This window comes from Ancylobacter mangrovi, assembly GCF_024752355.1.
Taxonomy (GTDB): Bacteria; Pseudomonadota; Alphaproteobacteria; order Rhizobiales; family Xanthobacteraceae; genus Ancylobacter; species Ancylobacter mangrovi.
Genome location: NZ_JANTHZ010000002.1, coordinates 565,383 through 620,618 on the forward strand (window position 1 = coordinate 565,383; position 55,236 = coordinate 620,618).

The 55,236-nt window shown below is 70.9% G+C and carries 53 protein-coding genes and 1 tRNA gene (1 of these 54 cut by a window edge); 27 read left to right on the forward strand and 27 right to left on the reverse strand.

What is annotated here, in order from left to right; translation table 11 throughout:
* Window positions 1-227 precede the first annotated feature (227 nt).
* Window positions 228-1,034: an alpha/beta hydrolase gene (locus tag NVS89_RS07975; protein WP_258732068.1), complete on the forward strand. Its 807-nt coding sequence runs from the start codon at window positions 228-230 to the stop codon at window positions 1,032-1,034.
* Window positions 1,035-1,046: 12 nt separating this feature from the next.
* Here NVS89_RS07975 and rsmD read toward each other — a convergent pair whose 3' ends face one another.
* Window positions 1,047-1,604, reverse strand: a complete 558-nt coding sequence (rsmD, locus tag NVS89_RS07980) for a 16S rRNA (guanine(966)-N(2))-methyltransferase RsmD (RefSeq protein WP_258732069.1) — start codon at window positions 1,602-1,604, stop codon at window positions 1,047-1,049.
* Between the two features lie 10 nt (window positions 1,605-1,614).
* Window positions 1,615-3,906, reverse strand: coding sequence for a pseudouridine synthase (locus tag NVS89_RS07985; RefSeq protein WP_258732070.1), 2,292 nt, complete (start codon window positions 3,904-3,906; stop codon window positions 1,615-1,617).
* 161 nt (window positions 3,907-4,067) lie between these two features.
* On the opposite strand from NVS89_RS07985, the gene NVS89_RS07990 reads away from it, so the two are divergent.
* The gene (locus NVS89_RS07990) at window positions 4,068-4,496 is read left to right on the forward strand and encodes a nucleoside deaminase (protein ID WP_258732071.1); all 429 of its coding nucleotides are present in this window, start codon (window positions 4,068-4,070) and stop codon (window positions 4,494-4,496) included.
* 28 nt (window positions 4,497-4,524) lie between these two features.
* On the opposite strand, the gene NVS89_RS07995 is transcribed toward NVS89_RS07990, so the two are convergent.
* The 8 genes from NVS89_RS07995 to NVS89_RS08030 all read right to left on the reverse strand — a co-directional run bounded on the left by NVS89_RS07995 (window position 4,525) and on the right by NVS89_RS08030 (window position 12,849).
* Window positions 4,525-5,412, reverse strand: coding sequence for a patatin-like phospholipase family protein (locus NVS89_RS07995; RefSeq protein ID WP_258732072.1), 888 nt, complete (start codon window positions 5,410-5,412; stop codon window positions 4,525-4,527).
* A 361-nt stretch (window positions 5,413-5,773) separates the two neighbouring features.
* On the reverse strand, window positions 5,774-7,051 hold the full coding sequence (gene purD, locus NVS89_RS08000) for a phosphoribosylamine--glycine ligase (RefSeq protein ID WP_258732073.1): 1,278 nt from the start codon (window positions 7,049-7,051) through the stop codon (window positions 5,774-5,776).
* A gap of 140 nt (window positions 7,052-7,191) precedes the next feature.
* Window positions 7,192-9,210 (reverse strand): MacB family efflux pump subunit, encoded by a 2,019-nt coding sequence (locus NVS89_RS08005; RefSeq protein ID WP_258732074.1) that lies wholly within the window; start codon window positions 9,208-9,210, stop codon window positions 7,192-7,194.
* A 23-nt stretch (window positions 9,211-9,233) separates the two neighbouring features.
* Window positions 9,234-10,421, reverse strand: a complete 1,188-nt coding sequence (locus tag NVS89_RS08010; protein ID WP_258732076.1) for an efflux RND transporter periplasmic adaptor subunit — start codon at window positions 10,419-10,421, stop codon at window positions 9,234-9,236.
* A 116-nt stretch (window positions 10,422-10,537) separates the two neighbouring features.
* Entirely contained in the window at window positions 10,538-10,732 is a 195-nt protein-coding gene (locus tag NVS89_RS08015; protein ID WP_258732077.1) for a hypothetical protein, read from the reverse strand.
* A gap of 60 nt (window positions 10,733-10,792) precedes the next feature.
* Window positions 10,793-11,710: a S49 family peptidase gene (locus tag NVS89_RS08020; RefSeq protein WP_258732078.1), complete on the reverse strand. Its 918-nt coding sequence runs from the start codon at window positions 11,708-11,710 to the stop codon at window positions 10,793-10,795.
* An 87-nt stretch (window positions 11,711-11,797) separates the two neighbouring features.
* Window positions 11,798-12,583 (reverse strand): tRNA1(Val) (adenine(37)-N6)-methyltransferase, encoded by a 786-nt coding sequence (locus NVS89_RS08025; protein WP_258732079.1) that lies wholly within the window; start codon window positions 12,581-12,583, stop codon window positions 11,798-11,800.
* Window positions 12,584-12,624: 41 nt separating this feature from the next.
* Window positions 12,625-12,849, reverse strand: a complete 225-nt coding sequence (locus NVS89_RS08030) for a putative signal transducing protein (RefSeq protein ID WP_258732080.1) — start codon at window positions 12,847-12,849, stop codon at window positions 12,625-12,627.
* Between the two features lie 272 nt (window positions 12,850-13,121).
* Here NVS89_RS08030 and NVS89_RS08035 point away from each other — a divergent pair, with 272 nt between their 5' ends.
* A complete protein-coding gene (locus NVS89_RS08035; RefSeq protein ID WP_258732081.1) occupies window positions 13,122-14,144 on the forward strand; it encodes a polyprenyl synthetase family protein in 1,023 nt (340 codons plus the stop codon).
* A 49-nt stretch (window positions 14,145-14,193) separates the two neighbouring features.
* On the opposite strand, the gene NVS89_RS08040 is transcribed toward NVS89_RS08035, so the two are convergent.
* Window positions 14,194-14,517, reverse strand: a complete 324-nt coding sequence (locus NVS89_RS08040) for a YnfA family protein (protein WP_258732082.1) — start codon at window positions 14,515-14,517, stop codon at window positions 14,194-14,196.
* A 9-nt stretch (window positions 14,518-14,526) separates the two neighbouring features.
* A complete protein-coding gene (locus NVS89_RS08045) occupies window positions 14,527-15,432 on the reverse strand; it encodes a 4-(cytidine 5'-diphospho)-2-C-methyl-D-erythritol kinase (protein WP_258732083.1) in 906 nt (301 codons plus the stop codon).
* A 287-nt stretch (window positions 15,433-15,719) separates the two neighbouring features.
* On the opposite strand from NVS89_RS08045, the gene rimP reads away from it, so the two are divergent.
* The 6 genes from rimP to truB all read left to right on the forward strand — a co-directional run bounded on the left by rimP (window position 15,720) and on the right by truB (window position 23,690).
* Complete coding sequence (gene rimP, locus NVS89_RS08050) at window positions 15,720-16,544, forward strand: ribosome maturation factor RimP (RefSeq protein WP_258732084.1); 825 nt, start codon at window positions 15,720-15,722, stop codon at window positions 16,542-16,544.
* A gap of 28 nt (window positions 16,545-16,572) precedes the next feature.
* On the forward strand, window positions 16,573-18,183 hold the full coding sequence (gene nusA / locus NVS89_RS08055) for a transcription termination factor NusA (RefSeq protein ID WP_258732085.1): 1,611 nt from the start codon (window positions 16,573-16,575) through the stop codon (window positions 18,181-18,183).
* 207 nt (window positions 18,184-18,390) lie between these two features.
* Entirely contained in the window at window positions 18,391-19,164 is a 774-nt protein-coding gene (locus tag NVS89_RS08060; protein WP_258732086.1) for an RNA-binding protein, read from the forward strand.
* Between the two features lie 64 nt (window positions 19,165-19,228).
* Window positions 19,229-21,949: a translation initiation factor IF-2 gene (gene infB / locus NVS89_RS08065; protein ID WP_258732087.1), complete on the forward strand. Its 2,721-nt coding sequence runs from the start codon at window positions 19,229-19,231 to the stop codon at window positions 21,947-21,949.
* A gap of 146 nt (window positions 21,950-22,095) precedes the next feature.
* Window positions 22,096-22,551, forward strand: a complete 456-nt coding sequence (rbfA, locus tag NVS89_RS08070; RefSeq protein WP_258732089.1) for a 30S ribosome-binding factor RbfA — start codon at window positions 22,096-22,098, stop codon at window positions 22,549-22,551.
* 98 nt (window positions 22,552-22,649) lie between these two features.
* Window positions 22,650-23,690, forward strand: coding sequence for a tRNA pseudouridine(55) synthase TruB (gene truB, locus NVS89_RS08075; RefSeq protein ID WP_374114549.1), 1,041 nt, complete (start codon window positions 22,650-22,652; stop codon window positions 23,688-23,690).
* Window positions 23,691-23,707: 17 nt separating this feature from the next.
* Here truB and NVS89_RS08080 read toward each other — a convergent pair whose 3' ends face one another.
* The gene (locus NVS89_RS08080; RefSeq protein ID WP_258732091.1) at window positions 23,708-24,106 is read right to left on the reverse strand and encodes a winged helix-turn-helix transcriptional regulator; all 399 of its coding nucleotides are present in this window, start codon (window positions 24,104-24,106) and stop codon (window positions 23,708-23,710) included.
* Between the two features lie 92 nt (window positions 24,107-24,198).
* On the opposite strand from NVS89_RS08080, the gene NVS89_RS08085 reads away from it, so the two are divergent.
* The 4 genes from NVS89_RS08085 (at window position 24,199) to pnp (ending at window position 28,266) form a co-directional block, all read left to right on the forward strand.
* The gene (locus NVS89_RS08085; protein ID WP_258732092.1) at window positions 24,199-24,525 is read left to right on the forward strand and encodes a nuclear transport factor 2 family protein; all 327 of its coding nucleotides are present in this window, start codon (window positions 24,199-24,201) and stop codon (window positions 24,523-24,525) included.
* On the forward strand, window positions 24,522-25,322 hold the full coding sequence (locus NVS89_RS08090) for an SDR family oxidoreductase (RefSeq protein ID WP_374114541.1): 801 nt from the start codon (window positions 24,522-24,524) through the stop codon (window positions 25,320-25,322). Before NVS89_RS08085 ends, NVS89_RS08090 begins: the two co-directional genes overlap by 4 nt.
* A gap of 267 nt (window positions 25,323-25,589) precedes the next feature.
* Window positions 25,590-25,859, forward strand: a complete 270-nt coding sequence (gene rpsO / locus NVS89_RS08095) for a 30S ribosomal protein S15 (RefSeq protein ID WP_258732094.1) — start codon at window positions 25,590-25,592, stop codon at window positions 25,857-25,859.
* A 247-nt stretch (window positions 25,860-26,106) separates the two neighbouring features.
* Window positions 26,107-28,266, forward strand: a complete 2,160-nt coding sequence (gene pnp / locus NVS89_RS08100; protein WP_258732095.1) for a polyribonucleotide nucleotidyltransferase — start codon at window positions 26,107-26,109, stop codon at window positions 28,264-28,266.
* 124 nt (window positions 28,267-28,390) lie between these two features.
* On the opposite strand, the gene NVS89_RS08105 is transcribed toward pnp, so the two are convergent.
* Complete coding sequence (locus tag NVS89_RS08105) at window positions 28,391-29,035, reverse strand: glutathione S-transferase (RefSeq protein WP_258732373.1); 645 nt, start codon at window positions 29,033-29,035, stop codon at window positions 28,391-28,393.
* A gap of 563 nt (window positions 29,036-29,598) precedes the next feature.
* Between NVS89_RS08105 and NVS89_RS08110 the strand changes: the two genes are divergently transcribed.
* Together NVS89_RS08110 and NVS89_RS08115 are read left to right on the forward strand one after the other, a co-directional pair.
* On the forward strand, window positions 29,599-30,816 hold the full coding sequence (locus tag NVS89_RS08110; RefSeq protein WP_258732096.1) for a polyhydroxyalkanoate depolymerase: 1,218 nt from the start codon (window positions 29,599-29,601) through the stop codon (window positions 30,814-30,816).
* 150 nt (window positions 30,817-30,966) lie between these two features.
* Window positions 30,967-32,394, forward strand: a complete 1,428-nt coding sequence (locus NVS89_RS08115) for a homospermidine synthase (protein ID WP_258732097.1) — start codon at window positions 30,967-30,969, stop codon at window positions 32,392-32,394.
* Window positions 32,395-32,422: 28 nt separating this feature from the next.
* Here the strand turns inward: NVS89_RS08115 and NVS89_RS08120 are convergent, their stop codons facing one another.
* Complete coding sequence (locus NVS89_RS08120) at window positions 32,423-33,247, reverse strand: pyrroline-5-carboxylate reductase family protein (protein ID WP_258732098.1); 825 nt, start codon at window positions 33,245-33,247, stop codon at window positions 32,423-32,425.
* Between the two features lie 119 nt (window positions 33,248-33,366).
* On the opposite strand from NVS89_RS08120, the gene NVS89_RS08125 reads away from it, so the two are divergent.
* Entirely contained in the window at window positions 33,367-34,071 is a 705-nt protein-coding gene (locus tag NVS89_RS08125; protein ID WP_258732099.1) for a glutathione S-transferase N-terminal domain-containing protein, read from the forward strand.
* Between the two features lie 129 nt (window positions 34,072-34,200).
* Window positions 34,201-35,274, forward strand: coding sequence for a ferrochelatase (gene hemH, locus NVS89_RS08130; RefSeq protein WP_258732100.1), 1,074 nt, complete (start codon window positions 34,201-34,203; stop codon window positions 35,272-35,274).
* Between the two features lie 115 nt (window positions 35,275-35,389).
* On the opposite strand, the gene rpsA is transcribed toward hemH, so the two are convergent.
* The 6 genes from rpsA to aroA all read right to left on the reverse strand — a co-directional run bounded on the left by rpsA (window position 35,390) and on the right by aroA (window position 43,234).
* The gene (gene rpsA / locus NVS89_RS08135; protein ID WP_258732102.1) at window positions 35,390-37,099 is read right to left on the reverse strand and encodes a 30S ribosomal protein S1; all 1,710 of its coding nucleotides are present in this window, start codon (window positions 37,097-37,099) and stop codon (window positions 35,390-35,392) included.
* A gap of 618 nt (window positions 37,100-37,717) precedes the next feature.
* The gene (locus tag NVS89_RS08140) at window positions 37,718-39,787 is read right to left on the reverse strand and encodes a putative bifunctional diguanylate cyclase/phosphodiesterase (RefSeq protein WP_258732103.1); all 2,070 of its coding nucleotides are present in this window, start codon (window positions 39,785-39,787) and stop codon (window positions 37,718-37,720) included.
* A 158-nt stretch (window positions 39,788-39,945) separates the two neighbouring features.
* Window positions 39,946-40,710, reverse strand: a complete 765-nt coding sequence (gene cobF / locus NVS89_RS08145) for a precorrin-6A synthase (deacetylating) (RefSeq protein ID WP_258732105.1) — start codon at window positions 40,708-40,710, stop codon at window positions 39,946-39,948.
* A 9-nt stretch (window positions 40,711-40,719) separates the two neighbouring features.
* Entirely contained in the window at window positions 40,720-41,169 is a 450-nt protein-coding gene (locus tag NVS89_RS08150) for a carboxymuconolactone decarboxylase family protein (protein WP_258732106.1), read from the reverse strand.
* A 5-nt stretch (window positions 41,170-41,174) separates the two neighbouring features.
* A complete protein-coding gene (cmk, locus tag NVS89_RS08155; RefSeq protein ID WP_258732107.1) occupies window positions 41,175-41,819 on the reverse strand; it encodes a (d)CMP kinase in 645 nt (214 codons plus the stop codon).
* The gene (gene aroA / locus NVS89_RS08160; protein WP_258732109.1) at window positions 41,816-43,234 is read right to left on the reverse strand and encodes a 3-phosphoshikimate 1-carboxyvinyltransferase; all 1,419 of its coding nucleotides are present in this window, start codon (window positions 43,232-43,234) and stop codon (window positions 41,816-41,818) included. Before aroA ends, cmk begins: the two co-directional genes overlap by 4 nt.
* A gap of 189 nt (window positions 43,235-43,423) precedes the next feature.
* Between aroA and NVS89_RS08165 the strand changes: the two genes are divergently transcribed.
* The gene (locus NVS89_RS08165; protein WP_258732374.1) at window positions 43,424-43,825 is read left to right on the forward strand and encodes a TIGR02300 family protein; all 402 of its coding nucleotides are present in this window, start codon (window positions 43,424-43,426) and stop codon (window positions 43,823-43,825) included.
* A gap of 158 nt (window positions 43,826-43,983) precedes the next feature.
* Window positions 43,984-44,059 (forward strand) — tRNA-Ala (locus tag NVS89_RS08170).
* A 228-nt stretch (window positions 44,060-44,287) separates the two neighbouring features.
* Here NVS89_RS08170 and NVS89_RS08175 read toward each other — a convergent pair.
* On the reverse strand, window positions 44,288-45,241 hold the full coding sequence (locus NVS89_RS08175; RefSeq protein WP_258732110.1) for a polysaccharide pyruvyl transferase family protein: 954 nt from the start codon (window positions 45,239-45,241) through the stop codon (window positions 44,288-44,290).
* Window positions 45,242-45,615: 374 nt separating this feature from the next.
* On the opposite strand from NVS89_RS08175, the gene NVS89_RS08180 reads away from it, so the two are divergent.
* From NVS89_RS08180 to NVS89_RS08195, 4 genes are all read left to right on the forward strand, one after another.
* Window positions 45,616-45,873, forward strand: coding sequence for a hypothetical protein (locus tag NVS89_RS08180; RefSeq protein WP_258732112.1), 258 nt, complete (start codon window positions 45,616-45,618; stop codon window positions 45,871-45,873).
* 178 nt (window positions 45,874-46,051) lie between these two features.
* A complete protein-coding gene (locus NVS89_RS08185; RefSeq protein ID WP_258732113.1) occupies window positions 46,052-46,273 on the forward strand; it encodes a con-10 family general stress protein in 222 nt (73 codons plus the stop codon).
* A 186-nt stretch (window positions 46,274-46,459) separates the two neighbouring features.
* A complete protein-coding gene (locus NVS89_RS08190) occupies window positions 46,460-46,669 on the forward strand; it encodes a hypothetical protein (protein ID WP_258732114.1) in 210 nt (69 codons plus the stop codon).
* An 86-nt stretch (window positions 46,670-46,755) separates the two neighbouring features.
* The gene (locus tag NVS89_RS08195) at window positions 46,756-47,034 is read left to right on the forward strand and encodes a DUF1488 family protein (protein WP_258732115.1); all 279 of its coding nucleotides are present in this window, start codon (window positions 46,756-46,758) and stop codon (window positions 47,032-47,034) included.
* A gap of 45 nt (window positions 47,035-47,079) precedes the next feature.
* Here NVS89_RS08195 and NVS89_RS08200 read toward each other — a convergent pair whose 3' ends face one another.
* The 3 genes from NVS89_RS08200 to NVS89_RS08210 all read right to left on the reverse strand — a co-directional run bounded on the left by NVS89_RS08200 (window position 47,080) and on the right by NVS89_RS08210 (window position 49,158).
* Window positions 47,080-47,367, reverse strand: coding sequence for a hypothetical protein (locus NVS89_RS08200; RefSeq protein WP_258732117.1), 288 nt, complete (start codon window positions 47,365-47,367; stop codon window positions 47,080-47,082).
* Between the two features lie 141 nt (window positions 47,368-47,508).
* Entirely contained in the window at window positions 47,509-47,847 is a 339-nt protein-coding gene (locus NVS89_RS08205) for a hypothetical protein (RefSeq protein ID WP_258732118.1), read from the reverse strand.
* 171 nt (window positions 47,848-48,018) lie between these two features.
* Complete coding sequence (locus NVS89_RS08210; RefSeq protein WP_258732119.1) at window positions 48,019-49,158, reverse strand: YihY/virulence factor BrkB family protein; 1,140 nt, start codon at window positions 49,156-49,158, stop codon at window positions 48,019-48,021.
* A 156-nt stretch (window positions 49,159-49,314) separates the two neighbouring features.
* On the opposite strand from NVS89_RS08210, the gene NVS89_RS08215 reads away from it, so the two are divergent.
* The 4 genes from NVS89_RS08215 (at window position 49,315) to NVS89_RS08230 (ending at window position 53,397) form a co-directional block, all read left to right on the forward strand.
* Window positions 49,315-49,590 (forward strand): hypothetical protein, encoded by a 276-nt coding sequence (locus NVS89_RS08215; RefSeq protein ID WP_258732120.1) that lies wholly within the window; start codon window positions 49,315-49,317, stop codon window positions 49,588-49,590.
* A 214-nt stretch (window positions 49,591-49,804) separates the two neighbouring features.
* Window positions 49,805-50,992, forward strand: a complete 1,188-nt coding sequence (gnd, locus tag NVS89_RS08220; protein WP_258732121.1) for a phosphogluconate dehydrogenase (NAD(+)-dependent, decarboxylating) — start codon at window positions 49,805-49,807, stop codon at window positions 50,990-50,992.
* Between the two features lie 3 nt (window positions 50,993-50,995).
* Window positions 50,996-52,534: a glucose-6-phosphate dehydrogenase gene (zwf, locus tag NVS89_RS08225; protein WP_258732122.1), complete on the forward strand. Its 1,539-nt coding sequence runs from the start codon at window positions 50,996-50,998 to the stop codon at window positions 52,532-52,534.
* On the forward strand, window positions 52,531-53,397 hold the full coding sequence (locus tag NVS89_RS08230) for a Cof-type HAD-IIB family hydrolase (protein ID WP_258732123.1): 867 nt from the start codon (window positions 52,531-52,533) through the stop codon (window positions 53,395-53,397). Before zwf ends, NVS89_RS08230 begins: the two co-directional genes overlap by 4 nt.
* A 71-nt stretch (window positions 53,398-53,468) precedes the next feature.
* On the opposite strand, the gene NVS89_RS08235 is transcribed toward NVS89_RS08230, so the two are convergent.
* Both NVS89_RS08235 and NVS89_RS08240 read right to left on the reverse strand, forming a co-directional pair.
* Complete coding sequence (locus NVS89_RS08235; RefSeq protein ID WP_258732124.1) at window positions 53,469-54,497, reverse strand: ABC transporter substrate-binding protein; 1,029 nt, start codon at window positions 54,495-54,497, stop codon at window positions 53,469-53,471.
* 83 nt (window positions 54,498-54,580) lie between these two features.
* On the reverse strand, window positions 54,581-55,236 hold the 3' portion of the coding sequence (locus tag NVS89_RS08240; protein WP_258732125.1) for an alpha/beta hydrolase. The gene runs 268 nt beyond the window's last position; the window shows 656 of its 924 coding nt (coding positions 269-924); the start codon falls outside the window, past its right edge; the stop codon is at window positions 54,581-54,583.

Genomic DNA, 55,236 nt, shown 5'->3' on the forward strand with positions numbered 1-55,236 from the left:
ACGGTCGCAGAACATCGTGACAAACCAGGCAGAAGTCAACGGCGTGACGACAGGTAGCTGGCCCCGTTCCAGCCGAACGGCGCCTATTTTGCCGGCCGCGACGCCGCTCGCGCTGTTCGCGCCGCGCCGCTGCCTGTAGTGGAAGATGGCGCGCCAGCGGCGAATCGCAACCCTTCGGCCCTCGTGCCCCCGCCCTGGCCGCGCCCGCGACGACAGGATCCGTGCCCATGAACGATGCCCCTCCCGCCCGCCCGAACGATGCCCCGAACGCCGCTCCCCGCTTCATTGCGGTCGGCGACGACGCCCGCCGGATCGCGGTGCGCGAGACGCCCGGCAGCAGAGGCGCCGGGCCCGGCGTGTTCTGGTGCGGGGGCTACCAGTCCGACATGCGCGGCACCAAGGCCGAGGCGCTGGCCGAATGGGGCGCGCGGGCCGGGCGCACGGTAGTGCGCTTCGACTATTCCGGCCATGGCGAATCCGACGGCGCCTTCATCGACGGCACCATCTCGCGCTGGGCCGAGGAGGCGCTCGCCGTGTTCGAGTGCGAGACCGGCGGGCCGCAGATCGTGGTCGGCTCCTCCATGGGCGGCTGGATCGCGCTGCTGCTGGCGCGCGCGCTGGCGGCGCGCGGCGCCGGCGGGCGGCTCGCGGGGCTGGTGCTGATCGCGCCGGCGCCGGACTTCACCGAGGCGCTGATGTGGGAGGCGATGAGCCCGGAGATCCGCGCCGAGCTGATGGAGAAGGGCGTGTGGTACCGCGAATCCGAATACGGCCCGCCGCAGCCGATCACCCGCGCCCTGATTGAGGACGGGCGCCGCAACCTGGTGCTCGGCGCGCCCTTCGCCGTGGGCTGCCCGGTGCGCATCCTGCAGGGCGTCGCCGACGAGACCGTGCCCTGGCAGCACGCCATGCGGCTGGTCTCGTGCCTCGCCGAGGACGACGTGGTGCTGACGATGGTGAAGGACGGCGACCACCGTCTGTCGCGGCCGGAGGACATCGCCCGCATCATCGACGCGGTCGAGACGATTGCGTGAGTCGAGGGCGGGCTAGGCGGGGCCGCGCAGGAAGGTGAGCTCGCTGTCGTCGTAGCGCCGGCGCTCCAGCTCCTCGAAGCCCTCCGGCGGCGCGAAGGCGGCCTCGACCGATTCCTCCACCACCACCAGCGCGGCCGGCGCCAGCCATCCGCCCTCGATCAGGCCCGCGAGCGCCTTTTCCGCCAGGCCGCGCCCATAGGGCGGGTCGCAGAAGACGAGGTCGAAGGCGTCGCTGGCGAGCGCGGCGCCGAGCTTCGTCGCGTCGCGGCGGAAGATGCGGGTGATGCCGCCCAGCCCCAGCGCCTCTACATTGGCGCGGATGATTCCGCGCGGCTCGGGGGCCTCGTCCACGAACACGGCGAACTTCGCGCCGCGCGAGAGCGCCTCCAGCCCCAGCGCGCCGGTGCCGGCGAACAGGTCGAGCACCCGCGCGCCGTCAGCCGGGTCGCCATAGGCATGGGCGAGGACGTTGAACAGCGCCTCGCGCAGCCGGTCGGAGGTCGGGCGGGTGGCGGCGGAGGAGGGGCCGCGCAGGCCCCGGCCCCGGAAGCGGCCGCCGACGATGCGCATCGTTCAGCCCTCAGCCGCGCGGCGGCCGGCCCGGACGCCCTCCGGGACCCTTGCCGGGCCCTTTGCCGGCAGGACCCTTCGAGGGACCCCTGCCGGGACCCTTACCCGCAGGACCCTTGCTGCCCGGACCGCCGCGGCCGGGGCCCTTGCCACCGGCGGACGGGCCGCCGAAGCGCTTGCCGCCGGGACGGCCGGAATCGGGCGTGCGGCCGGCGCGGCCTTCGGCCGGCTCGCCGCGCGACGGCCTGTCGAAGCCGCGGCCCTGCGGGCGCTCGCCGCGCGGGGCGCGCTCGGGACGCTCGTCGCGGGAGCGGAACGGGCGATCGCCCTCGGGACGCGAACGGAACGGGCGACCCTCCCGGCCCTCGCCGCCGGCGAGCCCTTCCGGGCGGGGGCCGCGATCGCGGAAGGGTCGGTCCCCGGAAGGACGCTCGCCCGAAGAACGCGGGCCGGTGGGGCGCTCGCCGGAGGGACGCTCGCGGAACGGGCGGTCGCCGCGCGCGGGGCGGTCCTCGTCGGAACGCGGGCCGCGGCTGCGATGCTGCTCGGACTTCACGCGGCCGGAAAACGGCCGGTCGCTGCCCTCGCCGCGATAGGGACGGTGCGGGCCCGACCGTTCGCCGCGCTCGCCGGACGAGCGCTCGCCATAGGGGCGCTCGCGGGCGGGACGATCCCCTTGAGGACGACTCCCCTGGGGACGATCACCACGCTCGCCCTGGGGACGTTCGCGGAACGGGCGATCCGGCCCGCCACCCTCGCGGAAGGGACGGCCGCCGCCTTCGCGGAACGGACGGTTGCCGCGCGCGGGACGCTCCTCCTCGCCGGCCGGGCGGGAGCGCACCGGACGATCGTTACGGCCGCGGTACGAACTCGGGCGTGCCTCGTCCGAACCCTCGCGCTCGTCGCGCGGACGCGGACGAGCGGGACGCGGGCCGGCGGCGGAGCGGTCGCGGCTCGGCCCGCGCGGGGGACGCGGACCCTCGCCGCGCGGCGCGCGGAAGGGGCGCTCCTCGTCCGGCGCGCCGGCCTCGCGGTCCGGGCGGCGGCGGAAGGTGCGCTCGCCGCCGCGCTCGTTGTCGCGCGCATTCCCGCGCTCGTTCGGGCGATCGTTCGGGCGTTCATGGCTGGGCTCGTAACCCGGGCGCGAGGCATAGGGCGAGGCGTGGCGCTCGGCGGGGCGGCGGGCGCCGCGGCGCGGGCTCTCCTCCTCGGGCGCCGGCTCGGTCTCGGTCGCGCGCACGCGCTGCACCAGCACCTTGCGGCCCTTGCGGTCGGCCAGCAGGCCGGAGGTGACGCTGCGCTCGGGGCCCTCGGTCGCCTCGATCGGCCGGCGGCGGTGGCGATCCTCCTCGCCCTCGGTGCGGGCGTAGCGCGCCTTCTTGCCGCCCTTCAGCCCGGGCGTGCGGGCGGCGCCCGCCGCGCCGGCGCGCGCGGGGGCGGGAGCCTCCTCGTCCTCGCCGGCGTGATCGAACAGCGGGCCCTCGAAATCGGCGCCGGCGGCGCTCGCCAGCGCCTCGCCGAGCTGGTCGGCCAGCACGCGGGTGCGCACTTCCTCGATGGCGCCCTGCGCGATCTCGCCGAGCTGGAACGGGCCGTAGGACAGGCGGATCAGCCGGTTCACCTCCAGCCCCAGCGAGCCGAGGACGTTGCGCACCTCGCGGTTCTTGCCCTCGCGCAGCGCCAGGGTCAGCCAGGAATTGGCGCCCTGCACACGGTCGAGCCGGGCCTCGATCGGGCCGTAATGCACGCCCTCGACGGTGATGCCCTCCATCAGCGCGTCGAGCCGGTCCTGGGTGATGGCGCCCTTGGCGCGCACCCGGTAGCGGCGCAGCCAGCCGGTGTCCGGCAGTTCCAGCACGCGCGAGAGGCCGCCGTCATTGGTGAGCAGGATCAGCCCCTCGGTATTGAGGTCGAGCCGGCCGACCGAGATCAGCCGCGGCAGGCCGGGGGGCAGGATCTCGAACAGGGTCGCGCGGCCCTCGGGGTCGAAATTGGTCGTCACCACGCCGCGGGGCTTGTGGTAGAGGAACAGCCGCGTGCGCTCCTTCTGCGGCAGCGGCGCGCCGTCGACGGTGACCGCGTCGGCGGCGGTCACGGTGCGGGCGGGGCTGTCCAGCACCTCGCCATTGACCGCCACCCGGCCGGCGAGGATCCATTCCTCGATCTCGCGGCGCGAGCCGAGGCCGTGGCGGGCGATCACCTTGGCGATGCGCTCGCCCTCGCGCGGCTCCTGCGGCGCCAGCTCGCGCGGGGGGCGGGGCACACGGTTATGGCCCTTGCGGGGCGGGGTCGTCTTCGGCATGGCGTTTATCCGGTATCGAGGCCGCGGGTGCTAGCATGTCCTGCGGTCCGAGGCGAGCATTCGGGCAGATCAGTAGCAGGCGAGGCGACCAAAGGGTGAGAGCGGGCGAGAACGAAGCGCAGGGCGCGGAGGCGGCAGGCGGGCCCGGGCGGCCCGATTTCATGCGGCTCGCCCTCGACGAGGCGGCACGGGCCGGCGCGCGCGGGGAGGTGCCGGTGGGCGCCGTGGTGGTGCGCGCGGGCGAGGTGCTGGCCACCGCCGGCAACCGCACGCGCGAACTCTCCGACCCTTCCGCCCATGCCGAGATGCTGGCGATCCGCGACGCCTGCGCCCGGCTCGGCAGCGACCGGCTGCCCGACTGCGACCTCTACGTCACGCTCGAGCCCTGCACCATGTGCGCGGGCGCCATCGCCTGGGCGCGGCTGCGCCGGCTCTATTACGGCGCGGCGGACCCCAAGGGCGGGGCGGTGGAGAGCGGGGTGCGGTTCTTCTCCAGCCCCACCTGCCACCACGTGCCGGAAATCTATGACGGCTTCGCCGCCCGCGAGGCGGGGGCGCTGCTGAAGGACTTCTTCGCCGCCAAGAGGTGACGAGACGCGCGGCGGCGCGGGACCGCGCTCAGCCCAGCACCGCCTCCAGCCGGCGCTTGACCTCGTCCTTCACCGGCTCGGACGCCTTGAGGATGGCGGTGGCGCGGAAGAACTCCAGCACCCGGAAATCGTGCACGTTGGGCCGGATCAGTATGTCCGGCGCGCCGGCCTTCAGCTTCTCGCCGACGATCGAGCTCGCCATGATCTGCAGCGTCGCGAACATGGCGTCGAACGGGCTCGGCACGCCCTTCGTCTCCGCGCCGTGGCCGCCGGTGATATCCACCGCCACCACCACCTGCGCCCGCGTGCGCAGCACGTCGAAGGGCAGCGGGTTGACCGCGCCGCCGTCGACCAGCGTGTGCCCGGCATGCACCACCGGGCGCATCAGCCCGGGAATGGCGAGCGAGGCGGCGACCGCCGGGCGGATCGGCCCGTGCTCGAACATGCGCTCGCAGCGGCCCCAATAATCGGTCGCCACCACCTGCAGCGGGATGGCGAGCTGGTCGAAATCCTCCGGCACCAGATCCGGCATGAAGCCTTCGATGAAACGCTCGGCGTCGATCAGCACCGGGTTGCCGAGCCCGCCGAACAGGTCGGCGATGCGCCCCACCCGGGCGGCGAGCAGGCGGCGCATCACCTCGCCCTTGTTGCGCAAGGTCGCGGTGACGACGTGGCGGATCTCGCGCGCGGGGATGCCCGAGGCATAGGCGGCGGCGAAGAAGGCGCCGATCGAGGCGCCGGCCATGGCGGTCGGCCGCAGGCCGAGCTCGTCGAGCGCCTCCAGAACCAGGATGTGCGACAGGCCGCGCGCCCCGCCCGAGCCGAGTGCGACCGCGATCGAGGGCCCGCGGTGGCCTTCGCCGGCCGGCGGGCCGCCGGGCGCTCGGTCGCGGTCATGGGCGCCGGAGACGACCACCGCCTCGGGCGCGTGCCCGGCCGCGCCGGGCGCCGGCCGCGCACGGCCGTGAGCGGAAGAGCCATGTGCCGAAGAACCGTGTGCCGAAGAGCCGCGGGCCGCGGGGCCGTGAGCCGCCGGCTCGTGCCCGGAATCCTCGCGCGCCGAACCCTCGCGCACCGAGCCCTGGCGCGACGCCCCATCCTGCGGGGGCGCCTCGTTCGGAGCGTCATGCGCGGGCACGCGCCGGGCGTGGCGGTGCCGGGAACCGGTGGACGACTCTTCCATCACTTCACCCCTGACGGCTCTCCCGTGCCACCGGATGGCGGCACATCTCAGAACGGGCGCGGGGCGGGACGGGTTTCGCCCGGATCGGGCCGTCCTATTCGCCGAGCGCCCGCCAGGCGATGTCGGAGCGGCAGAAGCCCTCCGGCCAGTCGATGCGGGCCACCGCGTCATAGACGCGCTCGCGCGCCTCGGCCACATTGGCACCGATCGCTGTCACGTTCAGCACCCGCCCGCCATCGGCGACGAGGTCCTCGCTGGCGCGCTTGGTGCCGGCATGAAACACCTTCACCCCCGGAACGGTTTCCGCCGCCTCGATACCGGCGATGCGCGAGCCCCTGGCATAGGCGCCGGGATAACCGTTCGCCGCCATCACCACGGTGATCGCGGCATCGGGCTTCATCGCCACCGTATAGTCGCCGAGCCCGCCGGTCGCGGTGGCCTCGAGCAGCGGCAGCAGGTCGCCGTCGAGCCGCGTCATCAGCACCTGGCATTCGGGATCGCCGAAGCGGACATTGTATTCGATCAGCCGGGGACCGTCGCGCGTGATCATCAGCCCGGCGAACAGCACGCCGCGATAGGCGCAGCCGGCATCGGCGAGGGCGCGCGCGGTCGGCTTGATGATCTCGGTGAGGGTCCGGCGCTCCATCTCGGCGGTGAAGACGGGCGCCGGCGAATAGGCCCCCATGCCGCCGGTGTTGGGGCCCTCGTCGCCGTCGAAGGCGCGCTTGTGGTCCTGCGCCGAGCCGAAGGGCAGCACGCTCTCTCCGTCGACCAGGCAGAAGAACGAGACCTCCTCGCCCTCGAGATAGTCCTCGATCAGGATCTCGGTGCCGAAGCCGCCGCCTTCCGCGCCCATGGCGAACACCGCGTCGACGCCTTCCAGCGCCTGCTCCAGCGAGGTGGCGACGATGACGCCCTTGCCGGCCATCAGCCCGTCCGCCTTGAGCACGATCGGCGCGCCGCGCCGGCGCACGAACTCGCGCGCGGAGGCGGCGTCGGTGAAGCGGCCGAAGGCGGCGGTGGGGATGTCGTGCGCCTTGCACAGCTCCTTGGTGAAGAGCTTGGAGCCCTCGAGCTGGGCCGCCGCCCGGCGCGGGCCGAACACGGCGATGCCCTCCGCGGCGAGGCGGTCGGCGATGCCCTCGACCAGCGGCGCCTCCGGCCCGACCACCACGAGGTCGATGCCGTGCGAGCCGCAGATCGAGACGATGGCGTCGTGGTCGTCCAGCGGCACGCCGTCGATGCAGGTGGCGTGGGCGGCGATGCCCGGATTGCCCGGCAGCGCGAACAGCGCCGTGAGCTGCGGGCTCTGGGCCAGCTTCCAGGCCAGCGCGTGCTCGCGGCCACCCGAGCCGAGCAACAATACTTTCATCCGCAGGGCCTCCCGCCGCCTCAACCGCGCTTCGCGTAAACGCTCCGGGCGCGGCGGGCAAGAGCGCGGGGCCAACAGCGCGGGCAAAGAACGCGGGCAAAGAGCCTGGACGAGGAGCGGCGAGGGGCGCCGCCCGCCGCCTATTCGTAGGCCAGCGCCACCACCGGATCGAGCCCGGCCGCCTTGCGCGCGGGCAGGTAGCCGAAGACGAGGCCGGTGAGGAAGGCGCAGCCGAAGGCGAGCAGCGGCGGCATCAGCGCGAACGCGATCGACACCCCCATCGCCTCCAGCCCGACGGCGGTGGCGAGGCCGAGCCCGACCCCCACCAGCCCGCCGACCGAGCACACCACCAGCGCCTCGGTGTTGAACTGCAGCATGATGTTGCTCATGCGCGCGCCGGTCGCAATGCGGATGCCGATCTCGCGGGTGCGCTCGGTCACGCTCACCAGCATGATGTTCATCACGCCGATGCCCGCCACCAGCAGCGAGATGGCGGCGACGCAGCCCAGTACCAGCGTCAGCGTGTTCTGGGTCTCGGTGGCGGTCTCGAGGAACTGCGAGGTGTTGCGCACCTGGAAGTCCTCGGCCTGGTGACGGTCGGCGATGATCCGCGTCACCGCCTGCTCGACGGCGGGAATGTCGCCCGAATCCGCCACTTTCACCGTGACCGAATTGACGAAGCGCTGGCCGAAGGCGCGCACGAAGCCGGTCGACATCGGGATCAGCGCCGCGTCGTCCTGGTCCTGGCCGAAGGCGTTGGCGCCGCGCGGGCTGAGCACGCCGATCACCTCGTAGGGCACGTTCTTCACCAGCACGTAGCGGCCGAGCGGGTCGTCCTCGCCGAACAGATTGTCGACCACGGTCTGGCCGAGCACGATCACCGGCGCATAGGCGCGCACGTCGGCGTCGGTGAACATCACGCCGCGCGCCATCGGCCAGTCGCGGGCCGAGAGGTAGTCGGCGCTGGTGCCGGTCACCGAGGTAAAATAGTCCTGCGAGCCGAAGCGCAGCGTGAAGCGGCCCGAGCGCTCGGGCGAGATGGCGCTGATGCCGGGTATGACCCTCAGCGCGTCGGCATCCTCCGGCAGCAGCGTGGCGTTGTCGCCCGAGGAGCGGATGCCGCGCGCGCCGGGGCGCACGATCAGGAGATTGGTGCCGATCTGGGCGATGCGCTCCAGCACCCGCTCCTTGCCGCCATCGCCCACCGCCAGCATGGTGATGACCGAGGCGACGCCGATCACGATGCCGAGCAGGGTCAGCGCGGTGCGGAAGATCGAATTGTGCATGGAGGCGAAGGCCATGCGCACCGCCTCCGCCAGATCCGGCAGGAAGCGCGCCAGCCCCTGGCGGCGCGGCGCGCGCGAGGCGGGCAGGGCCGGGCGCGCAGGCTCCCCCTCGTGCCGCTCGTCGGCGACGATGCGCCCGTCCTGGAAGCGCACGATGCGGCGCGCGTGCCGGGCGACGTCCGGGTCGTGGGTGATGAGGATGACGGTGTGGCCCTCGGCGTTCAGCTCCTTCAGCAGGGCCAGCACGTCCTCGCCGCTGCGGGTGTCGAGCGCGCCGGTCGGCTCGTCGGCCAGGATCACCGGGGCGGCGTTCATCAGCGCGCGGGCGATGGAGACGCGCTGCTGCTGGCCGCCGGAGAGCTGGCTCGGCCGGTGCTCGGTGCGGTCGCCGAGGCCGAGGCGGCCGAGCAATTCGTGCGAGCGCCCGAACCGCTCTTCCTGCGGCGCACCGGCATAGATGGCGGGGATCTCGACATTCTCGGCCGCGGTGAGGCTCGGCAGCAGATTGTAGCGCTGGAACACGAAGCCGAAGGTCGAGCAGCGCAGCGCCGCCAGCGCGTCGGCGTCGAGATGGGAGACGTCGACGCCGTCGACCCGGTAGGTGCCGGCCGAGGCGCGGTCGAGGCAGCCGACGATGTTCATCAGCGTCGACTTGCCCGAGCCCGACTGGCCCATGATGGCGACGAATTCGCCGGGATGGATGGCGAGCGACACCCGGTCGAGCGCGCGCACCACGCTCTCGCCGTTCGGGTAGATGCGCGAGACGTCGACCAGCTCGACGATCGGCCGGGTGCCCGTCGGGGCCGCGTGCGGCTGCTCCTGCGCGACGGGCGCGGGCGGAGGGGCCGGGTGCCGGGAAGTGGTCTCGTCCATGGCGCGTTCCCGCTGCTCCCGCCTCAGAGCCGCGGCGGCATGCGCGGGCGGCCGGACGGCACCGCGGCGGCGGCCGACGAGCCGACGACCACCGTGTCGCCCGGCGCCAGGCCGGCGGTGACCTGCGTCACGCTGCGGTTGGAGAGCCCGGTCTCGATGGCGCGCTCCTCCGGCCCGCGCGGGGTGAGCACGCGCACGCTGGCCGCGCCGTCGCGCCCGTGGCGGATGGCCTGGGTCGGCACCAGCGGCACGTCCTTCGCCGAGCCGAGGCGGAAGAACACCTGTGCCGTCATGTCGGTCATCAGCATCAGGTCTTCATTGGGCACGTCGATCAGCACGTTGTAGAGCACGACGTCGTTGACGATGGTCGGGGTCGGCTCGATCTGGCGCACCTCGCCGCGCCAGCGCCGGTCCGGCAGGCCGAGGGTGGAGAAATAGACCGGCGTGCCGACGGTGATCTTCGGGATGTCGCCCTCCGCCACCTGGGCGGTGACGGTCATGGTCTGCAGGTCGGCGATGCGCAGCACGATCGGCGCCGACTGGTTGGCGTTCAGGGTCGAGCCCTCGCGGGCGGTGATCGAGACCACCGTGCCGTCCATCGGCGCGTAGATCTTGGTGTAGCCGAGATTGGCGAGGTCGCCTTCCAGCGTCGCCTGGGTCTGGGCGATCTGGGCCTTCAGCGCGTCGATCTTGGCGGCGCTGATCTGCATGGTGGCGCGGGCGGCGTCGGCGGCGTCGCGGCTGCCGGACTGCTTGGCGAGCAGGTCCTGGGCGCGCTCGTTGCGCAGCTGGTCGAGGGTGAGCTGGGCGTCGGCCTGGGCGAGCTGGGCGCGCAGATTGTCGAGGCTGGCGCGGTCGCCGGCGACCCGGGTCTGGTAGACGGTGGGGTCGATCTCGGCCAGCAAATCGCCCTTCTTCACCACCGCGCCGACATCGGGATCGATGGTGCGGAGCTGGCCGGAAACCTGCGTGCCGACGTCGACATAGTTCTTCGGCTGCATCTTGGCGATGGCGGTGACCGTGGTCTCGATGTCGCCGAGCGCGACCTTCGCGGTCTGGTACTGCGGCGCCGGCTCGCCAGCGGTCGCGGTGTAGTAGTAATAGCCGCCGCCCGCCGCAACCGCCGCCAGCAGGATGAGCACCGGCCAGCGCCGGCGGCGCCGGTGTATCGATGCGGGCCTCGCCCGGCTGCTGTCGGATTTCTGAAGCATGCGGCGGCTCCGTTAGGACAGCCAACGGGATAACCCGGCCCGCGCGCGGCACAAAATGAATTCGCGGTAATGAAGACGCCGGCTAGCAGCCTGTATTCATTCCAGAAATACCGGCTTCAGCGGTCGCCGGGCCGGTACTCGCCGCTCGCCGGGTCGCGGCGCAGGCTCGGGCGCGCGCCGTCGCGCAGCGCCTCCTCCTCGCGGCGGGTGGCGTCGAGCTCGGCATTGACGCGGCGCGATTCCCTGGCGAGCAGCTTCACCAGCGCGGCGGCGCCCATGGCGCCGAGGGCAAGCACGATGACCGGCGGCATCTCCTGGCCTTCCTTCCCACTCTCCTGATCCCGGCCCGTATCACGGACCGGCGGCCTCTCTCACAGCCCGAAGCGGCCCCACAGCGCGCGTTCCTCGGCGACGCCGACGAGGCTTTCGGCGGCGCCGGCTCCGATCTGCGCGCCGATCTGCACCGATGCCCCCCCGGACGCGGCGCCGAGCGCCGTCACGCCGGGCAGGCGGCGGCCGAACAGGCCGCTCTTCGGCTCGATCAGCGGCATCACCACCTTCTCGCCATAGCGCGCCCTGAGATGGGTGCGCAGGTCGCCGACGGCGTCGACGAGGCCGAGCTCCTGCGCCCGCGCCGCCGACCAGAACTCGCCCGAGAACAGGGTGTCGTCGTCACCGCTCAGCACATCGGCGCGGCGCGCGCGCACCAGGCCGGTGAAGACCTCGTGGATCTCCTTCTGCAGCGCCTTGAGGCGCTCGACGTCCTCCGGCTTCTCGGGCTGGAACGGGTCGAGCATCACCTTGCGGGTGCCGGCGGTGTAGACGCGCCGGTCGACGCCGACCTTGTCCAGCACCCGGTCGAAGCCGAAGCCGGCGCTGACCACGCCGATCGAGCCGACGATGGAGAAGGGATCGGCGACGATCTCGTCGGCGGCGCAGGCGAGCATGTAGCCGCCCGAGGCGGCGACGTCCTCGACGAAGCCGATGACCGGGATCTCCTTCTCCTCCGCCAGCGCGCGGATGCGGCGGTAGATGAGGTGCGACTGCGCCGGCGCACCGCCGGGCGAGTTGATCGCCAGCGCCACCGCCTTCGCCCCCTTCACCGCGAAGGCGCGCTCCAGCGTCTTGGAGACGGCGGACATGGAGAGGCCGGGCCGCAGCGGGCTCGACAGCCCGATAGCGCCGTGCAGCCGGACCACCGGCACGATGGCGGCGCCGGCGCGCATCCGCGCCGGCAGGATGGGATTGAGAAGGCGGCGGAGCGGGGCGAGGACGGATGCGTTGGCCATGGCGGAACACATAGGATGCGCGCCGGCCCTGCTCAAGCGGCGTGTTGCGCGGTTTCTGCGCGGGCTCTGGCGCGGGGCGCGCGTTGCTCAGCCTTCGCCGATCCCCTCCCCGCCGCGCAGCACGCGCTCGGCCTGCGGCGTCGGCCGGCCCTGCGCGTCGGCGAGCACGAGGGCGGGCAGCAGCGCGGGCGGGGTGCGCCGGCCCTTGACGGCGCCGACCAGCACCCGGATCGCCGGCGCGTCGGGGCGCGGATGCACGGGGCGGATCGTGATCGCGCCGGCGCGCCGGCCGAGCAGCTCCAGCAGGGTGGCGAGCGCCTCCGGCCGATGGATGAGCCGGAGCGAACCGCCCGGCTCCAGCAGCCGGTCAGCAGCGCGCAGCCAGATCTCGAGCTCGCCGTCCTCCGCGCTGTGGGCGCGGGCCCGCCCCGCGCTGGGCGAGCGGCGGTGGCGGGCGGGATCGTTGAAGGGCGGGTTCATCAGCACCAAATCGGCGCCGGCCGGCGCGGGCTCGGCCGGGCCAGCGGGGCGGGCGAGCAGGGCGACATCGGCCGCCACCACGCGCACCCGGCCGGCCATATCGGGCTGCTGGCGCGCCGCGTTGCGGGCGGCGAGTTCGGCGAGGGCCGGGTCGATCTCCACCAGCGTGATCCCGGCCTGCGGCAGGCGCAGCGCCACGGCGAGGCCCGCCGTGCCGACCCCGGCGCCGAGATCGACCGCGCGGCGCGCGCTCTCCGGCACGCTGGCGGCGAGCAGCACCGCGTCATGGCCGGCGCGGTGGCCGCGCGCGGGCTGCAGCAGGCGCAGCCGCCCGCCGATCAGCCCGTCATCGGTGATCGCTTCGCCCTGATCGTTCATCGCCCTTTCGTCCATGGCCCGATTGTCCTCGGCCCCTTCGTCCATCGCCGGCCCGCTCACTCGCTGGCGAGCGCGGCGCCGAAGCCGGCCTCGCGCAGCAGGGCGCGGGCGCGCTCGACCATCTCGTCCTCCACCAGCAGGCGGCGCGGCAGCAGGCCGATCGAGCCTTCCATCACGCTCATGTGCTGGTCCAGCACGATGTGGCCGATGCGCGCGCTGTCGAGCAGCGCCCCGATCGCCGAGAGCAGGACCACGTCATTGGTGCGAAGCAGTTCGTGCATGGCTCATCCTCGCGCCGGCGCGGCGGGGGGAACAGCGGCGCGCGCGGCAGGGGAAGCGGCCGCAACCCTTGGCATACAACGTATGTGCATGCGCCATCCGCCGGAAGTGGCATCCCCGACTACCTCTTTCGAGGGATTGCCGGGCACCGCGACCGGCGCCGGCGAGCGGTAAGGTGGGAAATTCATACTATTTTTCCGTTCTAATCCGCTCTTGCCGTACGTACCACCAGCTTCTTATGGTGCAGCGGCATTGTCAGATACGGAACCTGCAAGTGGCCGTTGTACTTCCCTTCGATCCCGCCGCGGACATCGCCGCCGAGCCGTCGCTCGAGGGTATCGTCTCCCTTGTCCGCTCCGACATGGATCGCGTCAACGCCCTGATCCTGTCGCGCACGGGCTCCGACGTGACCATGATCCCGGAGGTCGCGACCCATCTCATCTCCTCGGGCGGCAAGCGGCTGCGCCCGATGCTCACCCTCGCGACCGCCGACCTGTCCGGCTACAGGGGCGAGGGCGACATCAAGCTCGCCGCCTCGGTCGAGTTCATGCACACGGCGACGCTGCTGCATGACGACGTGGTGGACGACAGCGAGATGCGCCGCGGCAAGCTCGCCGCCCGCATGCTGTGGGGCAACGAGGCGAGCGTGCTGGTGGGCGACTTCCTGCTCGGCCAGGCGTTCCGCATGATGATCGAGGTCGGCTCGATGCAGGCGCTCGACATCCTCTCCTCCGCCGCGGTGGTGATCGCCGAGGGCGAGGTGGCCCAGCTCGCCGCAGCGAAGAACACCGCCACCAGCGAGGACGAGTACCTCGCCGTGATCCGTGGCAAGACCGCCGAGCTGTTCGCCGCCGCCTGCGAGGTCGGCCCGGTGCTCGGCAACCGGCCGAAGACCGAGCAGGCCGCCTGCCGCAGCTACGGCATGAATCTCGGCATCGCCTTCCAGCTCATCGACGACGCGCTCGACTATGGCGGCTCCGGCGCCAAGCTCGGCAAGAATGTCGGCGACGACTTCCGCGAGGGCAAGATCACGCTGCCGGTGCTGCTCGCCTTCCGGCGCGGCACCGAGGAGGAGCGCAGCTTCTGGCGGCGCTGCCTGGAGCAGGGCGAGGTCGGCGAGGGCGACCTCGAACACGCCATGGAGCTTCTCGCCGCGCACCAGTCGATCGCCGCCACGGTCGAGCGCGCGCGCCATTACGGCGCCATCGCCAAGGACGCGCTGGGGCTGTTCCCGGACGGGCCGGCCAAGCAGGCGCTGCTCGACACGGTGGAGTTCTGCATCTCGCGGGCGCGCTGAGCGTCTGCGGAAGCGCGGATGGCGTTAAGGCGCGCCGGGCCGGAACGGCTCAGCCGCGCGGGCCGAACACGATGATCGCCGCCCCGGCGAGGCAGACCGCCCCGCCGAGCAGGTCCCAGCGATCGGGGCGCAGCCCCTCCACCGTCCACAGCCAGACCAGCGAGGCGGCGACATAGACCCCGCCATAGGCGGCGAAGGCGCGCCCGGCCGCGCTGGCGTCGACCTGGGTCAGCACGGCTGCGAAGGCGACGAGGCTGGCGAGGCCCGGCGCCAGCCAGAGCGCCGACGCCCCGCTGCGCAGCACCGCCCAGAAGGCGAAGCAGCCGGCGATCTCGAACAGCGCCGCGGCGAGGAACAAGAAGGCGGTGTGCATCGCCGCGCCTCAGCCGAGCACGGTGGACTTCACCCACCAGCCGGGACGGCCGGCGGCGACCCGCCTCGCCGCGCGGGCGGCGGCGCGGCAATCGTCATAGAGCGCGAACATGGTCGCGCCCGAACCCGACATGCGCACCAGCCGCACCTCCTCGCTCGCCTGCAGCGCCGCCTCGACCTCGGCCAGCACCGGCGCCAGCCGGCGCGCGGGCTCTTCGAGGTCGTTCGGCTCGCCGCGCAGGAAGGCGAGCGCCTCGTCTCGCCCGGCAAAGGCGGCCGGCACCGCCGGCGCGGGCCGGTGCGCGCCGGGGGCGAGGCCGAGCGCGGCGAACACCGCGCCCGTCGCCACCGGGACGCGCGGATTGACCAGCACCATGCCGAAGCGCGGCAGGGCGAGCGGGGTGACGCGCTCCCCGCGCCCGGCCATCAGCGCGCCGACGCCGGCGAGGCAGACCGGCACGTCGGAGCCGGTGGCGAGCGCGGCGGCGGCGAGGCGCGGATCGTCGGGGGCAAGGACGTTGGCGCGCGCCAGCAGGCGCAGCGCCGCCGCCGCGTCCGCCGAGCCGCCGCCGATGCCCGCCGCCACCGGCAGGCGCTTGTCGAGCACGAAGCGGCCGGCGGTCAGCCCCGGCACGCGGGCGGCGAGCTCGCGCGCGGCGCGCAGCACCAGATTGTCGCCCTCGCCCGCCAGCGCCGCACCGCCCGGCCCGCGCAGCACCAGGGCGAGCTCCGGCCCGGGCTCGAGCTCCAGCCGGTCGCCGGTGCCAGCGAAACCGACGACGCTCGCCAACTCGTGATAGCCGTCGGCGCGCCGGCCGACCACCCGCAGCGTCAGGTTCACCTTGGCGGGCGCGCGCTCGCGCAGCCCGGCGGCGGCGGGGGGCGGGGGGAGGCGGGATTGGGCGGGACCGGACATGGTGCGCTTATGCGCCGGTGGCCGGCGACCGGCAAGCCGGCGGAGGGTGCCGGAAAGGGCGCGGATGAGGGACCTTCGGGTTTCAGTGCCCCGGACCGCTAACCCTCTCCTCGCCGACGCTCCTGTGGCGGCGCGGCGAGGGCGAGCTTGCACCACGGGGCGGTTTGCCTGTATAAGCCTTGGTCATCCAAATATCTCTAGCGACTGAACGGTCGGTTGAGAGTGGGTTCCGCCGCCGGGACCCGCTCTTTTTGCATTGCGCACCCGTTCGGTCCGGACGAGGACGAATGAGCGAACAGCAGACCCACCCCGCGCAGACCGGCCTCCCGGCGGAGGACGGCGCCCCGCGTCTCGACGAACCGCGGCTGGTGACCGAATCCGGACCCGCCGCGCGCGTCGCCGCGATCGTGGCGCCGGTGCTGCAGGGGCTCGGCTTCCGGCTGGTGCGGGTGCGGATCTCGGGCGGCGAGTACCTCACGCTGCAGATCATGGCCGAGCGGCCCGACGGCAGCTTCGGCATCGAGGAATGCGAGGCGGCGAGCCGCGCCATCTCGCCGGTGCTCGACGTTGAGGACCCGATCTCGGGCACCTACAACCTCGAAATGTCGTCGCCGGGCATCGACCGGCCGCTGGTGCGGATCTCCGATTTCGAGCGCTGGTCCGGCCATGACGTGAAGGTCGAGATGGCGGTGCCGGTCGAGGGGCGCAAGCGCTTCCGCGGCATCCTGCTCGGCGCCGAGAACGGCGAGGCACTGATCCGCCTGCGCGACGTGCCCGCCGACACGCCGGACACGGCCCGCCTGCCGATCGCCGACATCGGCGACGCGCGGCTCGTCATGACCGACGCGCTGATCCGCGAGGCGCTGCGGCGCGACAAGGCGCTGCGCGAGGGCGCGGGGATCGACGAGGACGACATCGACACCGCCGACCTCGGCGACACGCCGGGCGAGGACGAGGACGGGAGCGAAGGCGAGGGCGACGACGTCGCCGTGCGCATCCTGCCGCCGAAGAAGATGCCGGTTCGCGGCAAGCCGAAGGCCAAGGCGATGCTGAAGCCCAAGGGTGCCGCCAAGCCGGGCAAGAAATCCAACGCCAAACGCAAATCCCTGTGAACGGGTCCACTGCGAAGGAGATGCACTGATGGCCGTGGTCAGCGCCAACCGGCTCGAACTCTTGCAGATCGCCGATGCGGTCGCGCGGGAGAAATCGATCGACCGGGGCATCGTCATCGCCGCCATGGAGGACGCGATCGCCAAGGCGGCGCGCTCGCGCTATGGCGCCGAGACTGACATCCATGCCGAGATCAACGCGCGCACCGGCGAGCTTCGCCTCGCGCGGCATCTGCTGGTGGTCGACCAGGTCGAGAACCCGGCCACCGAGATCGACATCACCGGCGCGCGCCGGCTGAACCCGGCGGCGCAGGTGGGCGATTCGATCGCCGACACGCTGCCCCCGTTCGATTTCGGCCGCATCGCCGCCCAGTCGGCCAAGCAGGTGATCGTGCAGAAAGTGCGCGAGGCCGAGCGCGACCGGCAGTATGACGAGTACAAGGATCGCATCGGCGAGATCATCAACGGCGCGGTCAAGCGCGTCGAATACGGCAACGTGGTGGTCGATCTCGGCCGGGGCGAGGCCTCGCTGCGCCGCGACGAGTTGCTGCCGCGCGAGGTGTTCAAGGTCGGCGACCGCATCCGCGCCTATGTCTACGACGTGCGCCGCGAGCCGCGCGGGCCGCAGATCTTCCTCTCGCGCACCCATCCCCAGTTCATGGCGAAGCTGTTCGCGCAGGAAGTGCCGGAGATCTATGACGGCATCGTCGAGATCAAGGCGGTCGCCCGCGACCCCGGCTCGCGCGCCAAGATCGCCGTCACCTCGCGCGATTCCTCGGTCGACCCGGTCGGCGCGTGCGTGGGCATGCGCGGCTCGCGCGTGCAGGCGGTGGTGAACGAGCTGCAGGGCGAGAAGATCGACATCATTCCGTGGTCGCCGGACTTCGCGACCTTCATCGTCAACGCGCTCGCCCCGGCCGAAGTGGTCAAGGTGGTGCTCGACGAGGACCGCGAGCGTATTGAAGTCGTGGTCCCGGATGCCCAACTAAGCCTGGCGATCGGGCGGCGCGGCCAGAATGTGCGTCTCGCCTCCCAGCTCACCGGCTGGGACATCGACATCCTCACCGAGGCCGAGGAGAGCGAGCGGCGCCAGAAGGAATTCGCCGAGCGCTCCAAGATGTTCGCCGAGGCGCTCGACCTCGACGAGATGATGGGCCAGCTCCTCGCCTCCGAGGGCTTCGCGACGCTGGAAGAACTGGCCTATGTGCCGCTGTCCGAGCTCGCGAGCATCGAGGGCTTCGACGAGGACACGGCGCAGGAGCTGCAGAACCGCGCGCTGGGCCACCTGGCCCAGGTCGAGGCCGACCTCGACGCGCGCCGCCGCGAGCTCGGCGTCGAGGACGATGTGCGCGAGGTGCCCGGCGTGACGTCGGCCATGCTGGTGGCGTTCGGCGAGAACGACATCAAGTCGGTCGAGGACCTCGCCGGCTGCGCCACCGACGACCTGATCGGCTGGACCGAGCGCAAGGACGGCGAAGTGGTGCGCACGCCCGGCGCGCTGGAGGGGTTCAACCTCTCCCGCGAGGAGGCCGAGGCCATGATCATGCAGGCCCGCGTCAAGGCCGGCTGGATCGACGCTGCCGAACTGGCGGCGGACGAGACGGAGGGCGAGGCCGAGGCCGAAGGCGAAAGCCAGAGCTGAGGCGTCCGGCACGTACGGACGGCCCCGCGGCCGCCGGAGCGGATGATAGGATCGGGCGGCCGCGTGGCCGCCCGAAGCTGACTGCAGGAACGGGCGGCCTTACGGCCGCAAGAGTGACGTAAGAACGGGTGGCCTCACGGCCGCAGAATGGGACGTAAGAACGGGCGGCCTGATGGCCGCCCGGGGCGGACAGGAAACGGGAACCGGGTGAAGGTGCGGGACGAGGCGGGGCCGACGGGCATGGCGAACGACGCGGCGGCGGGCGAGACCGCGGTCGCGGCCGGCGTCGCGTGCTCCGCGCCGGAGGCCGCTGCCGACCGCCCGGCCGGGGACGCCGCCTCGCCCGAGGACGAGACCGATGCCGGGCCGGCCTCGGTGCGGCGCGTGCCGGAGAGGCAGTGCATCGCCAGCCGCACGGTTCGCCCGGTGGCCGAGATGCTGCGCTTCGTGGTGGCGCCCGACGGACGGGTGGTGCCGGACATCGCCGGCCGCCTGCCCGGGCGCGGCGCCTGGGTCGGCGCCAGCCGCGGCGCGCTCGCCGAGGCCCTGAAGCGCAAGGCCTTCGGCCGCGCCTTCAAGGGCAAGGGGCGCACCGACCCGGCGCTGCCGGAGCTGGTGGAACAGCTCCTGGAGAAGGATGCGCTCGCCGCCCTCGGCCTCGCCAACAAGGCGGGGCAGGTGGTGACGGGCTTCATGAAGGTCGTCGAGGCTCTCGACACCGAACGCAAGGGCGCCCCCGTCCACGTGCTCGTGCATTCGCGCGAGGCCGGGGCGGACGGCGTCGCCAAGATCGACGCGCGGGCCCGAAAGGCGCTTGCGCTGACCGGGCGGGAGATCGCCCGGATCGACAGCCTGCCGGGCGTGCAATTGGACTTGGCGCTCGGGCGGGCAAATGTGGTACATGCTGCGCTGCTCGCGCATCCGACGAGCGCGGGGTTTCTCGCGCGTGTGAGAAGGCTCGAAGGCTGGCGCGCTCCTTGAGCAGGCTGGCGGACGGATATACGCATCCCGATACGATGTCGGGATGCCGAGGAACGGATACCGAATGACCGATACGAAGAACCCGGGCGAGAAGACGATGGGCGCTGGCCAAGGTGGTCAGGGGGGCAAGACCCTCACGCTCAAGCGACCTGTCGAGCAGGGCGTCGTCCGCCAGAGCTTCAGCCATGGGCGGTCCAAGTCCGTCGTGGTGGAGAAGGTGAAGCGCCGCGTGGTCGGCCCGGGCGACAAGCCCGAGGCGCACGCCGCACCTTCCTCCGCGCCGGCATCCGCCCAGCCTGCAGCGCCCGCCCCCCGTCCCGCGAGCGGCCCGTCGGGCCGTCCGCTGCGCACGCAGCCATCCCCGCACGCCAACCTGTCCTCGCCGCGTCCGGCGCCGCAGGGCCCGCGCCCGGGCGGCGTGGTGCTGCGCTCGCTGACCGAGGAAGAGGCCCGCGCCCGCACCGCCGCCCTGCAGGATGCCCGCATCCGCGAGGCCGAGGAGCGCAAGCGCGCCGAGGAAGAGGCCCGCCGCCGCGCCGAGCGCGAGGCGCGCGAGAAGGTCGAGCGCGAGGCCGCCGAGGCCCGCAAGCGCGAGGAAGACGCCCGCCGCGCCTTCGACGAGGAAGCCAAGCGCAAGTCCGAGCAGGAGGCGCGCAAGCGCTTCGGCGAGGATGCCGCCGCGGCCGCCGCGTCGTCGGGCGCTGCCGCGCGTCCCGCGAATGCCGGCGCGGCCCCGGCCGCGACCACCGTCGGTGCGCCGCGCGTCGCCACGCCGCGTGGTCCGATGGACGCGGAAGAGGAAGAGCGTCGTCCCGCCCGCCGCGGTCCGGGCGGTGCGCCCGCGCGTCCCGCGACTCCGCCGCAGAAGCCGACCCGCCCCGCCGGCGGCGAGAAGAACCGCGGCCGCCTCACGCTTGTGACCGCCCAGTCCGGCGAGGAGGAGCGCCAGCGTTCGGTGGCCTCGTTCCGCCGCCGCACCCAGCGCATGAGCGGCCATCGCCAGGTTGAGGCCAAGGAAAAGATCTCCCGCGAGGTCGTGGTCCCGGAGACTATCTCCATCCAGGAGCTGGCCAACCGCATGGCCGAGCGCGCGGTCGACGTGATCCGCCTGCTGATGAAGCAGGGCCAGATGGTGAAGATCACCGACGTGATCGACGCCGACACCGCCCAGCTCATCGCCGAGGAACTCGGCCACACCGTGCGCCGTGTCGCCGAATCCGACGTCGAGGAAGGCCTGTTCGACACGCCGGACGCGCCCGAGGAGATGGAGCCGCGTCCGCCGGTCGTCACCATCATGGGCCATGTCGACCACGGCAAGACCTCGCTGCTCGACGCGCTGCGCTCGGCCAACGTGGTCTCCGGCGAGGCCGGCGGCATCACCCAGCATATCGGCGCCTATCAGGTGACCTCGCCGCTCGGCGGCAAGATCACCTTCATCGACACGCCCGGCCACGCCGCGTTCACCGCCATGCGCGCCCGCGGCGCCAAGGTGACGGACATCGTGGTGCTGGTGGTGGCCGCCGACGACGGCGTGATGCCCCAGACCATCGAGGCCATCAATCACGCGCGCGCCGCCAAGGTGCCGCTGATCGTGGCGATCAACAAGATCGACAAGCCCGACGCGAAGCCCGAGCGGGTGCGCAGCGAGCTGCTGCAGTACGAGGTGCAGGTCGAGAGCATGGGCGGCGAGACGCTCGAGGTGGAGGTGTCGGCCAAGGCCCACACCAATCTCGACAAGCTGCTCGAGCTCATCAGCCTGCAGGCCGAGTTGCTCGACCTCAAGGCCAACCCCGACCGCGCCGCCGAGGGCACCGTGATCGAGGCCAAGCTCGACCGCGGCCGCGGCCCGGTGGCCACCGTGCTGGTGGAACGCGGGACGCTGCATGTCGGCGACATCGTAGTGGCCGGCGCCGAGATGGGCCGCGTGCGCGCGCTCATTTCCGACAAGGGCAGCCAGCTCGGCTCCGCCGAGCCGTCCATGCCGGTCGAGGTGCTCGGCTTCAACGGCACGCCGGAGGCGGGCGACCGCCTCGCGGTGGTCGACAACGAAGCCCGCGCCCGCGAGATCACCGACTACCGCAAGAACCAGAAGCGCGAGAAGGCGGCTGCCCGCTCCGCCACGGTGCGCGGTTCGCTCGAGCAAATGATGAGCCAAGCCAAGACGGCCGGGCGGAAGGAATTCCCGCTCATCATCAAGGGCGACGTGTCCGGCTCGGTCGAGGCCATCATCGCCTCGCTGGAAAAGCTCGGCACCGACGAGGTGCAGGCCCGCATCATCCATTCCGGCGCGGGCGGCGTGAACGAGAGCGACGTGACGCTGGCCGAGACGGCCGGTGCCGCGATCATCGCCTTCAACGTGCGCGCCAACAAGGAAGCCCGCGAGGCGGCCGAGCGTGCCGGCATCGAGATCCGCTACTACAACATCATCTACGACCTGGTGGATGACGTGAAGGCGGCGATGGGCGGCCTGCTGGCGCCGGTCAACCGCGAGACCATGCTCGGCAACGCGCAGATCAAGGAGATCTTCAACGTCTCCAAGGTCGGCAAGGTCGCCGGCTGCATCGTCACCGACGGCACGGTGGAGCGCGGCCAGCATGTCCGCCTGATCCGCGACAACGTCGTCATCCACGAGGGCAAGCTCGCCACGCTCAACCGCTTCAAGGACGCGGTCAACGTGGTGCAGGCGGGCCAGGAATGCGGCATGTCGTTCGAGAACTACCAGGACATGCGCGCCGGCGACGTCATCGAGTGCTACCGCGTCGAGGTCGTGCAGCGCACGCTCTGACGTCTTTGACGCTCCCCGCACGCGGGGAGCGTTCGCGCCCTGTGCGCGCATATCCGCGGGGGTGAGCGGTCCAAGCCCGTTCGCTCCGGTCGAAGGCGGTCCCGCGATTGCGCTGCGGCGGCGGGGACCATGAAGGTTTGTGCATTATGAAGAACAGAGCGAGCTCGGGCGCCGGCCCGAGCCAGCGCCAGTTGCGCGTCGGCGAACTCGTCCGCCACGCCCTGGCCGACGTCCTCGCGCGCGGCGACCTGGCCGACCCGGCGCTGACCGGGATGCTGATCACCGTGCCCGAGGTGCGCATGAGCCCGGACCTCAAGATCGCCACCTGCTTCGTCATGCCGCTCGGCGGCAAGGACGCCAAGGCGGCGGTGGCGGCGCTGGCCACCAATGCGCGGCCGCTGCGCGGCGAGATCGCCCGCCGGGTGGAGCTGAAATACGTGCCGGAGCTCAGGTTCCGCGTCGACACCTCGTTCGAGGAAGGCGCGCGGATCGACGCGCTGCTGCGCTCGCCCGACGTGGCGCGCGACCTCGATGCCGAGGAACCCGACGCCGAGGAGCCCGACGCCAGCACCCCCGACCACAGCAAGGACGACGAGGCATGAGCATGCCCATGAACGAGGGTCTCGCCGAGGCTTCCGCTGACGTTTCCACGGACCTTTCCGGCGAGGTTTCCGCCCGCGCGTCCGACGCCGCCATCGACATGTCGATGGATGCCGGCGTCGAGGCCCCGGCCGGCTCGCCCGCCGACGAGACGTCTCGCGGCGAGAATTCCCGCGGCGAGGCTGAGGCCGGGCGCGGCCCGCGGGGGCGCAAGGATCGCGGCCCGCGCCGCCCGAAGCGCGACGTCGACGGCTGGGTGCTGCTCGACAAGCCGATCGGCATGACCTCGACCCAGGCGGTCGGGGCGGTGAAATGGCTGTTCTCGGCCAAGAAGGCCGGCCACGCCGGCACGCTCGACCCCCTCGCCTCCGGCTGCCTGCCGATCGCGCTGGGCGAAGCGACCAAGACCGTTCCCTTCGTCATGGACGGGCGCAAGGTCTACCGCTTCACCGTGCGCTGGGGCGTCGAGACCGACACCGACGACAGCGAGGGCCGGCCGGTCGAGGCCTCCGACACGCGCCCGGACCGCGCGGCGATCCTTGCCATTCTCGACGGCTTCCGCGGCGAGATCGAGCAGGTGCCGCCCGCCTATTCGGCGCTGAAGATCAATGGCGAGCGCGCCTATGACCTCGCCCGCGACGGCGTGGCGGTGGAGCTCGCCGCCCGCCCGGTGACCATCCATTCGCTGGAGCTGGTCGAGCAGCCCGACGCCGACCACGCGGTGTTCGAGGCCGAGTGCGGCAAGGGCACCTATGTGCGCTCGCTGGCCCGCGACATGGGCCGGATGCTCGGCGCGCGCGGCCACATCTCGGCACTGCGCCGCACCCGGGTCGGCACCTTCGCCGAGGAGGAGCTGGTGCCGCTCGACACGCTGCGCGCCATGCACGCGCAGAACGGCGAGACGGCGCCGGTCGAAGCGCTCCGGCCGGTGGAGATCGGCCTCGACACCCTGCCGGCGCTGAAGGTCTCGCCGGCCGACGCGGCGCGGCTGGCGCGCGGCCAGTCGATCATCCTGCGCGGGCGCGACGCGCCGATCCTCGAGGGCCCGGTCGCGGTCAATGCCGGCGGACGCCTGGTGGCGCTCGGCGAGGCGGAAGGGGCGGAGATCTTCCCCAAACGCATCTTCCATTCGGCGAAGTGACGACGCGAGCCCGGCGATCAGCCGGGCTCTTTCGTTTCAGAGGCCTGCGCTTCGGGGCGCGCGGCGACCCAGCCGAGCAGCGCGTCGAGCGCCGGGCAGAGCGACTGGCCCCAGTCGGTCAGCTCATAGTCGACCCTCGGCGGCACCTGCGGATGGACGATCCGCCGGACGATGCCGTCGCGCTCCATCTGCCGGAGCTGCTGGCTCAGCATCTTCTGCGACACGGCGGGAATGGCGCGCTCGAGATCCGAGAAGCGCCGGACATGGCCGCCGAAGAGCTGGAACATGATGTCGAGCTTCCAGCGCCCTTCCAGCATCGACAGCGCCTCCTCTATGCCGCTCGCCGCCGTCTGGCGCGTGTAGGCGTGAGGCTTACTTCCGGGTAAGGGGCTTACATCTTGGTGCGTTCTTGTCATCTGCCGACCCCGGGCGCATCTACGATTTTCCTGTGGCGGGATAGACGCTTTCCTCTTTCGCGTCATCTCGCCCGTCACTTTGGAAAATCGCCATGACCCTCCTGCTGCCCGCGCCGATCGCGGCCTATTTCGCCGCCGACCGGCACGACGGCGACGCCGTCGCCCGCTGCTTCACCGAGACCGGCATGGTCCGGGACGAGAAGCGCGAACACAAGGGGCGCGCCGCCATCGCCCGCTGGAAGGCGGAAGCCTCGGATCGCTACCAGTACACGGTCGAGCCGCGCGCGCTCATCCATGAGGGGGACAGCTACACCGTCACCGGCCATGTCGCCGGCAACTTCCCCGGCAGCCCGGTCGATCTGCGCTACATCTTCCGGCTCGAAGGCGACCTCATCGCCCATCTGGAAATCGTCCCGTGAGCGCGGGCGTGGTGGAGGGCTTCGATCTCGGCCTTTCGGGCAAGCGGGCGGTGGTCAGCGGCGGCACGCGGGGCGTGGGCGCGGCGGTGGTCGCGGCGCTGGCGGAAGCGGGCGCGCAGGTGGTGGCCACGGCGCGCCAGGTGCCCGAGCCCGGCACGGGCCCGGTCCGCTATCTCGCCGCCGACCTCACCACCGCCGAGGGCTGTGCCGAGGTCGCCGAACGGGCGCTCGGCCATCTCGGCGGCATCGACATATTGGTGAACACGCTCGGCGGCTCCTCGGCACCGGCGGGCGGCTTCGCGGCGCTGTCGGACGCGGACTGGCTCGCCGAGCTGAACCTCAACCTGATGCCGGCGGTGCGGCTCGACCGCGCGCTGCTGCCGGCGATGCTGGTGCAGGGCGCGGGCGTGATCGTCCACGTCACCTCGATCCAGCACATGCTGCCGCTGCCCCAGTCCACCACCGCCTATGCGGCGGCCAAGGCGGCGCTCGCCACCTACAGCAAGAGCCTGTCCAAGGAGGTGACGCCGAAGGGCGTGCGGGTGGTGCGCGTGGCGCCGGGCTGGGTCGAGACCGAGGCGGCGGTGGCGCTTGCCGACCGGCTCGCCGCCGAGGCCGGCACCGACCATGAGGGCGGGCGGCAGATCATCATGCGCCCGCTGGGCGGCATCCCGCTCGGCCGGCCGGCAAAGCCGCGCGAGGTGGCCGACCTGATCGCCTTCCTGGCGAGCGGGCGGGCCGGCGCGATCAGCGGCAGCGAGGTGGTGATCGACGGCGGCACCGTCCCAACCGCCTGAGGCGGCCGCTGCGGCAGGCGGCTCGCAAGGCCGCATGCGGGGCGCCACGCGGGGCCCCCGAGATGGCGCTGGTCAGGCTGGCGATTTCGTGTATGTTGCGCGCGCGTTGCGGACCTCATGTCCGCGCGAGCCGCAGCCTTTCGACCGCGCTGGACGACATCCCGGCCCGGCCGAACTGCGGGTCCGGCGAGACGACCTGCGGACAGGCCCCCGGCCGTCCCGACAGGCGCCCGCCACCTTCACCTGACAGACCGAAAGGATCATCCGATGTCGATCACTGCCGAGCGCAAGCAGGCGCTCATCCAGGAATACGCCACCAAGCCGGGCGATACCGGCTCGGCGGAAGTGCAGGTCGCGATCCTCACCGAGCGCATCGCCAACCTGACCGGCCATTTCAAGACCCACGCCAAGGACAACCATTCCCGGCGCGGTCTGCTGAAGCTGGTGTCCCAGCGCCGCGGCCTCCTCGACTATCTGAAGAAGACCGAGGAAGCGCGCTACAAGTCCCTGATCCAGCGGCTGGGCATCCGCCGCTGATGCTTCGGCGGGCCCGGCGTCGCTGACGTCGGGCCCGCCTCGTTCTGTGCGGCGCCACGGACCGTTCCGGGCGCCGGCCGCGTTGATGAGCGGCGGGCATGGGGCTCGCCGCGACCGATGAGAAGCGGCGCGCCATGGCAGGATCGCCGGAGGCTCGAGGCCCCGCTCCCCGAGGGGGGACGCAAGAGCCGCCCGAGCCTCTCGCCGTCTTGCCCATGGCTCCCGCTTCGGAAAGCCAGAGATAGACATGTTCGATATCCACCGCGAGGAACTCGACTGGGGCGGGCGCACGCTCGTCCTCGAGACCGGCCGCATGGCGCGCCAGGCCGATGGCGCCGTGCTCGCGACCTATGGCGACACCACGGTTCTCGCCACCGCCGTTTCCGCCCGGGCGCCCAAGCCCGGCCAGGACTTCTTCCCGCTGACCGTCAACTACCAGGAAAAGACCTATGCGGCCGGCCGCATTCCCGGTGGCTACTTCAAGCGCGAAGGTCGTCCGAGCGAGAAGGAGACGCTGGTCTCCCGCCTGATCGACCGCCCGATCCGCCCGCTCTTCGCCGACGGCTACAAGAACGACACCCAGGTCGTCGTCACCGTGCTCTCGCACGACCTCGAGAACGACCCCGACATCGTCGCCATGGTCGCCGCCTCGGCCGCGCTCACCCTGTCGGGCGTGCCGTTCATGGGCCCGATCGGCGGCGCTCGCGTCGGTTTCATCGACAATGAGTACGTGCTGAACCCGACCACCGACGAGGTGAAGGAATCCGCGCTCGACCTCGTGGTCGCCGGCACGTCCGACGCCGTGCTGATGGTCGAGTCCGAGGCCAAGGAGCTGTCCGAGGAAGTGATGCTCGGCGCGGTCATGTTCGGCCACCGCCACTTCCAGCCGGTGATCGAGGCCATCATCCGCCTCGCCGAGAAGGCCGCCAAGGAGCCGCGCGACTTCGCCGCCGCCGACCATTCGGCGCTGGAGAGCGAGCTGCGCGGCCTGGTCGAGGCTGACATGCGCGCGGCCTACAAGATCGCCCGCAAGCAGGACCGCTACGCCGCGGTCGACGCCGCCAAGGCCAAGGCCAAGGAGCACTACGCCGCCCTCGCCGCCGAGGGCAAGGACGTGCCCGACGGCCAGGTGCTCTCCGAGGTCCTGAAGGAGCTCGAGGCCAAGATCGTGCGCTGGACCATCCTCGACGAGGGCGTGCGCATCGACGGGCGCGACACCAAGACCGTCCGCCCGATCCTGGCGGAAGTCGGCGTGCTGCCGCGCACCCACGGCTCGGCGCTGTTCACCCGCGGCGAGACGCAGGCGCTGGTGGTGGCCACGCTCGGCACCGGCGAGGACGAGCAGTTCATCGACAGCCTGGAAGGCACCTACAAGGAGCGCTTCCTGCTGCACTACAACTTCCCGCCCTTCTCGGTCGGCGAGACCGGCCGCATGGGCTCGCCCGGCCGCCGCGAGATCGGCCACGGCAAGCTCGCCTGGCGCGCCGTGCACCCGATCCTGCCGCCCGCGCACGAGTTCCCCTACACGCTGCGCGCGGTGTCCGAGATCCTGGAGTCGAACGGCTCCTCCTCGATGGCGACCGTCTGCGGCACCTCGCTGGCGCTGATGGATGCCGGCGTGCCGATGCGCCGTCCGGTGGCGGGCATCGCCATGGGCCTCATCCTCGAAGGTGAGAAGTTCGCCGTGCTGTCCGACATCCTCGGCGACGAGGATCATCTCGGCGACATGGACTTCAAGGTGGCCGGCACCGAGAAGGGCGTCACCGCCCTGCAGATGGACATCAAGATCGCCGGCATCACCGAGGAGATCATGAAGGTCGCCCTCGCCCAGGCGAAGGACGGCCGCGCGCACATCCTCGGCGAGATGGCCAAGGCGCTGACCGGCGCCCGCGCCGAGCTCGGCGAGCACGCCCCGCGCATCGAGGTGATCCAGATCCCGGTCGACAAGATCCGCGAAGTGATCGGCTCGGGCGGCAAGGTGATCCGCGAGATCGTCGAGAAGACCGGCGCCAAGATCAACATCGAGGACGACGGCACCGTGAAGGTGGCCTCCGCCTCGGGCGATTCGATCAAGGCCGCGCTGAACTGGATCAAGTCCATCGCCTCCGAGCCGGAGGTCGGCCAGATCTATGACGGCACGGTGGTGAAGGTGGTCGACTTCGGCGCCTTCGTGAACTTCTTCGGTGCCAAGGACGGCCTCGTCCACGTCTCCCAGCTCGCCAAGGAGCGGGTGGCCAAGCCCTCCGACGTCGTCAAGGAAGGCGACAAGGTGAAGGTGAAGCTGCTCGGCTTCGACGAGCGCGGCAAGACCCGCCTGTCGATGAAGGTCGTCGACCAGGAGACCGGCGAGGACCTCGAGGCCAAGAACAAGGCCGAGAAGGAAACCGAGGCCGGCGCCGCCGAGTGAGCGGCAGAGGCCTTACGGAACAATCGAGCGGGGCGCCTTCGGGCGCCCCGTTTCGTTTGGGGGGACGGCGCCAGCCGCACGCCCCCCGGCGCCGGCAGTCTCCCGCGGTCTGCGCGGGCGCCGCTCAGAACTCGACGTCGAGCTCCTCCATCTCGTCCGGCTCCTCGAGCGCCGCCTTGGTCCATTCCTTCATCGCCGGCAGGGCGAGGATCGCCTTGCAATAGGCGGCCGTCGGCGCGTCGAGCTCGACGTCGTAGGTGGTGAAGCGCGAGCACACCGGCGCGTACATCGCATCCGCCATGGTCGGCGCGGCGCCGAACAGATAGGGCCCGCCATAGGCCTTCAGGCAGCCGCGCCAGATGGTGAGGATGCGCTCGATATCGGCCTGCGCCCCGGTCCACACCTTGAAGCCGGGATGGCGGACCTTGACGTTCATCGGCAGCGCCGAGCGCAGATTGGCGAAGCCGGAATGCATCTCGCCGCAGATGGAGCGGCAATGCGCGCGCGCTGCGCGTTCCTTGGGCAAAAGCCCGGCCTCTGGCGCGCGTTCGTGCAGGTATTCGCCGATGGCCAGCGTGTCCCAGATCCGCATCCCGTCATGGTCGAGGCGCGGGACCAGGAAGGACGAGGACTGCAGCAGCAGTTCGGCGCGGATGTCGGGATCGTCGGCCGAGACCTTCGCCTCCTCGAAATCGAGCCCCGCCATCCGGCACATCAGGAAGCCGCGCAGCGACCAGGAGGAATAGTTCTTGCTGCTCAGCGTGAGCACCGCGGCCGCAGGCGCGGGACCGGTGGCGGGCTTGCTCGCGGAGGGCTTGGTCTTGAGCGGTTTGCTGGCGACCGGCTTGGTCCCGGAGGGCTTGGCCACGGAAGGTTTGGCGGCGGATTTGCTCGACTTCGGCTTGCCCGGCGCGGGTTTGGCCGTGGCAGGCTCGGGCGTCGCCGCCTTGGGCACCGTCGTCTTGGCGGCGCGGGCGGTCGCGGCGGCCTTGGTCCCCGGACCGGACGCGGATTTGGATCGGGAGGTCGGGGCGCGCATGGGTCGAACGTCCTGTCTGGATCGGGCGATGATGAAGAGCCCGGCAGGGGCAAACACTATTCGTGCCATTCCCGATCCGAAGGCGCGGCCATGCCCCCGGCGCCGCGCCCGGCGGCCTATCCTTCGCGTCGCACAATTTCACTGGCGTGACGGTGGCGGGCGACTTAACCTGACCTGCTGCGTGTCGCCAGCCGACTGTCGCCCGTTAACTGTCGCCAGCCAGCTGCCGCCACGCCGACCCGCCGCTGCAGCATGGGGCACCGCCGCCCGAACCGCCGGATGAGCCGCCGCGTATGATCTATGCCGCCTATCAGGCTCAAGCCGACCTTCTCGACCCGATGCGCACCGCCGCGCGCCTGTCGCGCCGGGTGCTTGCGACGGTGATGGACGGTTTCGGCGAGACCGCGTTCCTGCGCAACGTCTCCGCCGGCTTCGAGATGATCGAGCGCGCCGGGCTGAGCCACAGCCGGCCCTCCTTCGGCATCGAGAGCGTCACGGTCGGCAATCGCGAGGTCGAGGTGGTGGAGGAATCCGCGCTCGACCTGCCCTTCGGCACGCTGCTGCATTTCCGCAAGGACATAGACCAGCCGCAGCCGCGCATCCTCGTGGTGGCGCCGCTGTCGGGCCATTTCGCGACGCTGCTGCTCGACACGGTGAAGACGCTGCTGCCGGAGAACGACGTCTACATCACCGACTGGGCCAATGCGCGCGACGTGCCGCTGGCGGCCGGGCGCTTCGGCTTCGACGACTACGTCACTCATCTGATCCGCTTCCTGGAGGCGATCGGCCCGGGCGCGCACGCGCTCGCCGTGTGCCAGCCCTGCGTGCAGGTGCTCGCCGCCACCGCCGCCATGGCACAGCGCGACAATCCGGCGACGCCCCATTCCATCACCCTGATGGCCGGCCCCGTCGACTGCCGCGTCAGCCCGACCAAGGTGAACGAGCTCGCGACCTCGAAGCCGCTGGACTGGTTCGAGCAGAACCTCATCTCCACCGTCCCGCCCGGCTTCCGGGGCGTGGGGCGGCGGGTCTATCCCGGTTTCGTGCAGGTCGGCGCCTTCATGGCGATGAATTTCGACCGCCACGTGAAGGCGCATGTCGAGATGTTCGAGAACCTCGCCATGGGCCAGCACGACAAGGCGAGCACGGCCAAGAATTTCTACGACGAATATTTCGCGGTGCTCGATCTCGACGCCGACTTCTACCTGGAGACGATCCGCAAGGTCTTCCAGGACTACGATCTGCCGCGCGGCGTGCTGACCTATGAGGGCGAGACGCTCGACTTCCGCGCCATCCGCCGCACCTCGCTGCTGACGGTGGAAGGCGAGCGCGACGACATCTGCGCGGTCGGCCAGACCGTTGCGGCACAGGACATCTGCGCCAGCCTGCGCCCGCACCGCAAGCGCCACCATCTCCAGCCCGGCGTCGGCCATTACGGCGTGTTCAGCGGCCGGCGCTGGCGCGGTCAGGTCTATCCGCTGGTGCGCAACCACATCCTCTCGGCCGACTGAGCGCCGGCGCTCGCCGGCCATACGCCGCGCGGCGCATTCTCCAAATACCTCCGAAGGCACCGTCAAACCGGCGTCACCATTGACGCGGCAGGCTGGGATCCCCATGGTGCGCCCCCCAGCAACATGACACCCCACGGAGGTTTCCCAAGAATGTCGGTATGGCCGGTTTACGGAAAAATCGAAGGTCCCATCGTGATGATCGGCTTCGGCTCGATCGGTCGCGGCACATTGCCCCTGCTCGAGAGGCATTTCGACTTCGACAAGGACCGGCTCACCGTAATCGATCCCGTGGATGACGATCGCGCACTGCTCGACGAGCGCGGCGTTACCTTTCTGAAGCAGGCCGTGACCAAGGACAATTATCGCGAGGTCCTGACCCCGCTGCTGACGACCGGCGGGCGCGGCTTCGTCATCAACCTCTCGGTCGACACCTCCTCGGTCGCCATCATGGAGCTCGCCCGCGAGCTCGGCGCGCTCTATGTCGACACGGTGGTCGAGCCCTGGTTGGGCTTCTATTTCGACAAGGACGCCGGCCCGGCGGATCGCACCAACTATGCGCTCCGGGAGACTTTACTGAACGCCAAGCGTTCGCGCCCCGGCGGCCCGACGGCGGTCGCCTGCTGCGGTGCCAATCCGGGCATGGTGTCCTGGTTCGTGAAGCAGGCGCTGGTCGACATCGCCACTGAAACCGGCCTCGCCTTCGAGGAGCCGACCACCCGCGAGGGCTGGGCGAAGCTGATGCAGCAGGTCGGCGTGAAGGGCATCCACATCGCCGAGCGCGACACCCAGCGCGCGCGCGACCCCAAGCCGATGGGCATGTTCATCAACACCTGGTCGGTGGACGGCTTCGTCTCCGAGGGGCTGCAGCCGGCCGAGCTCGGCTGGGGCACGCATGAGAGCTGGATGCCGGACAATGCCCGCTCGCACGATCAGGGCTGCGGGGCGGCGATCTACCTGCTGCAGCCGGGCGCCAACACCCGCGTGCGCAGCTGGTGCCCGACGCCGGGGCCGCAATACGGCTTCCTCGTCACCCACAATGAATCGATCTCGATCGCCGACTTCTTCACCCTGCGCGAGGGCGGCGACGTGGTCTACCGCCCGACCTGCCACTACGCCTACCACCCGGCCAATGACGCGGTGCTGTCGATGCACGAGATGTTCGGCGCCGCCGGCAAGGTGCAGGAGGACTGGAAGATCCTCGATGAGCACGAGATCGTCGACGGGGCGGACGAGCTCGGCGTGCTGCTCTACGGCCACGCCAAGAACGCCTACTGGTACGGCTCGCAGCTCACCATCGAGGAGACGCGCGACCTCGCCCCCTACCAGAACGCCACCGGGCTGCAGGTGAGCTCCGCCGTGCTGGCCGGCATGGTGTGGGCGCTGGAGAACCCGGAGGCGGGCATCGTCGAGGCCGACGAGATGGACTACCGGCGCTGCCTCGAGGTGCAGCGCCCCTATCTCGGCCCGGTGAAGGGCTACTACACCGACTGGACGCCGCTCGACGACCGCCCCGGCTTCTTCGCCGAGGACATCGACGAGAGCGACCCCTGGCAGTTCCGCAACATACTGGTGCGGTAAGGCGAGGGCTCGGCGCCGCGATGCCCCCTCAGGCGTCCGGCGCCGGCGGCTCGGCGCCGATGGTGAGGCAGCGCCGGCGCGCGGCCTCCAGCCCCTCGGCGACCAGCCATGACAGCGGCGAGGCGCGCATCGCCTCGAGCCCCGCCGCCGTGGTGCCGGCATAGTCGACCATCTCCTGCACGAAGCCGGCGGGCGGCGTGTCCGACGCCGCCATCATCCGCCCGGCGGCGAGGAAGAGCTGCCTGACCCCGCGCGCCGCCACGTCGGGCTCGACGCCCTGCCCCTGCGCATAGGCCTGCATGCACTCGGCGAAATAGGCGACGAAGCCGGGCACGGGACCGGTGAGGGCGGTGAAGCAGTCGATCTGCGATTCCGCCGGCACCTCGTCGGTGGTGCCGCAGGCCTCGAACAGGCGCAGCACCGTCGCCCGGTCCGGCGGCGACAGGCCGCCCGGGGCGAACCAGGGCGAATAGGCGAGGCCGATCGCGGCCGCGGGATTGGAGATCGCCCGCACCACCCGGGCGGAATTGCCGATGGCGCGAAGCTGCCCGGTGTCGATGCCGGCCATGACCGAGACGACGAGCCGGTCCGGCGCCTCGAGGCGCAGCAGCCGGCCCGCCGCCGGGGGCAGCGCCAGCAGGACGCTTGCGCACCGCGCGGCCAGCTCCTGCGGGTCGCGGGTCCAGTGCACGCCCTCATGGACGGCGAGCTCGCCTGCCGGGCCGCTGCGGTTGCAGATCCACAGCTCGCCGGGGGCGACGACGTCAGCGCGCAGCAGCGCTCCTGCGATGGCGCCGCCGAGCTGGCCGCAGCCGACGATACCAAGTCCGAGACCCGACCCGCCCGCGTCCATTTGCGTCCCCGGTCGCCATATGCGCCGGGCAACCATGGCATCTCGCGCCCCCCGCGCCTAGCTATAGGGCGACTGCGGCACCCGCCGCAGCCGGATTCCCCGCCTGCCGGAGCCCCGCCTTGCCCGATCTCTCCTCCTTCCCGATCGCCGCCCGCTGGCCCGCCCAGCATCCCGACAAGCTCCAGCTCTATTCGTTTCCGACGCCGAACGGCGTGAAGGTCTCGATCATGCTGGAGGAGACCGGCCTGCCCTACGAGGCGCACAGCATCAACATCGGCGCCAATGAGAGCTGGACGCCGGAGTTCCTCTCGCTGAACCCGAACGGCAAGATCCCCGCCATCCTCGATCCGGACGGGCCGGGCGGAAAGCCGATCGGCCTGTTCGAATCCGGCGCCATCCTGATCTATCTCGCCGAGAAGACCGGCAAGTTCCTGCCGCAGGACCCGGCCGCGCGCTACCAGACCATCGAATGGGTGATGTGGCAGATGGCCGGCCTCGGCCCGATGTTCGGCCAGCTCGGCTTCTTCCACAAATTCGCCGGCGCCGCCTATGAGGACAAGCGCCCGCGCGAGCGCTACGCCACCGAGAGCGCGCGGCTGATCCGGGTGCTGGAGGACCGGCTCGCCGGGCGCGAATGGATCATGGGCGCGGACTACACCATCGCCGACATCGCCTGCCTGGGCTGGGTGCGCAACCTCGTCGGCTTCTATGGCGCGGGCGAGCTCGTCGCCTATGACGAGCTGAAGAACGTGCCGGCCTGGCTGGAGCGCGGCCTCGCCCGGCCGGCGGTCGAGCGCGGGCTGAACATTCCCCCGCGGCCCTGAGGCGCGCGGGCCGGGACGATCCCGCCCGCCGGGTGCGCTGACGCGTCCCGGCGGGCGTGATGGCAGCCCGGCGGATTTGCCCTATAAGCTCGGCAGCCGAGGTTCCGGCGCGAAGGTGAGGTGTTGGCGATGAACAGGCCCGTTCCCATGCCGCAGACGGCGGGCAGCCCGGCCGCGCTGCCGGAAGGCCACCCGCCGGTCGCGTTCGGGAAGATCGGCGTGCTCATCGTCAATCTCGGCACGCCGGACGGCACCGACTACTGGTCGATGCGCCGCTACCTGAAGGAGTTCCTCTCCGACCGGCGCGTGATCGAGGTCAACCGCGCGCTGTGGTGGTTCCTGCTCAACGTCGTCATCCTGTCGAAGCGCCCGCAGGCCAAGGGCCGCGACTACGCGACGATCTGGAACAAGGAGCGCGACGAGGGGCCGCTGCGCACCATCACCCGCGCGCAGTCGGAAAAGCTCGCCGCGCGGCTGTCGGGGCGGGACCCGCGGCTCGTCTTCGACTGGGCGATGCGCTACGGCAACCCCTCCATCGCCTCGCGCATCGAGGCGCTGCAGAAGGCCGGCTGCGAGCGCATCCTGCTGGTGCCGCTCTATCCTCAATACGCCGCCGCCACCTCGGCGACGGTGTGCGACGCCGCCTTCGACGCGCTGAAGAAGATGCGCTGGCAGCCGGTGCTGCGCGTCGCCCCGCCCTGGCCGGACGAGCCGGCCTATATCGACGCGCTGGCGAACTCGATCGAGACCTCGCTCGGCGCGCTCGACTGGGAGCCGGAGCTGGTGCTGGCCTCTTTCCACGGCATTCCTAAGGACTATTTCGACAAGGGCGACCCCTACCAGTGCTTCTGCCACAAGACCGCGCGGCTGCTGCGCGCGCGGCTGGGCTGGCCGGAGGAGAAGCTGCGCGTCACCTTCCAGTCGCGCTTCGGCAAGGCCGAGTGGCTGCAGCCCTACACCGACAAGACGGTGGAGGCGCTGGCGAAATCCGGCGTGAAGCGCCTCGCGGTGATCACCCCCGGCTTCGTCGCCGACTGCCTGGAGACGCTGGAGGAGATCGGCGGCGAGAACGCCGAGATCTTCCACCACCATGGCGGCGAGAAGTTCCACTTCATCAACTGCCTGAACGATTCCGAGCCCGGCATGGACGTGCTGGAGACGGTGGTGCGCCGCGAGCTGATGGGCTGGGCCGAGCTGGGTTGAAGTTGGGCTACCCCCGCGTGCCTTAAAGAAAAACGGCCGGCGTGGTGACACGCCGGCCGTTCGCGTTTTCGGGGCCGTCAGGCGGCGGGGGCGGATGGCCCCCGCGCCGTTCCGGTCAGTCGGTCTTCTCGGACGCCTTCTTGAGCGCGGCGCCCAGGATGTCGCCGAGCGAAGCGCCCGAATCCTGCGAACCGAACTGCGCCACGGCTTCCTTCTCCTCGGCGATCTCGAGCGCCTTGATGGAAACCTGCACCTTGCGCGCCTTGCGGTCGAACAGGGTGACGCGGGCGTCGAACTTCTCGCCGACCGCGAAGCGGTCCGGACGCTGGTCGCCGCGGTCGCGGGCCAGTTCCGAGCGCTTGACGAAGGTGGTCAAGTCGGTGCCGACGATCTTCACGTCGACGCCGCCTTCCTTCACGTCGATCACTTCGCAGGTCACGATCGCGCCCTTGCGGACTGTCTCACCCGAATCCACGAAGGGGTCGCCGCCGAGCTGCTTCACGCCGAGCGAGATGCGCTCCTTGTCGACGTCGACGTCGAGGACCTGCGCCTTGACGATATCGCCCTTCTTGAACTCGTCGATGACCTGCTCGCCCGGACGGTTCCAGTCGAGGTCCGAGAGATGGACCATGCCGTCGACGTCGCCGTCGAGACCCAGGAACAGACCGAACTCGGTCTTGTTCTTGACCTCGCCTTCCACGGTGGAGCCGGCCGGATACTTCTCGGCGAAGGCTTCCCACGGGTTCTGCAGGGTCTGCTTGAGGCCCAGCGAGATGCGGCGCTTGACCGGATCCACCTCGAGGATCGCGACTTCCACTTCCTGCGAAGTGGCGACGATCTTGCCGGGATGGACGTTCTTCTTGGTCCAGCTCATCTCGGAGACGTGGATCAGGCCCTCGATCCCCGGCTCCAGCTCGACGAACGCGCCGTAGTCGGTGATGTTGGTCACGCGGCCCTTGAAGCGGGCGCCGACCGGGTACTTGGCCTCGATACCCTCCCACGGATCGCCGAGCAGCTGCTTCATGCCGAGCGAGATGCGGTGGGTCTCGTGGTTGATCTTGATGATCTTCACCTTGACCGTCTGGCCGATGGTGAGCACCTCGGTCGGGTGGTTCACGCGCCGCCAGGCGATGTCGGTGACGTGCAGCAGACCGTCAATGCCGCCGAGGTCGACGAACGCACCGTAGTCGGTGATGTTCTTGACCACGCCGTCGATGACCTGACCCTCCTCGAGGTTCTGCACCAGCTCGTGGCGCTGCTCGGCGCGGGTCTCTTCGAGAACCGTGCGGCGCGAGACCACGATGTTGCCGCGGCGACGGTCCATCTTGAGGATCTGGAACGGCTGCGGGTTGTGCATCAGCGGGCCGACGTCGCGGATCGGACGGATGTCGACCTGGGAGCGCGGCAGGAACGCCACGGCGCCGTCGAGGTCGACCGTGAAGCCGCCCTTGACCTGGTTGAAGATCACGCCGGAGACCTTCTCCTGGGCGTTGAACGCCTTCTCGAGGCGGACCCAGCTCTCCTCGCGGCGCGCCTTGTCGCGCGAGAGGACGGCCTCGCCGAGCGCGTTCTCGACACGCTCCAGATAGACCTCGACCTCGTCGCCGACCTTGATTTCCTGGTCGCGGCCGGGGCCGGCAAATTCACGCAGCGCCACCCGGCCTTCGGTCTTCAGACCGATGTCGATGATGGCGAGGTCCTTCTCGATGGCGACCACGGTGCCCTTGACGACCGTGCCCTCGGCGGGCTCGGCGTGGGAGAAGCTCTCCTCGAGCATCGCGGCGAAATCGTCGCGGGACGCAAGTGCGGTTTCGGTTGCGGACATATAAGCTCCTGAGCCAGACGGATTGCGCCGGTTGGGTTGTCGGGCGCCCCCTCTCCCACGGGCACCGGGTCTGGCGATCCCGGTGCTGCCCCGAAACTCGGGGCCCGGCGCTGTGGCCGTGGAAAAGGCGGCGTAGACGCTTTCGGAACGCGGCGATCCCGGACGGTGCCGCCCGGGCGATGCGCAACGCTCCGATACTGGATGGCGGGTGGATGCCGGGCACGGCGCGGTGCCGTACCGGATGCCCGTCACATGCCCCTGCCCGCCATCGGCCGGCGATCCCTCCCGCTGCCCTCCCGCTGCCGTATCAACGGCACGCGCGGGAAAAGCTGGAGAGGCGGCGGGCCCGAACCGGACCGCCCGGAGGCCGGTGCGGAAGGTCGGGCCGGCGGCGGCCGATCGTCCGTCCCGGCACGCCGACAAGGGCATGCGCAGGGCAGGGACGGCACGCCTCACCTGATATGGATCGCGGACGGCCTTTGGCGAGGGCCGAAACTCTCACGTCCGAGCGACCGGTCGACGGCGCGGCGGGCTACCTCCTACAGGGGCGACGCTTCGCCTCGCCCCGGCCCGCCCGGGCGGCCCACCTTCAGGTAAGGGCGCGCGGACGCGCCGTTCCTAGCGCAAGGGGAGGGGGAAGGCAAGATTCAACCCGCCGGCCGCGGCTGGCGGCGCGGCAGCGGAGGCGGCCGGCCCGGCACCCGCCGGCGCGAGCTGGGCCGGGGCGGAAGGGTAGCCGAAATAGAAGCCCTGCGCCTGGGTGCAGCCTTCCGCCTGCAGCACGGCGAGCTGGTCGCGCGTCTCCACCCCCTCCGCCAGCACCCGGATGTTGAGGCTGCGGCCGAGCGCGAGCACCGCGCGCATGATGGCGAGCGACTGCTGGTCGGTGGCGAGGTCGCGGATGAAGGCGCGGTCGAGCTTGATGCGGTCGAACGGAAAGGTGCGCAGCGTCGCCAGCGAGGAATAGCCGGTGCCGAAATCGTCGATGGCCACCGTCACGCCGAGCGCGCGGATGCCCTCCATCGCCCGCAGCGCCTTGGAGCGGTTGCGGATGATCGCGGTCTCGGTGATCTCGAGCTCCAGCCGCGCCGGGGCGAGCCCGGTGTCGCGCAGCACCTCGGCGACGAGGCGCGGCAGGTCGATATGGCCGAGCTGGACCGCGGAGATGTTGACCGCGATCGACATGCGCGGGTCCCAGCGCGCCGCTTCCGCGCAGGCGCTGCGCAGCACCCATTCGCCGAGCGGCAGGATGAGGCCGGTCTCCTCCGCCAGCGGCACGAATTCGGTCGGCTCGATCAGGCCGCGCGTGGGGTGGTTCCAGCGCAGCAGCGCCTCGTAGCCGATGATCTCGCCGCGCTCGAAATCGGTCTGCACCTGGTAGTGCAGGGCGAAATGGCCTTCCTCCAGCGAGGTCCGCATCTCGGCCGCGAGGTCGCGCCGCGCGCGGGCCGCCTCGTCCATGGTGGCGTCGTAGTAGCAGACCGCGCGGGTGACGTCGGACTTGGCGCGGTACATGGCGAGGTCGGCATTGCCGACCAGCCGGGCGCTGGTGTCGCCATCTTCGGGATAGATGGACAGGCCGATGCTGCCGCCGCCGAGAATGTCGCTCTCGCCGAGCCTGATCGGCTCGAACAGCGCCTCCTCCAGCCGCACGCCGAACTCCTTGACCTCCTCGTCGGCCGAGAAGCGCTTCACGGCGGCGAACTCGTCGCCGCCCATACGGGCGATCAGCTCGCCCTCCTGCAGCATCGCGGAAAAGCGCCCGGCGACGATGCGCAGCACCGAATCGCCGGCGTCGTGGCCGTAGAGGTCGTTGACCTCCTTGAACTTGTCGAGGTCGATGATGGCGACGGCGAGCTTGCCCGCCTGCGCGCTCGCGCGCGCGAGCTCGGCATCGAGCCGGCCGACGAAATGGGTGCGGTTGGGCAGGCCCGTCAGCCCGTCGCTCAGCGCCAGCCGGCGCAGCGTGTCGACGTTCTGCTCGGTGACGTCGGAATCGATCAGATAGCTCGCGACGCCGGTGCCGAGCAGCAGCAGCAGGCCGCCGGTGACCGCGACCGCCAGCCCTTCGGTGCCGCCCGTGGCCCCGGCCCCCGCCGGCGCCAGCGCCGTCACCGTGACCGCCGCCATGCCGGTGAAGTGCAGCGTGACCACGCTGGAGGTGAACGCGGCGAGCGCGATCCAGCGATGGCCGGCCGCCACCGCATGGGCGAAGACGATGCCGAAGCCGAGCGCGGCGACGACCGACAGCACCACATAGGTCGGGTCCCACTGCACGAAGCCGTCGACGCTGTAGGCGAACATGCCGAGATAGTGCATGGCCGAGACCGACAGGCCGAGCACCACGCCCGAAAGGGTGGTGCGGGCGAACGAGGGGGCGTGGATCATGAAGAAGGCCAGCGCGCCGCCGGCGATCATGACCAGCAGCGAGGCCAGGGTGCGCACCGGGTCGTACTGGGCGGGAATGTCGGTGCGGTAGGCGAGGATGGCGATGAAATGCGTGCACCAAACCGAGCAGCCGGCGGCGACGGCGGCCATGAAGATCCACCCGCCGCGCTGGATGCCGGTGCGCTCCTGCGCGCGCCGGAACAGCTCGATCGTCACATAGCCGCCGCCGAGGCAGACGAGCGCGGCAAGTGCCACCAGACGCAGGTCATGGAACGCCACGAGGCAGGTGAGAACACGCATCTATTGACCAACCCGGCGCCCGCCGCGCGAAGTCCACATTCATGGAATGTCGAAGATGTGGCCCCGACCGACCGAACAGCGACGGTTACCGTCATCGTGGCGCGCGCGACTATCTACACGCAAGTGCAGTTGAATGCGAGTCAATTCTCGCCGGAATTTCATACGTCGGCGCGGGCGAGCCAGACGTCCATCACCCATCCCTTGCGCGCCCTCACTTCGGCGCGCCGGGCGAGGATCGCCTCGCCCACCTCGGCCAGCGGCCCCGCCAAAAGGACCTCGTCGGGCGTGCCGAGATAGGCGCCCCACCACACGCGCCCGGCCCAGCCGCGCTCGATCAGCGCGCGGAGGCCGGTGCCGTCATCGAGCAGCGCCACGAAGGCGGGAGCCTCGGGCGTCGCACCGGCGACGCGCCGTCCGGTGGTCACCTCCACCGGCTCGCCGATGCCGTTGAGCGGGATCGCGTGCGCGGCGCACAGCGCCTGGATCGCACAGATGCCCGGGACCACCTCGACCTCGAATGGCGGAGCGCCGGGCGCAGTTACGGAGCGGGCGGTGTCGAGCACCCGCAGCGTCGAATCGTAGAGCATCGGATCGCCCCAGACGAGGAAGGCGCCGACCCCGTCCGGCGCGATCTCCTCGTCGATCAGCCGCGCGAAGATCTCCGCCCGCGCGGCATGCCAGGCCTCGACCCCGGCGCGGTAGCCGCTCTCGGCCGAGCGCTTCGGGCTGGCGGCGGTGACCGAGCGCCACGGCGCGCGGCGATGGGTGCGCAGGATCGCCTCGCGCAGCTCGATCAGCTCGGCGGCCGCCTCGCCCTTGTCGAGGAAGAAGAACACGTCGGCGCGGTTGATCGCCTCCACCGCGCGAAGGGTCAGCGCGGCGGGGTCGCCCATGCCGATGCCGATGACGAGAACGCGCCGCATCGGCCTTCCTCAGCCCTGCGCCGGCGGCGTGCCGGCCTCCTCGCGCGCGGCGAACACCTTGCGCGCCACGAACAGCGCATCGAGCGCGGCGGGGAAGCCGGCATAGAGCGCCATCTGCATGATGGTCTCGATCACCTCCTGCCGGCTCGCCCCGCAGTTCAGCGCCGAGCCGATATGCACCTCCAGCTCGCGCTGGGCATGGCCGAGGCAGACCAGCCCGGCCACCGTGGCGAGCAGGCGCGTGCGCAGGTCGAGGCCCGGGCGCGAATAGATGTCGCCATAGCCGAACTCGAAGATGTAGCGCGCGAAGTCCGGGGCGACGTCGGCGAGCGCGGCCATCACCTCCTCGCCGGAGCGGCCGGTGATGCGCGCGAGCTGCGCCTTGCCGCGGGCGAGGCGTTCGTCGCCGGTGTCGTCGCGGGACAGGAACCCGTCGCCAGGGCGGGTCTCGTCGGCCATGCGGCTCACTCCATTCCAGAGGCGGGAGGGGCGATGCGGGCCGCGACGATCTCGAGCGCGCGGGCGACGCTCTCGGCTGCGCTGAGCGCGGTGTTGTCGAGCTCGACGGCGTCGAGCGCCTTGACCAGCGGGGCGCTGGCGCGGCCGCTGTCGCGCGCGTCACGCCGGCGGATGTCCTCCAGCACCGACGTCTCGCTCACCGCCTCGCCGCGCTGGGAAAGCTCGCGGTAGCGGCGGGCGGCGCGCGCCTCCGGGCTCGCGGTGACGAAGATCTTCACCTCGGCCTGCGGCGCGATGACGGTGCCGATGTCGCGCCCGTCCAGCACCGCCCCGCCCGGCCGGGCGGCGAAATCGCGCTGCAGCTTCAACAGCGCCGCGCGCACCTGCGGAAGGGCGGCGACGCGCGAGGCCGCCTCGCCCACCGGCCCGGACTTCAGCGCCTCGGGATCGAAGGCGGCGAGGTCGAGCCCGGCCGCCAGCGCGGCGAGGGCGGCGGCGTCCTCGAGATCGAGGCCGCGCGTCAGCGCCGCGAACCCGACCGCGCGGTAGAGCAGGCCGGTGTCGAGATGGGGCAGGCCGAACCGCGCCGCCAGCGCCCGGGCGACGGTGCCCTTGCCCGAGGCGGCCGGCCCGTCGATGGCGATGATCACGCCGCGTCCCCGGCGAGCGCGATGTCGGCGCCAAGCCCGGTCATCAGCGGCACGAAGTCGGGGAAGCTGGTGGCGATGAAGGAGACGTCGTCGATCGTCATCGGCTTTTCGGCGACGAGCCCCATCATCAGGAAGCTCATGGCGATGCGGTGGTCCATGTGGGTCTCGACCGTGCCGCCGCCGGGAACGCGGCCGCGGCCCTCGACGACGAGGTCGTCGCCCTCGATCGCGAACGCGACGCCCCCCGCCTCCAGCCCTGCGGCGACGGCGGCGAGACGGTCGGATTCCTTGACGCGGAGCTCGGACAGGCCGCGCATCCGGGTGGTGCCCTGCGCGCAGGCGGCGGCAACCGCGAGCACGGGGTATTCGTCGATCATCGAGGGCGCGCGCGCCGCCGGCACGTCGACCCCCTTCAGCGCCGAGGCCCGCACGCGCAGGTCCGCGACGCTCTCCCCGCCCTCGGTCCGGGCGTCGAGGAACTCGATCGCCGCGCCCATCTCCTGAAGCGTGGTCAGGAGCCCGGTGCGCAGCGGGTTGGTCATCACGCCGCGGATGGTCACCTCGGATCCGGGAACGATCAGCGCCGCCACCAGCGGGAAGGCGGCCGAGGAGGGATCGGCCGGCACGCGCACCGGCGCCGGCTTGAGCTCCGGGCGGCCCTTCAGCGTGACCTTGCGGCCATGCGCGCCATGCGGCTCGACCCGCACCTCGGCGCCGAAATGGGCGAGCATGCGCTCGGTGTGGTCGCGGCTCGCCTCCTTCTCGATCAGCGTGGTCTCGCCGGGCGCGCCGAGGCCGGCGAGCAGCACCGCCGACTTGATCTGCGCCGAGGCGACCGGGCTCTCATAGGTGATCGGGATCAGGTCGCGCGGGCCGCGCAGCGTCAGCGGCAGGCGCCCGCCCTCGGCCTCGTCCAGCACCTCGACGCCCATCTTCTCCAGCGGGTCGAGGATGCGGCGCATCGGCCGCTTGCGAAGGCTGGCGTCGCCGTCGAAGGTCGCGGTGATCGGGTTGCCGGCGACCACGCCCATCATCAGCCGCGAGCCGGTGCCCGCATTGCCGAAGTCGAGCGGGCCGTCCGGCGCCTGCAGCCCGCCGACGCCAACGCCATGCACCCGCCAGGCGCCCGGCCCGAGCCGCTCGACATTGGCCCCGAGGGCGGCGCAGGCGCGCGCGGTGTTGAGCACGTCCTCGCCTTCCAGCAGGCCGGTGATCTCGGTCTCGCCCACCGCCAGCGTGCCGAAGATCAGCGCCCGGTGCGACACCGACTTGTCGCCCGGCACCTCGATCGTGCCGGCGAGCGGGCCGGAGCGGGAGGCGCGGGCGGGCAGCGGGGCGTTTCCATGACCGCTGGACGCCGCGTCCTTCGCGGGGGCGACGTCCCTGGCGGAAGACGGGGAAGCGGTGGTGCTCATCTGACGCCCTTTCTGCCGCGCGGTATCCATGTGAGGGCCTCCTCGCGGGGGTCGCGCCGACGGTGAACGGGCGCCGTCCTAGCACGAGGCCGTCATTGGCGTCACGAGAAAGCAAATGCGGCTTGACTCCTCGAAGCCGCCGGTTCAATGGGAGCACCCTTTCGTCACCACTTTCTGAGGTTCCGAACCGTGGTGAAACCTGATTTAGGCACCAAACGCGTCTGCCCGGTTACCGGGCGGAAGTTCTACGACCTGAACAAGGACCCCGTGATCTCGCCCTATACCGGGCAGGTCGTCCCGATCGCCGTGCCGGTGGCACGTGGCGGGCGACCCGACACGCCTCGTCCCGCCGCCGAGACGGAAACCGAATCGGAGGAGAACGAGGACGTCGAGATCGTGTCGCTGGAAGAGGCCGACGAGGAGGCCACCAGCTCCAACGCGAAGGCGCCCGCCGCGTCCGACGACGACATCGAGATCGACGAGGACGTCGAATCCGATGACGACGACACCTTCCTCGAAGAAGACGAGGATGGCGAGGATGACGTAACCGATCTGATCGGCGACGGCATCGAGGACGACGAGGAAAGCTGAAAAAGCGCTGGGGACGACAGGCAAGCCGCACAGTGGAGGCTTGCAGTCTCATCCGCCATGTGCTTTACGACCGTCCGCTCCGGTTGGTTCCGGGGCGACACGCCGGGTGAAACCCAAGGCGAGGCGCCCAAAGCGCCCGCGCACCCGGCAACCCCGGTGGGGCCATAGCTCAGTTGGGAGAGCGCTTGAATGGCATTCAAGAGGTCGGCGGTTCGATTCCGCCTGGCTCCACCAGTCTCCCCCATCGATCAAGAATAAGCCGCCTCCCGCCTCGATGGGCGGCCGCTGTCGCGTCACGGCACCCTCGTGGGTGAAGCCGATCTTGCCCGCGACGTGAGTCGCGATGGCGTCGGCCGGCATCGACGCCGATCGGGACATACCCGGCAGCCGGCGCGGCACGAACGAGCGCACCGTGCCGACCGGTGAAGCGAATCGGCCATCGTCGCAGGCGGTCCGGACCGGTCAGGCGCTGAGGCGCAGCGCGGCGGCCTTGTCGTCGCGCCGGAGCTGCGCGACGTCGTGCTGAAGCACCAGCGAGCGCAGCAGCGGGTGCTCCCAGATCGTCTCGCCCGGCCGCGCCGACAGCGGCGCGACCTCCAGCGGCAGCGCGTCCACCAGCGCGTCGGCGTCCTGCAGGTCGATCGGGTCCCAGCTCGCGTCGATGGCCCGCATCAGGGCCGGCCAGTCCGTCGCCTCCTTGCGCGGCTGGACATAGACGCACAGCCGCGAACGCCCGAGGCCGCGATACAGATCGATGAGCCGCAGATCGAGCGTCGGGTCGGCGTCGAGATCGAACACGTCGACGCCCGCCGTCCGGCCGGACGGCGAGAAATACAGGCAGGGAATGCCGTAGCTTTCCGCGATCACCATGCCGTGCAGGCTGGTCGAGACGATGCGCTCGCAGGCGCGGATCTCGTCCACCTTGTCCCGCAGCCCGTCGATCGAGACCGGCGTGACGGTGGTGATGAGATGGACGTCATCGCGCAACTCGTCCGGAACCAGATAGCGCTCGAGCTCGGGAAGCGGCTTTGCTTCCATCTCGCGGTTGGCAAGCTCGGACAGGTGCAGCACCGCGCCGATTTTCCACTTCTTGGCGACCGGGCGGTCGTAGAAGCGCGGCAGCAGCCAGACGGGGTCGCCATAGATGCCCGTCCCGCCGCTCCCGCCGCCGAGCAGCCGCTCCGAAACCGGACCGCGCGTGGCGTTCACATGGAAGCGCGAATCGGCCGACGGCACGAAAGGCTCGCGCTCGGCTTCGGGCTTGCCCGGATTGCGCCAGTTCGAGCAACCGGTGCCCCAGAACCAGACATCGCCGCCGGAAAAGCCATGACCGATGGTGCCCACCGCCGCCATGCGCGGCGTGAGCGACTTCGTCGGAACGCGGTGGACCGGCTTGCCGGTGCATAGCGAGACCATGACAGGACTCAAAGCGTCGCCAAAATTGAGATAATTCATCTGCAAAGTCGAGCCGGCCCAGGAGAGTGGAATACTACCCGTACGCTCTACGATCTCCGCGAAAGTAACAGCCATGAGGCACTCCCGTATGGTTCGGGATATAAAGAGGTAAAGCTTATATCTTTGGCCGACGGCGAACAATGCTTTGAACGCGTGTGAAATCTATCGGCGAGCGCACCGTTTCCAATCGTTTTCCGGCCGCGGCGGAGAGAGGACTTCACCGCGCCGTCGGGAAAATCGGGTCATGATGCGGGCCCGCACCCGCCCGCGCGGCGGAACGTGCGGGGCTGTGGAGGGTTGATTCCGACGGTTTCAGCAAAACGGGAGTTGCCGCCATGACGATCGGCGAAATGCAGCCTGCCGTGCCCGTCCCCATGCCGCCGGTGCGCGTGCGCGCGGGGTCGGCGGTGTTCGACATCGACACGCTGGACGAGGCGCTGGCCTTCGCCCAGGCCAATCCGCACCCCAGGGGCGACTATGACGGCCTCATCCGCCGGCTACAGAGCGCGGCCGATTCGGAAGAGTGCCTCGAGGCCGCGAACGCCTTCATCTGGTGGGCGGAGGCCAACGGGATCATCGCCGGCCGGGGCTGAGACGGAGCCAGGCCCGCGCGCCGGAGAGCCCGGCGCCGGGGCCGCCGGGGGCTGCGGCTCGAAAAGGCTTGGGGACAGCGTCCCTTAGGGCAGGTCGGCGCCTCCGATTTTACCCTGGAACGAGGTCCCTGCCCGGCCGTTGTTAGCCGGGGGGCAAATCCATCGAGGAGATTTCCCCATGACCAACCAGCAGCATCGCGGTGGTTCCGGCAACGTCGCCGACAACCGCGACAAGGCCGGCGAAGCCGGTCGCAAGGGCGCCGAGCATTCCCCCGCCCAGCAGCACAGCCAGTCCGGCGGCGACAATCGCCAGCAGGGCGGCCAGTCCGGCAACCCCGGCAACTTCTCCAACGACCGTGACCGCGCCCGCGACGCCGGCCACAAGGGCGGCCAGAAGTAGCTTTCCGGCCTGCAAAGACATGTGCGACATGCTGCCCGCTCCGGCTCCGGCCGGGGCGGGCATCGCGCATTTGGCGCCCGGCGGCGATCGACGGTGAGCGCCCGATGGCCGGCACCGCGCGCATGTGCCACGCTACGGCATCGGCAGGCCCGGCCGACGGGCCACTTCGAGCCGCGAGAGGGCACGATGAGCGAGGATCTCCAGATCGACGAGCCGGCCACCCCCTACCACCCCGAGGAGATGAAGGCGGTATGGGACGTGCGGCTCGGCAAGAACATGACCATCCACGCGACTGCGCGCTGGACGCCGGCCGGGGTGGTGGCCGCCGGCGTCACGACGTCGGCGGTGCTGCTCGCGGTCGCGGCGCTGGTGCGGGCCTGCCGCACGCCGCGCTGACAGCAGGTCGTTGGCGTTTGGCGGAGCCAATTTCCGAACTTCTTCCGCGCTGGTCGGTTGTCCTGTTGAAACAGGGAGGCCATGCGATGGTTCTGCATCATTCCGCCATGCCCGCCGACGACCTTCCCGACAGCCGCGAGATCCGCTTCCGGCTGCGCGGGGACAAGGACCTGATCACCTGCCTCGTCGGCTGGGACGTGCTCGACCGGCTGGGCGACAGCGAGGCCGCCAGCCGGGCCGACCGGCTCGCGCGCTTCGAGGAGCACCGCACCGGCATCGAAGCTGCCGCGATGCGCAAGATCGACACGTCCGGCGCGCCGGACGGCGTGCTGCGGCTGAAGGCGGCCGATATCCTGCAGCAGTGAGTGCGCTGACCGCGCGGCAATGGGTGCGTAACCCTCGCCGCGCGGTCAGGGCTGCATGATCTGCGGTGTGCCGCACTTACCGGGCCCGCATTGCGGCAGCTTCGTATCCGCCGCCTCGCCCTGCGGCGGCGGCCCGGGCGGGGGCTGAAGCACCCCGGTCTCGGGCGAGCGGTCCGGCTGCGTCGGGCTGCCCGCAGATGGGACGCCCATCTGCGGAGCGGCGGTCTGCGGGCTACTGCCGTTGCGCACCGGGTCGGTCGCGGTCTGCGCGAGGGCGGGGCCGAGCGGGCCGAAGGTCAGCATGCCGCCCACGATCCATATGCCCATCTTCATGGCGAGGCCTCCTGTTTTCGGGCCAACGCCGGCACGCGCCTGCCGTTCCGCCGCCGGGCCATGTATGGCCCGGCAAAAGGTCGCGGGTCGGCGCGCCCACAGTCAGCGGGCGAGCCGTATGGCCGCGCGGGCGTCAGCCGTTCACTGCCACCAGCAGCGGCGCACCCAGCCGCCGCGCACCCGCACATTGCGGCAGACGCGCCGGCGCCGGGGCTGGATCCAGATGCGCCGGCCGTTGCGCCAGACCCAGTAGGCCTCCTCGGCCGGGGTGCCGTCCGGCGCCGCGCCGGCGAACCCCTCGGGGGCGAGGCCGTCGGGGGCGAGGCTCTCCGGGCTAGGGACCTCCGGGGCAAAATTCCCGGCGGGTGCCGGCAGGTTTCCGGCGCCGGTCAGCACCGCCGCACCGGCCGGGCCGGCGACGAGCGAACCCAGCGCCACGGCGCCGGCGGCGGCCGCGCCCATCTCGCAGAAAGCAATCAAGAACGTCCGCCTGTCCACGGCATCCTCCCGTCCTGCCTCGCGGGCACGAGGCGTGCCCCTTCGGCTTGATCTAGGGCGCGCTTGCCGGTTGGGAGGGGCGGACGAAAATTTCCTCGCACGCAGGTGAGAGAGGGTCGCGCCGGGCGCCCCAGACGCGCTCGGCGCGGGCCCTCAGGGCGGGGTCGGGCCGAGCGTGTCGGCCATCGTCGCCCCGCGCAGGCCGAGCGGCATCGGCGTGCCGGTCGTGGTGTCGCGCGCAGTCTGGTGCTCGGTCTCCGCGTTCAGCTCGGCGCCGATAAGGATCACCACCGTCGAGATCCAGATCCAGACCATGAAGCCGATGATGGCGCCCAGCGAGCCATAGGTCTCGTTGTAGCTGGCGAAGTTGGTCGCGTACCAGGAGAAGCCCATCGAGGCGGCCATCCAGAAGAAGGCGGCGGCGATGCTGCCCACGCTGAGCCAGCGCCAGCGCGCATTGGCGCGGCTCGGGCCGTAGCGGTAGAGCAGCGCCAGCGCGAAGGCGAGCACCACGAACATCGCCGGCCACCGGCCGAGCCGCACGAGGAGCTCCCCGCCGCCCATCGGCACATAGGCGAGGACGATGGGCAGCACCACCACCGCCCCCATGGCGGCGAGCATGATGACGATGGCGCCGACGGTGAAAACCAGCGACACCGCGTTCAGCACCAGGAAGCTGCGCTTCTCGCGCTCGGCATAGACGATGTTGAGGGCGTCGAAGAGCGCCTTCATGCCGGCATTGGCGCTCCAGATCGCCAGCGCCAGGCTGAAGAAGAAGGCGAGACCGAGCGAGGCGTCGCCGCTCGAAGCGATGCGCTGCACCTGGCCGCCGACCACCTCGATCGCGCCGTCCGGCAGGATGCCGCGCCACTGGTCCATCTCGGCGATGACCTCGGAGGGCTGCGCGAACAGGCCGAACAGCGAGACGAAGGCGGCGACGGCGGGAAACAGCGCCAGGATGGAATAGAAGGTGACGCCGGCGCCGATGGCGAGCACGCGGTGCTCGGAGATGTTGGCGTAGATGCGTAGCGCGATGTCGCGCCAGCCCGAGGGCGTGATCTCGTCCGGCGCGGTGGCGAGGCGCCCGCGCCCCGCGCCTGCGAAGGCGCTCGCGCCGTCATCCGCCACGGGCACGCCGGCGGGAACGGGCGAAGGCACCGGCGGCGAGGCGCCGGGCACGCGGCCGTTGACGGGCGCGCTCCGGTCGATCCGAAGCTGCAGCAGGGCGGCAAGCGTGATGGTCGCCAGCGCGCCCGCGACGACCAGTCCGTCGGTCCTGCTCCGTGCGGTCACGAATGTTCCCCCTCGAATGGCTGTGTCTGGTCAACAGGGACAGTCGGGCAAGGTTCCAGCGCGCGGGCGGGTGCGCAAGGGGCCGGCGGGCCGTCACGAAATGCTGACGGAAGGCGTCATATCCTCTACCCTAGGCACACCAGAATGGAGGGCGGCATGAAGAGGACATCGCTTACCTGGCTCCTGGCCGGCCTGATGGCATGCGGGCTCGCCGGCGCCGCGTCCGCCCAGACCCTGAAGGGCCTGAACCCGCCGAACGCGACCACACTGCAGGACGAGCCGACCCTGATGGACGGCCCGTCCGAGCCCTCGCCGCGGACCGGCGTGGTGCAGCCTCCGCCGGGCCCCGCGCCCGAGGGACAGGCGGCGAAGATCAAGCTGCCGGACTGCGTGCCGCCCAATTGCGGCACGCCGCAGATCATGGCGCCGTAAGGCACGCACGACCTTCGCCGGCACCCGGACGGCCAATCCCGGCATCGTTCCACCGTGAGCGGATCGCGGGGAGGATGCTTGTCTTGTGCGCCCTGGCGCGCCCTCACGCGCCCTGCCCCGGGTCGGCCCCGCCATCCCGACAGCCTCGCGCCGGCCCGATCGGCGACGGCGATTCGGCCCTTGCGCGCGCTCCCGGCTGGCGGTGGAACGGGCCGTGACGGCCTCTCGGAGGGCCCTTGAGGCGCGCGGCGCGCCCCGATTTCGACCTTCCCATCCGTCCGCGCACGCGAACTTTCCCTCGCCATCGCCTGACGAGCGTTCCAATTGTCGCAAGCCCGGCATAGGGTTGGCGCACATTCGTCGCACGCGGCCGACTCAGCGGCCCGGCGCCGCAGGGCGGGACCAGGAGAAAAAACAGATGCAGCTCGGAATCGTCGGCCTCGGCCGCATGGGAGGAAACATCGCGCGCCGGCTCGCCAAGGCGGGGCACACCTGCGTGGTCTGGGACCGCAACGAGAGCGCCGTGCGCGAGCTGGCGGGCGAGGGCAACACCGGCGCCGCCGACCTCGCCGGCGTCGTCAAGGCGCTCGACGCGCCGCGCGCGGTGTGGGTGATGCTGCCCGCCGGCGGGCCGACCGAGGCGACGGTGGCCGAGCTCGGCACCCTGCTGTCGCCCGGCGACATCATCATCGACGGCGGCAACAGCTTCTACAAGGACGACATCCGCCGCGCCGCCGGCCTGAAGGAGAAGGGCATCTCCTATGTCGACGTCGGCACCTCGGGCGGCGTCTGGGGGCTGGAGCGCGGCTACTGCATGATGATCGGCGGCGACAAGGCGGCGGTCGACCATATCGACCCGATCCTCGCCGCGCTGGCGCCGGGCCTCGGCGACATTCCCCGCACCCCCGGCCGCGACGGCCGCGACCCGCGGGTCGAGCAGGGCTACATGCATTGCGGCCCGGCCGGCTCCGGCCACTTCGTCAAGATGGTCCACAACGGCATCGAATACGGCCTGATGCAGGCCTATGCCGAGGGCTTCGACATCCTGAAGCACAAGGATTCCACCGAGCTGCCGGAGAACGAGCGCTACACGCTCGACATGGCCGACATCGCCGAAGTGTGGCGGCGCGGCAGCGTCGTCTCCTCCTGGCTGCTCGACCTGTCGGCGATCGCGCTGGCGGAGAATGACGAGCTGTCGAACTTCTCCGGCGAGGTCGCCGATTCCGGCGAGGGCCGCTGGACGGTGATGGCGGCGGTGGAGGAGGCGGTCCCGGCCGAGGTGCTCTCCGCCGCGCTCTACAACCGCTTCCGCTCGCGCCAGGAACACACCTTCGGCGAGAAGCTGCTCTCCGCCATGCGCTTCCAGTTCGGCGGCCATGTCGAGAAGAAGTCCGGGAGCTGAGCCGTGGTCGAGGCTCCCGTCATCCAGGCGGACGCGCCCCCCGCGCCGCCTTGCGCTCTGGTGATCTTCGGCGCCTCGGGCGACCTCACCAAGCGCCTGCTCATGCCCTCGCTCTACAACCTCGCCCATGAGGGCGTGCTCGATGCGAACTTCACCATCATCGGCGTCGACCGGGTCGAGCACGACGATGCGAGCTTCCGCGAGCACCTGACCGACGCGGTCGAGGAGTTCGGCGCCAAGAGCCATCCGCTCGACCGCGAGGTCTGGCAGTGGCTGATCTCGCGCATCGGCTACGTCACCGGCGATTTCGACAGCCCTGAGACCTATGAGCGGCTGAAGACGCGCCTTGCCGATCGCCAGGGCGAGACCGGCGACGCCAACGCCGTGTTCTACATGGCGGTGACGCCGCGCTTCTTCGCGCCGATCGCCGAGCACCTCGGCGCCGCCGACCTGCTGACCGAGGGCGAGAACGCGTTCCGCCGCTTCGTGGTGGAGAAACCCTTCGGCACCGACCTCGCCTCGGCGAAGGCGCTCAATGCGCGCCTGCTCGCCGTGGCGGACGAGAACCAGATCTACCGCATGGACCATTTCCTCGGGAAGGAAACGGTCCAGAACGTGATGGCGCTACGCTTCGGCAACGGCATGTTCGAGCCGATCTGGAGCCGGGGCTATGTCGACCATGTGCAGATCACCGCGGCCGAGACGGTCGGGGTCGAGCAGCGCGGGCGCTTCTACGACGCCACCGGCGCGCTGCGCGACATGGTGCCCAACCACATATTCCAGCTCCTCGCCATGGTGGCGATGGAGCCGCCCAACTCGTTCGACGCCGACGCGGTGCGGACCGAGAAGTCGAAGGTGATCCAGGCGATCCGCCAGATGCGGCTCGGCGAGGCGGCGACCCATGTGGTGCGCGGCCAGTACCGGGCCGGCGAGGTGCTGGGCAAGCCGGTGGCGGATTATCGCGAGGAGCCCGACGTCTCCCCCGAGAGCCACACCGAGACCTTCATCGCCATGAAGTGCCTGATCGACAACTGGCGCTGGAACGGGGTGCCGTTCTACATCCGCACCGGCAAGGCGCTCGCCACCCGGCGCACCGAGATCGCGATCCACTTCAAGAAGGCGCCGGGCGTCCTGTTCCGCAACGATCCCGACTGCGAGCTGGCGCCCAACGTGCTGGTGATCCACGTCCAGCCGGACGAGGGCATCTCGCTGCGCTTCGCCGCCAAGGTGCCGGGCCGCAAGGTGCGCCTGTCGGAGGTCGACATGGACTTCCGCTATGCCGACTACTTCCAGTCCGCTCCCTCGACCGGCTACGAGACGCTGATCTACGATTGCCTGTCGGGCGATCCGACGCTGTTCCAGCGGGCCGACAACATCGAGGCCGGCTGGGCGGCGGTGGATCCCATCCTCAAGGCGGTCGAGGCCGGGATGGTGGACGTGCACGGCTATGCCGCCGGCTCGAGCGGGCCGACCATGGCCGATGTGCTGCTGGCGCAGGACGGCTTCCAGTGGCTGCCGCTCGAACGGGACCGCCCGCGATGACAGACCAGACGACCGACACGACGCCCGGCCCGGCCCGCCCGCCGCGCGCGACCCGCATCTCGCTGATGGTGTCCGACGTCGATGGCACGCTGGTCACGCCCGACAAGCTGGTGGCGCCGGCGACGGTCGAGGCGGTGCGCCGCCTGCACGCGGCCGGCGTCGCCTTCGCCGCCGTGTCGAGCCGCCCGCCGCGCGGCATGAAGATCCTGATCGAGCCGCTCGAGCTCGAGATCTTCGGCGGCTTTAACGGCTCCTCGATCGTCCATGCCGACTACTCCCCGGTGGAGCAGCACTTCGTGCCGCTGGAGGCCGCGCATCTGGCGGTCGACACCATGCGCGCGCGCGGCGCCGACATCTGGGTGTTCGCCGACAATGAGTGGTACATCGAGAACCCGGACAGCCAGTACGTGCCGCGCGAGATCCGCACGGTGCAGTTCCAGCCGACGCTGGTCACCAGCTTCGGCGACCATATCGGCAGGGCCGGCAAGATCGTCGGCTCCTCCTCCGACTTCGACATGCTGGCTGCCTGCGAGACCGAGCTGCAGGCGCTGCTCGGCGATCGCGCCTCGGCCCGGCGCTCGCAGCACTACTATCTCGACGTCACCGCGCCGGTGGTCGACAAGGGCTATGCGGTGCGCGCCTTCGCCGGCTATTTCGGGGTGCCGCTGAACGAGGTGGCGGTGATCGGCGACATGGCGAACGACCTGCCCATGTTCGCCAATGCCGGGCTCGCCATCGCCATGGGCAACGCGACCGACGCGGTGAAGGCGCTGGCCGACCATGTGACGACCACCAATGCCGAGAACGGCATCGCCAACGCCATCGACCGTTTCGTGCTGCCGCTGGCCGCCGGCCGAAGCTGAGCACACGAACGAGAATGGCCCCGCCTCGGTGAGGAGACGGGGCCGCTGTCTAAAGGCGACGCAATGCCGGTTCAGCGGAAGATGTCGTTGAACTGGTCCTTGATCTTGCTCGCCTGCTTCTCCAGCGCCGCATAGTCGACCGGGATGATGGTGAGGTCGGAGACCTTCGGCCCGCCCTCGGGCGGATCGACGTCGATGCGCGCCGAATAGCCGCCGTCGGCGGGGAAGATCTTCTGCGCGTCGGGGCTGATCATGAAGGCGGCGAAGGCCTTGGCGGCGTTGGGATGGTCGCTGCCCTTCACCACCGCGGTCGGCGAGGGAATGACGAAGGTGCCGTCCTTGGGATAGACGGTCACGATCTCATGCCCGCTCAGGCGGTCCTGCGCGGCGTAGGAATCGAGCGCGCCGACGGCGATCAGGCGCTCGCCGCGCTTGAGGTTGTCCGAGACCTGCTGGTTGCCCTGGACGATCATGATGTCGTTGTCGGCGAGCTTCTGGTAGAAATCCCAGCCGAGCTTCTGCGACAGCGTGCCGACCACCGAGAGCTGCAGCGAGGTGAAGGACGGGTCCGTCATCACCATCTGGCCCTTGTATTTGGGATCGGTGAGATCGGTCCATTTCTGCGGCCGGTCGGCCTCGGCCACCTTGTCCCCGCGCATATAGATGGTGATCAGGTTCAGGCGCTGGCCGATCCAGTTGCCGTCCGGGTCCTTCGCCGCGTCCGGGATCTTGTCGAAGCCCACCGGCTTGAACGGCACGAAGGTGCCCTTCTCCGCCATCACGTTGGAGGCCGCCGGGTCGGAGGTGGTGAGCACGTCCGCCCCCACCCGTCCGGCCGAGAGCTCCTGGTAGAAGCGGCGCAGGATCGCCGAGCCGCCGGAGCGGAACAGCTCGACCTTGATGCCGGTCTGGTCCTCGAACAGGCGGGCGAGCTTGTTGGCCTGCTCGATCGGGGTCGAGGTGTACCAGACCACCGTCCCCTCCTGCTTGGCCTTGGCCATGTCGACGTCTTCGGCGAAGGCCGGTGCGGCGCCGAGCCCGCCGAGCACGAGCCCGGCGGCGGCGGCGGCGAGGCCGAGGGTGGCGAGATGGCGCGCCATGAAACTTCGGCGTGTTTCGACACGAGCGTTGGTCATGGAATTTCCTCCCGGGGTTCGGTTCTTGTGTCGTTGAGTAGACCCGCTCAGCCGCGGTAGATCGGCTCGGGCTGGGTGAAGAAGGCGTGCAGGATGTGCAGCACCAGCATGTAGTTCTTCTGCTGGAACGAGGCGTGCGAGATGCCGGGCATCATCGCGAACTGCTTGTCGGAATTGGGCAGGCGCTTGAAGAACTCGATCAGGTCGTCGAAGCCGGCGATGCCGTCATATTCGCCGCGCATGACGAGGGCGGGCACCGGGATCCTGGTCGGGTCGATCACCGGCAGATTGGTGCACATGTCGATATAGGTGCCGTTGGGCATCGAATCGTCGAGCGCCAGGATGCCGTCGGCGAAGGCCTCGATCACCTTGTCCTCGGCGGTGCCGGGGTGGTCGCGGTTGAAGATCGAGTAGACGAACGCCTTGTCGATCGGGCGCCGCTCGCCGGGGCGGTAGTCGGGCAGCTTCTTGCGCCGGTTCTCCAGCGTGTGGCTGCCCTCCCCGGTCCATACGAAGGCGTCGAGCGCGAGCCGCTTCACCCGGTCGGGGCAACGCTCGGTGAAGGCGGCCGCGCGCAGCGCGCCGGACGAGATGCCGTAGACGTAGAGCGGGCCGCAGTCGCGGGTCTTCAGGATGTAGTCGGTGGCGGCGACGAGGTCCTGCGCCCCCTCGGCGATGGTCGCCTGGGTGCCCGGGCGCTTGT

What these genes read in the sequence shown, in the direction of transcription:
- purD (WP_258732073.1), bottom strand. Translation starts at nt 7,051, where the DNA reads ATGAAAGTATTGTTGCTCGGCTCGGGTGGCCGCGAGCACGCGCTGGCC.
- nusA (WP_258732085.1), top strand. Translation starts at nt 16,573, where the DNA reads ATGGCCGTGGTCAGCGCCAACCGGCTCGAACTCTTGCAGATCGCCGAT.
- NVS89_RS08020 (WP_258732078.1), bottom strand. Translation starts at nt 11,710, where the DNA reads ATGGCCAACGCATCCGTCCTCGCCCCGCTCCGCCGCCTTCTCAATCCC.
- NVS89_RS08005 (WP_258732074.1), bottom strand. Translation starts at nt 9,210, where the DNA reads ATGGACGAGACCACTTCCCGGCACCCGGCCCCTCCGCCCGCGCCCGTC.
- NVS89_RS08140 (WP_258732103.1), bottom strand. Translation starts at nt 39,787, where the DNA reads ATGCGTGTTCTCACCTGCCTCGTGGCGTTCCATGACCTGCGTCTGGTG.
- NVS89_RS08120 (WP_258732098.1), bottom strand. Translation starts at nt 33,247, where the DNA reads ATGGACGCGGGCGGGTCGGGTCTCGGACTTGGTATCGTCGGCTGCGGC.
- NVS89_RS08175 (WP_258732110.1), bottom strand. Translation starts at nt 45,241, where the DNA reads ATGGTCTCGCTATGCACCGGCAAGCCGGTCCACCGCGTTCCGACGAAG.
- rimP (WP_258732084.1), top strand. Translation starts at nt 15,720, where the DNA reads ATGAGCGAACAGCAGACCCACCCCGCGCAGACCGGCCTCCCGGCGGAG.
- rpsA (WP_258732102.1), bottom strand. Translation starts at nt 37,099, where the DNA reads ATGTCCGCAACCGAAACCGCACTTGCGTCCCGCGACGATTTCGCCGCG.
- NVS89_RS08045 (WP_258732083.1), bottom strand. Translation starts at nt 15,432, where the DNA reads ATGTCCGGTCCCGCCCAATCCCGCCTCCCCCCGCCCCCCGCCGCCGCC.
- NVS89_RS08110 (WP_258732096.1), top strand. Translation starts at nt 29,599, where the DNA reads ATGATCTATGCCGCCTATCAGGCTCAAGCCGACCTTCTCGACCCGATG.
- NVS89_RS08040 (WP_258732082.1), bottom strand. Translation starts at nt 14,517, where the DNA reads ATGCACACCGCCTTCTTGTTCCTCGCCGCGGCGCTGTTCGAGATCGCC.
- NVS89_RS08085 (WP_258732092.1), top strand. Translation starts at nt 24,199, where the DNA reads ATGACCCTCCTGCTGCCCGCGCCGATCGCGGCCTATTTCGCCGCCGAC.
- cobF (WP_258732105.1), bottom strand. Translation starts at nt 40,710, where the DNA reads ATGCGGCGCGTTCTCGTCATCGGCATCGGCATGGGCGACCCCGCCGCG.
- NVS89_RS08190 (WP_258732114.1), top strand. Translation starts at nt 46,460, where the DNA reads ATGAGCGAGGATCTCCAGATCGACGAGCCGGCCACCCCCTACCACCCC.
- NVS89_RS08230 (WP_258732123.1), top strand. Translation starts at nt 52,531, where the DNA reads ATGACAGACCAGACGACCGACACGACGCCCGGCCCGGCCCGCCCGCCG.
- NVS89_RS08030 (WP_258732080.1), bottom strand. Translation starts at nt 12,849, where the DNA reads ATGCACGAACTGCTTCGCACCAATGACGTGGTCCTGCTCTCGGCGATC.
- NVS89_RS08025 (WP_258732079.1), bottom strand. Translation starts at nt 12,583, where the DNA reads ATGGACGAAAGGGCGATGAACGATCAGGGCGAAGCGATCACCGATGAC.
- NVS89_RS08185 (WP_258732113.1), top strand. Translation starts at nt 46,052, where the DNA reads ATGACCAACCAGCAGCATCGCGGTGGTTCCGGCAACGTCGCCGACAAC.
- NVS89_RS07990 (WP_258732071.1), top strand. Translation starts at nt 4,068, where the DNA reads ATGCGGCTCGCCCTCGACGAGGCGGCACGGGCCGGCGCGCGCGGGGAG.
- NVS89_RS08200 (WP_258732117.1), bottom strand. Translation starts at nt 47,367, where the DNA reads ATGAAGATGGGCATATGGATCGTGGGCGGCATGCTGACCTTCGGCCCG.
- rpsO (WP_258732094.1), top strand. Translation starts at nt 25,590, where the DNA reads ATGTCGATCACTGCCGAGCGCAAGCAGGCGCTCATCCAGGAATACGCC.
- rbfA (WP_258732089.1), top strand. Translation starts at nt 22,096, where the DNA reads ATGAAGAACAGAGCGAGCTCGGGCGCCGGCCCGAGCCAGCGCCAGTTG.
- pnp (WP_258732095.1), top strand. Translation starts at nt 26,107, where the DNA reads ATGTTCGATATCCACCGCGAGGAACTCGACTGGGGCGGGCGCACGCTC.
- truB (WP_374114549.1), top strand. Translation starts at nt 22,650, where the DNA reads ATGTCGATGGATGCCGGCGTCGAGGCCCCGGCCGGCTCGCCCGCCGAC.
- NVS89_RS08235 (WP_258732124.1), bottom strand. Translation starts at nt 54,497, where the DNA reads ATGGCGCGCCATCTCGCCACCCTCGGCCTCGCCGCCGCCGCCGCCGGG.
- aroA (WP_258732109.1), bottom strand. Translation starts at nt 43,234, where the DNA reads ATGAGCACCACCGCTTCCCCGTCTTCCGCCAGGGACGTCGCCCCCGCG.
- NVS89_RS08010 (WP_258732076.1), bottom strand. Translation starts at nt 10,421, where the DNA reads ATGCTTCAGAAATCCGACAGCAGCCGGGCGAGGCCCGCATCGATACAC.
- NVS89_RS08215 (WP_258732120.1), top strand. Translation starts at nt 49,315, where the DNA reads ATGAAGAGGACATCGCTTACCTGGCTCCTGGCCGGCCTGATGGCATGC.
- NVS89_RS08180 (WP_258732112.1), top strand. Translation starts at nt 45,616, where the DNA reads ATGACGATCGGCGAAATGCAGCCTGCCGTGCCCGTCCCCATGCCGCCG.
- NVS89_RS08195 (WP_258732115.1), top strand. Translation starts at nt 46,756, where the DNA reads ATGGTTCTGCATCATTCCGCCATGCCCGCCGACGACCTTCCCGACAGC.
- NVS89_RS07985 (WP_258732070.1), bottom strand. Translation starts at nt 3,906, where the DNA reads ATGCCGAAGACGACCCCGCCCCGCAAGGGCCATAACCGTGTGCCCCGC.
- rsmD (WP_258732069.1), bottom strand. Translation starts at nt 1,604, where the DNA reads ATGCGCATCGTCGGCGGCCGCTTCCGGGGCCGGGGCCTGCGCGGCCCC.
- hemH (WP_258732100.1), top strand. Translation starts at nt 34,201, where the DNA reads ATGAACAGGCCCGTTCCCATGCCGCAGACGGCGGGCAGCCCGGCCGCG.
- NVS89_RS08150 (WP_258732106.1), bottom strand. Translation starts at nt 41,169, where the DNA reads ATGGCCGACGAGACCCGCCCTGGCGACGGGTTCCTGTCCCGCGACGAC.
- infB (WP_258732087.1), top strand. Translation starts at nt 19,229, where the DNA reads ATGACCGATACGAAGAACCCGGGCGAGAAGACGATGGGCGCTGGCCAA.
- NVS89_RS08015 (WP_258732077.1), bottom strand. Translation starts at nt 10,732, where the DNA reads ATGCCGCCGGTCATCGTGCTTGCCCTCGGCGCCATGGGCGCCGCCGCG.
- NVS89_RS08115 (WP_258732097.1), top strand. Translation starts at nt 30,967, where the DNA reads ATGTCGGTATGGCCGGTTTACGGAAAAATCGAAGGTCCCATCGTGATG.
- NVS89_RS08080 (WP_258732091.1), bottom strand. Translation starts at nt 24,106, where the DNA reads ATGACAAGAACGCACCAAGATGTAAGCCCCTTACCCGGAAGTAAGCCT.
- NVS89_RS07975 (WP_258732068.1), top strand. Translation starts at nt 228, where the DNA reads ATGAACGATGCCCCTCCCGCCCGCCCGAACGATGCCCCGAACGCCGCT.